56 protein-coding genes and 1 tRNA gene (1 of these 57 only partly in view) are annotated in these 55,533 nt (G+C 66.8%); 38 read left to right on the forward strand and 19 right to left on the reverse strand.

Going from position 1 to position 55,533, the window contains the following annotated elements; genetic code table 11:
• Window positions 1–115: 115 nt before the first annotated feature.
• From DZC52_RS10130 to DZC52_RS10145, 4 genes are read left to right on the forward strand one after another with little or no spacing between them, the layout of a single operon-like run.
• On the forward strand, window positions 116–370 hold the full coding sequence (locus DZC52_RS10130) for a Smr/MutS family protein (protein WP_116651035.1): 255 nt from the start codon (window positions 116–118) through the stop codon (window positions 368–370).
• Between the two features lie 34 nt (window positions 371–404).
• Window positions 405–989 carry a class I SAM-dependent methyltransferase gene (locus DZC52_RS10135; RefSeq protein ID WP_116651206.1) on the forward strand — a complete coding sequence of 195 codons (585 nt, stop codon included), beginning with the start codon at window positions 405–407 and terminating at the stop codon, window positions 987–989.
• A 54-nt stretch (window positions 990–1,043) separates the two neighbouring features.
• Entirely contained in the window at window positions 1,044–1,295 is a 252-nt protein-coding gene (locus DZC52_RS10140) for a type II toxin-antitoxin system Phd/YefM family antitoxin (protein ID WP_116651036.1), read from the forward strand.
• Window positions 1,292–1,546 carry a Txe/YoeB family addiction module toxin gene (locus DZC52_RS10145; RefSeq protein ID WP_116651037.1) on the forward strand — a complete coding sequence of 85 codons (255 nt, stop codon included), beginning with the start codon at window positions 1,292–1,294 and terminating at the stop codon, window positions 1,544–1,546. Before DZC52_RS10140 ends, DZC52_RS10145 begins: the two co-directional genes overlap by 4 nt.
• Window positions 1,547–1,572: 26 nt before the next feature.
• Here DZC52_RS10145 and DZC52_RS10150 read toward each other — a convergent pair whose 3' ends face one another.
• Window positions 1,573–2,046 (reverse strand): hotdog fold domain-containing protein, encoded by a 474-nt coding sequence (locus DZC52_RS10150; protein WP_116651038.1) that lies wholly within the window; start codon window positions 2,044–2,046, stop codon window positions 1,573–1,575.
• Between the two features lie 139 nt (window positions 2,047–2,185).
• Here DZC52_RS10150 and DZC52_RS10155 point away from each other — a divergent pair, with 139 nt between their 5' ends.
• The gene (locus DZC52_RS10155; protein WP_116651039.1) at window positions 2,186–3,142 is read left to right on the forward strand and encodes an MBL fold metallo-hydrolase; all 957 of its coding nucleotides are present in this window, start codon (window positions 2,186–2,188) and stop codon (window positions 3,140–3,142) included.
• A gap of 34 nt (window positions 3,143–3,176) precedes the next feature.
• On the opposite strand, the gene DZC52_RS10160 is transcribed toward DZC52_RS10155, so the two are convergent.
• The 3 genes from DZC52_RS10160 to DZC52_RS10170 all read right to left on the reverse strand — a co-directional run bounded on the left by DZC52_RS10160 (window position 3,177) and on the right by DZC52_RS10170 (window position 8,659).
• Window positions 3,177–5,381, reverse strand: a complete 2,205-nt coding sequence (locus DZC52_RS10160) for a hypothetical protein (protein WP_116651040.1) — start codon at window positions 5,379–5,381, stop codon at window positions 3,177–3,179.
• Window positions 5,378–6,289 carry a serine/threonine protein kinase gene (locus tag DZC52_RS10165; RefSeq protein WP_116651041.1) on the reverse strand — a complete coding sequence of 304 codons (912 nt, stop codon included), beginning with the start codon at window positions 6,287–6,289 and terminating at the stop codon, window positions 5,378–5,380. Before DZC52_RS10165 ends, DZC52_RS10160 begins: the two co-directional genes overlap by 4 nt.
• A gap of 78 nt (window positions 6,290–6,367) precedes the next feature.
• On the reverse strand, window positions 6,368–8,659 hold the full coding sequence (locus DZC52_RS10170; protein WP_147307655.1) for a phosphohexomutase domain-containing protein: 2,292 nt from the start codon (window positions 8,657–8,659) through the stop codon (window positions 6,368–6,370).
• A gap of 285 nt (window positions 8,660–8,944) precedes the next feature.
• Between DZC52_RS10170 and DZC52_RS10175 the strand changes: the two genes are divergently transcribed.
• Entirely contained in the window at window positions 8,945–10,513 is a 1,569-nt protein-coding gene (locus DZC52_RS10175; RefSeq protein WP_220338329.1) for a hydroxymethylglutaryl-CoA reductase, read from the forward strand.
• A gap of 79 nt (window positions 10,514–10,592) precedes the next feature.
• Window positions 10,593–11,315: an SDR family NAD(P)-dependent oxidoreductase gene (locus tag DZC52_RS10180; RefSeq protein WP_116651043.1), complete on the forward strand. Its 723-nt coding sequence runs from the start codon at window positions 10,593–10,595 to the stop codon at window positions 11,313–11,315.
• Window positions 11,316–11,332: 17 nt separating this feature from the next.
• On the opposite strand, the gene DZC52_RS10185 is transcribed toward DZC52_RS10180, so the two are convergent.
• From DZC52_RS10185 to DZC52_RS10195, 3 genes are all read right to left on the reverse strand, one after another.
• Window positions 11,333–11,409 (reverse strand) — tRNA-Arg (locus DZC52_RS10185).
• Between the two features lie 312 nt (window positions 11,410–11,721).
• Window positions 11,722–12,108, reverse strand: coding sequence for a DUF6768 family protein (locus tag DZC52_RS10190; protein ID WP_116651044.1), 387 nt, complete (start codon window positions 12,106–12,108; stop codon window positions 11,722–11,724).
• Window positions 12,105–12,662 carry an RNA polymerase sigma factor gene (locus DZC52_RS10195; protein WP_116651045.1) on the reverse strand — a complete coding sequence of 186 codons (558 nt, stop codon included), beginning with the start codon at window positions 12,660–12,662 and terminating at the stop codon, window positions 12,105–12,107. The genes DZC52_RS10190 and DZC52_RS10195 overlap by 4 nt, the downstream gene beginning before the upstream one ends.
• On the opposite strand from DZC52_RS10195, the gene DZC52_RS15915 reads away from it, so the two are divergent.
• The 4 genes from DZC52_RS15915 to DZC52_RS10215 all read left to right on the forward strand — a co-directional run bounded on the left by DZC52_RS15915 (window position 12,564) and on the right by DZC52_RS10215 (window position 16,158).
• A complete protein-coding gene (locus DZC52_RS15915) occupies window positions 12,564–13,001 on the forward strand; it encodes an EF-hand domain-containing protein (RefSeq protein WP_342766689.1) in 438 nt (145 codons plus the stop codon). The genes DZC52_RS10195 and DZC52_RS15915 overlap by 99 nt on opposite strands.
• A gap of 97 nt (window positions 13,002–13,098) precedes the next feature.
• Window positions 13,099–14,136, forward strand: a complete 1,038-nt coding sequence (locus DZC52_RS10205; RefSeq protein WP_116651047.1) for a DUF2235 domain-containing protein — start codon at window positions 13,099–13,101, stop codon at window positions 14,134–14,136.
• Between the two features lie 97 nt (window positions 14,137–14,233).
• Window positions 14,234–15,097, forward strand: coding sequence for a glucosaminidase domain-containing protein (locus tag DZC52_RS10210; protein ID WP_116651048.1), 864 nt, complete (start codon window positions 14,234–14,236; stop codon window positions 15,095–15,097).
• Between the two features lie 2 nt (window positions 15,098–15,099).
• The gene (locus DZC52_RS10215) at window positions 15,100–16,158 is read left to right on the forward strand and encodes a polysaccharide deacetylase family protein (protein ID WP_181918893.1); all 1,059 of its coding nucleotides are present in this window, start codon (window positions 15,100–15,102) and stop codon (window positions 16,156–16,158) included.
• A gap of 13 nt (window positions 16,159–16,171) precedes the next feature.
• Here the strand turns inward: DZC52_RS10215 and DZC52_RS10220 are convergent, their stop codons facing one another.
• Window positions 16,172–16,510, reverse strand: a complete 339-nt coding sequence (locus tag DZC52_RS10220; RefSeq protein ID WP_147307656.1) for a prepilin peptidase — start codon at window positions 16,508–16,510, stop codon at window positions 16,172–16,174.
• 83 nt (window positions 16,511–16,593) lie between these two features.
• Between DZC52_RS10220 and DZC52_RS10225 the strand changes: the two genes are divergently transcribed.
• Window positions 16,594–17,424 carry a M90 family metallopeptidase gene (locus DZC52_RS10225; protein ID WP_220338330.1) on the forward strand — a complete coding sequence of 277 codons (831 nt, stop codon included), beginning with the start codon at window positions 16,594–16,596 and terminating at the stop codon, window positions 17,422–17,424.
• 19 nt (window positions 17,425–17,443) lie between these two features.
• Here DZC52_RS10225 and DZC52_RS10230 read toward each other — a convergent pair whose 3' ends face one another.
• The 4 genes from DZC52_RS10230 to DZC52_RS15550 form a co-directional block, all read right to left on the reverse strand.
• The gene (locus DZC52_RS10230) at window positions 17,444–19,165 is read right to left on the reverse strand and encodes a putative bifunctional diguanylate cyclase/phosphodiesterase (protein ID WP_147307657.1); all 1,722 of its coding nucleotides are present in this window, start codon (window positions 19,163–19,165) and stop codon (window positions 17,444–17,446) included.
• 310 nt (window positions 19,166–19,475) lie between these two features.
• Window positions 19,476–19,982 carry a fasciclin domain-containing protein gene (locus tag DZC52_RS10235; RefSeq protein ID WP_245960802.1) on the reverse strand — a complete coding sequence of 169 codons (507 nt, stop codon included), beginning with the start codon at window positions 19,980–19,982 and terminating at the stop codon, window positions 19,476–19,478.
• A 122-nt stretch (window positions 19,983–20,104) separates the two neighbouring features.
• A complete protein-coding gene (locus tag DZC52_RS10240; protein WP_116651052.1) occupies window positions 20,105–22,651 on the reverse strand; it encodes a serine/threonine-protein kinase in 2,547 nt (848 codons plus the stop codon).
• Between the two features lie 24 nt (window positions 22,652–22,675).
• Window positions 22,676–22,828, reverse strand: coding sequence for a hypothetical protein (locus DZC52_RS15550; protein WP_181918894.1), 153 nt, complete (start codon window positions 22,826–22,828; stop codon window positions 22,676–22,678).
• 363 nt (window positions 22,829–23,191) lie between these two features.
• Here DZC52_RS15550 and DZC52_RS15855 point away from each other — a divergent pair, with 363 nt between their 5' ends.
• The 3 genes from DZC52_RS15855 to DZC52_RS10255 all read left to right on the forward strand — a co-directional run bounded on the left by DZC52_RS15855 (window position 23,192) and on the right by DZC52_RS10255 (window position 29,629).
• The gene (locus DZC52_RS15855) at window positions 23,192–25,252 is read left to right on the forward strand and encodes a S8 family serine peptidase (RefSeq protein ID WP_181918895.1); all 2,061 of its coding nucleotides are present in this window, start codon (window positions 23,192–23,194) and stop codon (window positions 25,250–25,252) included.
• A gap of 159 nt (window positions 25,253–25,411) precedes the next feature.
• Window positions 25,412–28,708, forward strand: a complete 3,297-nt coding sequence (locus DZC52_RS10250; protein ID WP_116651053.1) for a S41 family peptidase — start codon at window positions 25,412–25,414, stop codon at window positions 28,706–28,708.
• 189 nt (window positions 28,709–28,897) lie between these two features.
• Window positions 28,898–29,629 carry an Ig-like domain-containing protein gene (locus DZC52_RS10255; RefSeq protein WP_245960811.1) on the forward strand — a complete coding sequence of 244 codons (732 nt, stop codon included), beginning with the start codon at window positions 28,898–28,900 and terminating at the stop codon, window positions 29,627–29,629.
• A 33-nt stretch (window positions 29,630–29,662) separates the two neighbouring features.
• Here DZC52_RS10255 and DZC52_RS10260 read toward each other — a convergent pair whose 3' ends face one another.
• Complete coding sequence (locus DZC52_RS10260) at window positions 29,663–30,043, reverse strand: DUF3192 domain-containing protein (RefSeq protein ID WP_116651055.1); 381 nt, start codon at window positions 30,041–30,043, stop codon at window positions 29,663–29,665.
• 203 nt (window positions 30,044–30,246) lie between these two features.
• Entirely contained in the window at window positions 30,247–30,672 is a 426-nt protein-coding gene (locus tag DZC52_RS10265) for a DUF3429 domain-containing protein (protein ID WP_181918897.1), read from the reverse strand.
• Between the two features lie 242 nt (window positions 30,673–30,914).
• Here DZC52_RS10265 and DZC52_RS10270 point away from each other — a divergent pair, with 242 nt between their 5' ends.
• The 6 genes from DZC52_RS10270 to DZC52_RS10295 all read left to right on the forward strand — a co-directional run bounded on the left by DZC52_RS10270 (window position 30,915) and on the right by DZC52_RS10295 (window position 34,084).
• The gene (locus DZC52_RS10270; RefSeq protein ID WP_220338331.1) at window positions 30,915–31,766 is read left to right on the forward strand and encodes a cytochrome c oxidase assembly protein; all 852 of its coding nucleotides are present in this window, start codon (window positions 30,915–30,917) and stop codon (window positions 31,764–31,766) included.
• Window positions 31,767–31,791: 25 nt separating this feature from the next.
• On the forward strand, window positions 31,792–32,253 hold the full coding sequence (locus DZC52_RS10275) for a copper chaperone PCu(A)C (RefSeq protein ID WP_116651057.1): 462 nt from the start codon (window positions 31,792–31,794) through the stop codon (window positions 32,251–32,253).
• The gene (locus DZC52_RS10280) at window positions 32,250–32,855 is read left to right on the forward strand and encodes an SCO family protein (protein ID WP_116651058.1); all 606 of its coding nucleotides are present in this window, start codon (window positions 32,250–32,252) and stop codon (window positions 32,853–32,855) included. Before DZC52_RS10275 ends, DZC52_RS10280 begins: the two co-directional genes overlap by 4 nt.
• A 68-nt stretch (window positions 32,856–32,923) precedes the next feature.
• Window positions 32,924–33,160, forward strand: a complete 237-nt coding sequence (gene rpmB / locus DZC52_RS10285) for a 50S ribosomal protein L28 (RefSeq protein WP_116651059.1) — start codon at window positions 32,924–32,926, stop codon at window positions 33,158–33,160.
• An 11-nt stretch (window positions 33,161–33,171) separates the two neighbouring features.
• Complete coding sequence (gene rpmG, locus DZC52_RS10290; protein WP_116651060.1) at window positions 33,172–33,339, forward strand: 50S ribosomal protein L33; 168 nt, start codon at window positions 33,172–33,174, stop codon at window positions 33,337–33,339.
• Between the two features lie 94 nt (window positions 33,340–33,433).
• On the forward strand, window positions 33,434–34,084 hold the full coding sequence (locus DZC52_RS10295) for a carbonic anhydrase (protein ID WP_245960803.1): 651 nt from the start codon (window positions 33,434–33,436) through the stop codon (window positions 34,082–34,084).
• 16 nt (window positions 34,085–34,100) lie between these two features.
• Here the strand turns inward: DZC52_RS10295 and radC are convergent, their stop codons facing one another.
• Window positions 34,101–34,775: a RadC family protein gene (gene radC, locus DZC52_RS10300; RefSeq protein WP_116651061.1), complete on the reverse strand. Its 675-nt coding sequence runs from the start codon at window positions 34,773–34,775 to the stop codon at window positions 34,101–34,103.
• Window positions 34,776–34,882: 107 nt separating this feature from the next.
• On the opposite strand from radC, the gene coaBC reads away from it, so the two are divergent.
• From coaBC to DZC52_RS10315, 3 genes are read left to right on the forward strand one after another with little or no spacing between them, the layout of a single operon-like run.
• Window positions 34,883–36,115: a bifunctional phosphopantothenoylcysteine decarboxylase/phosphopantothenate--cysteine ligase CoaBC gene (coaBC, locus tag DZC52_RS10305; RefSeq protein ID WP_116651062.1), complete on the forward strand. Its 1,233-nt coding sequence runs from the start codon at window positions 34,883–34,885 to the stop codon at window positions 36,113–36,115.
• On the forward strand, window positions 36,087–36,542 hold the full coding sequence (gene dut / locus DZC52_RS10310) for a dUTP diphosphatase (RefSeq protein ID WP_116651063.1): 456 nt from the start codon (window positions 36,087–36,089) through the stop codon (window positions 36,540–36,542). The genes coaBC and dut overlap by 29 nt, the downstream gene beginning before the upstream one ends.
• Window position 36,543: 1 nt before the next feature.
• A complete protein-coding gene (locus DZC52_RS10315) occupies window positions 36,544–39,693 on the forward strand; it encodes a phosphomannomutase/phosphoglucomutase (protein ID WP_116651064.1) in 3,150 nt (1,049 codons plus the stop codon).
• Window positions 39,694–39,728: 35 nt separating this feature from the next.
• Here the strand turns inward: DZC52_RS10315 and DZC52_RS10320 are convergent, their stop codons facing one another.
• A complete protein-coding gene (locus DZC52_RS10320; RefSeq protein ID WP_245960804.1) occupies window positions 39,729–41,081 on the reverse strand; it encodes a glutamate--cysteine ligase in 1,353 nt (450 codons plus the stop codon).
• 236 nt (window positions 41,082–41,317) lie between these two features.
• On the opposite strand from DZC52_RS10320, the gene DZC52_RS10325 reads away from it, so the two are divergent.
• The 10 genes from DZC52_RS10325 (at window position 41,318) to DZC52_RS10370 (ending at window position 51,355) form a co-directional block, all read left to right on the forward strand.
• Window positions 41,318–42,823 (forward strand): peptide ABC transporter substrate-binding protein, encoded by a 1,506-nt coding sequence (locus DZC52_RS10325; protein ID WP_181918898.1) that lies wholly within the window; start codon window positions 41,318–41,320, stop codon window positions 42,821–42,823.
• Window positions 42,820–44,532 carry a peptide ABC transporter substrate-binding protein gene (locus DZC52_RS10330; RefSeq protein WP_116651066.1) on the forward strand — a complete coding sequence of 571 codons (1,713 nt, stop codon included), beginning with the start codon at window positions 42,820–42,822 and terminating at the stop codon, window positions 44,530–44,532. The genes DZC52_RS10325 and DZC52_RS10330 overlap by 4 nt, the downstream gene beginning before the upstream one ends.
• A complete protein-coding gene (locus DZC52_RS10335) occupies window positions 44,519–44,962 on the forward strand; it encodes a GxxExxY protein (RefSeq protein ID WP_116651067.1) in 444 nt (147 codons plus the stop codon). Before DZC52_RS10330 ends, DZC52_RS10335 begins: the two co-directional genes overlap by 14 nt.
• 78 nt (window positions 44,963–45,040) lie before the next feature.
• Window positions 45,041–45,979 (forward strand): oligopeptide ABC transporter permease OppB, encoded by a 939-nt coding sequence (oppB, locus tag DZC52_RS10340; protein ID WP_116651213.1) that lies wholly within the window; start codon window positions 45,041–45,043, stop codon window positions 45,977–45,979.
• Window positions 45,976–46,884 carry an ABC transporter permease subunit gene (locus DZC52_RS10345; protein ID WP_116651068.1) on the forward strand — a complete coding sequence of 303 codons (909 nt, stop codon included), beginning with the start codon at window positions 45,976–45,978 and terminating at the stop codon, window positions 46,882–46,884. The genes oppB and DZC52_RS10345 overlap by 4 nt, the downstream gene beginning before the upstream one ends.
• An 84-nt stretch (window positions 46,885–46,968) precedes the next feature.
• Window positions 46,969–47,949, forward strand: coding sequence for an ABC transporter ATP-binding protein (locus DZC52_RS10350; protein ID WP_116651069.1), 981 nt, complete (start codon window positions 46,969–46,971; stop codon window positions 47,947–47,949).
• Window positions 47,949–48,995: an ABC transporter ATP-binding protein gene (locus DZC52_RS10355; RefSeq protein ID WP_116651070.1), complete on the forward strand. Its 1,047-nt coding sequence runs from the start codon at window positions 47,949–47,951 to the stop codon at window positions 48,993–48,995. The genes DZC52_RS10350 and DZC52_RS10355 overlap by 1 nt, the downstream gene beginning before the upstream one ends.
• On the forward strand, window positions 48,992–49,621 hold the full coding sequence (gene rsmG, locus DZC52_RS10360; RefSeq protein WP_116651071.1) for a 16S rRNA (guanine(527)-N(7))-methyltransferase RsmG: 630 nt from the start codon (window positions 48,992–48,994) through the stop codon (window positions 49,619–49,621). Before DZC52_RS10355 ends, rsmG begins: the two co-directional genes overlap by 4 nt.
• Window positions 49,618–50,454, forward strand: a complete 837-nt coding sequence (locus DZC52_RS10365) for a ParA family protein (protein ID WP_116651072.1) — start codon at window positions 49,618–49,620, stop codon at window positions 50,452–50,454. Before rsmG ends, DZC52_RS10365 begins: the two co-directional genes overlap by 4 nt.
• Before the next feature lie 13 nt (window positions 50,455–50,467).
• Entirely contained in the window at window positions 50,468–51,355 is an 888-nt protein-coding gene (locus DZC52_RS10370) for a ParB/RepB/Spo0J family partition protein (RefSeq protein ID WP_116651073.1), read from the forward strand.
• Between the two features lie 7 nt (window positions 51,356–51,362).
• Here the strand turns inward: DZC52_RS10370 and DZC52_RS10375 are convergent, their stop codons facing one another.
• From DZC52_RS10375 to DZC52_RS10385, 3 genes are all read right to left on the reverse strand, one after another.
• A complete protein-coding gene (locus DZC52_RS10375; protein ID WP_116651074.1) occupies window positions 51,363–52,193 on the reverse strand; it encodes an SDR family NAD(P)-dependent oxidoreductase in 831 nt (276 codons plus the stop codon).
• 64 nt (window positions 52,194–52,257) lie between these two features.
• Window positions 52,258–52,476 (reverse strand): helix-turn-helix transcriptional regulator, encoded by a 219-nt coding sequence (locus tag DZC52_RS10380; RefSeq protein WP_116651075.1) that lies wholly within the window; start codon window positions 52,474–52,476, stop codon window positions 52,258–52,260.
• A gap of 1 nt (window position 52,477) precedes the next feature.
• Window positions 52,478–52,924, reverse strand: a complete 447-nt coding sequence (locus tag DZC52_RS10385; RefSeq protein ID WP_147307658.1) for a hypothetical protein — start codon at window positions 52,922–52,924, stop codon at window positions 52,478–52,480.
• A 165-nt stretch (window positions 52,925–53,089) separates the two neighbouring features.
• On the opposite strand from DZC52_RS10385, the gene DZC52_RS10390 reads away from it, so the two are divergent.
• The 4 genes from DZC52_RS10390 to DZC52_RS10405 all read left to right on the forward strand — a co-directional run.
• A complete protein-coding gene (locus DZC52_RS10390; protein ID WP_116651077.1) occupies window positions 53,090–53,632 on the forward strand; it encodes an RNA polymerase sigma factor in 543 nt (180 codons plus the stop codon).
• A complete protein-coding gene (locus tag DZC52_RS10395; RefSeq protein ID WP_116651078.1) occupies window positions 53,625–54,104 on the forward strand; it encodes a hypothetical protein in 480 nt (159 codons plus the stop codon). Before DZC52_RS10390 ends, DZC52_RS10395 begins: the two co-directional genes overlap by 8 nt.
• A gap of 48 nt (window positions 54,105–54,152) precedes the next feature.
• The gene (locus DZC52_RS10400; RefSeq protein WP_116651079.1) at window positions 54,153–55,211 is read left to right on the forward strand and encodes a PDZ domain-containing protein; all 1,059 of its coding nucleotides are present in this window, start codon (window positions 54,153–54,155) and stop codon (window positions 55,209–55,211) included.
• A 172-nt stretch (window positions 55,212–55,383) separates the two neighbouring features.
• Window positions 55,384–55,533, forward strand: partial view of an ATP synthase subunit I gene (locus tag DZC52_RS10405; protein WP_181918899.1) — the 5' portion only. 228 nt of this gene lie beyond the right edge of the window; only the first 150 of its 378 coding nucleotides appear in the window; the start codon lies at window positions 55,384–55,386; its stop codon lies off the right edge, out of view.

Below are 55,533 nucleotides of genomic sequence, written 5' to 3' on the forward strand. Positions count from 1 at the left end.
GTCACTCGGGTCGCACCACACGATCTGCGGCTTTTCCGACTGAAACGCGCTCCGCGCAGACTTCTTCAGAGGGTCCCTAGACTTCCGAAGTAGCCGATCCAGCGGAGACACTCCCTTGGCCAAACTCAAGCTCGACCTGCACGACATCTACAACTGCGGCACCGCCATCGACCGCGAGCTCGAGCGGGTGATCCACGAGGCGGTGGACAAGAAGATCAAGGAGGTCGAGATCATCCCGGGTCGGGGCTCCGGGCAGCTCAAGAAGCGGGTCTTGAAATTCCTGGAGCGCCCGGACATCAAGCCGCTCTATCACCGCGTGGACAAGGACTCGAAGAACCCGGGGCGCTTGTTCGTGTATTTTCGGTTCTGATGGCCTGCGGGCCGGCTGCCGAGGGTGAGTGACCATGCGGGGCGTCGAGCAGATTCCCTGGCTGTATGACCTGATGATGCGCCTGGCGCCGCGGATTGCGCGTTGGCGCAGCGAGCTGGTGGCCGGCGCGCACGGACGGGTGCTGGAGGTCGGTTGCGGGACGGGCCTGGGCCTGACGAGCTACGGTGCCGATGTCGAGTTGTTCGCGCTCGAGCCCAATTTTGAGGCCCTGTGCTGGGCTCGCAGGCGGGATGATCATGACGCGAGACTGGTCTGCGCCACGGCCGAGGCGATTCCCTTTCCCGACGATGCTTTCGACTGCGTGGTCTCCTCGCTGGTGTTCTGCAGCGTGCCGGACGCCGATCGGGGCTTGGGCGAGATCAAGCGGGTGTTGCGGCCGGGTGGCCGGCTGCTGATGCTCGAGCATGTGCAGGCGCGCTCGAGGTTGGGCGCGCGGGTGCTCGATTGGATCCAGCCGGCCTGGACGCTGGTCAGCGGCGGCTGCCATCCCAATCGCGACACCGTGGCCGCGGTCGAGCGCGCCGGGTTCGTGATCGAGGCCGATTCGTTTCGCGCCCGCGGGGTGATGCGTCGCTTCTCGGCCCGCCCGGGTGAGTGACCGAGGCGTGAGCCCTCACTTGACGTACAGATTTCTGTACAATAAGATTCGCGCATGTCCACCATCAGTTATACCGACCTGCGCCGTCGCCTGGCCGGCGCCATGGACCAAGTCAACGAGGACCACGCGCCCCTGTACATCACCCGCCAAAAGGGCAAGGGGGCCGTGCTGCTTTCGGCGGACGACTACGCCTCGATCGAGGAAACCCTGTATCTGATGTCGAGCCCGCGCAATGCGGCACGCTTGACCGAAGCGATCGAGGGCTTGCGGCGGGGCGAAGGCGAAGCGCGTGAACTGATCGAGTGAAGATCTGCTTTCACGAGCACGCCTGGGCCGATTACCGCTATTGGCAGAAAGCCGACCCCAAGAAACTCAAGCGCATCAACGATCTGATCCGGGCCATTCAGCGCGACCCGTTCCAGGGCGTAGGCAAGCCGGAACCATTGCGGGGCAACTGGACCGGTTTCTGGTCGCGTCGGATCGATCGGGCACATCGACTGGTCTATGCGGTGGAGGGTGACGCTCTCTTGATCGCCCAGTGCCGGTTCCACTACTGAGCGCCGCACCAAATACCCAACGTTCTTCAGGCCTTCGGCGGCTTCTCCGAGACGTAGAGCATGATCGTGCCCTGCACCACGACGGTGTCGTCGGCGCGATAGGCGGTGACTTTCACCGGCAGGTCGCCGGGTTTCCAGTCTTCCGGGTTCGTCTCGGCGGTGACGCGGATGTCGGAATCGGCCTTGGCGGTGTAGTCGACCTGCATGCCGCGCGGGATCCAGCGCAGGTGTTTGGGGATGGTGGCTTCGGCCAGGCCGCCCATGGCCATTTCCAGGGCGTTGCAGATGGCGATGACGTGGACGGTGCCGATGTGGTTTTCCACCTTGCGGCGCTTGGCAAAGCGCACTTCGCAGAAATTGGGACGCAGTTCGGTGACCCGGGGCCCGATGGTGGCGAAGTACGGCGCCTTGCGGGCGAACAGGCGCGAGAACAGCGCCTGCCCGAACGGCCAGCGCGCACAGCGATCGTAGAGATCGATCAGGTAGTTGGATTGGGACATGGATTCCTGTGGGGCGGCCGATGGGCTTGTCCATACGCTACAGTATGGTCGAGCCCCGCACAAGCGCCCCGGACCGCCGGGATGCTGGTCGAAAACCGCCCGGCCAGTGATACGCTGAACGGATAACCGAGGAGACGACATGACCGGCATCCACACCATCGACACGCACTATCTCGACCGGCCCGAGATCGCCGCGGCTTACCTGATCGTCGAGGGCGAGCGTGCGGCCTTCGTGGACAACAACACGAACTTTGCCGTGCCGCGGCTGCTGGCCGCGCTCGAGGAACAGGGGCTTTCGCCCGATCAGGTCGAGTACCTGATCATCACGCATGTGCACCTGGATCACGCCGGCGGCACCTCGAAGCTGGCGAAAGCCTGCCCGAACGCGACCGTCCTGGCCCATCCGCGCGCCGCACCTCACGTGATCGATCCTTCCAAGCTGGTGGCCAGCGCCTCGGCGGTGTACGGCGAAGAGACTTTCAGGAAGCTCTACGGCACGATCGAGCCGGTGGCCGAGGAGCGCGTGCGGGTCATGGACGATGAAGAGACCCTGCCATTCGGCAGCCGCGAGCTGCGCTTCCTGCACACGCGCGGCCACGCCAATCATCATTTTTGCATCGTCGACAGCGCCTCGGGCGCCATCTTTGCCGGGGATGCCTTCGGGCTGGTCTATCCCATGCTGCAGGGCGAGGGCACCTTCGCCTTCCCCTCGACCAGCCCGACCGACTTCGAGCCCGAGCTCGCGCGCGAGTCGATCCGCCGCCTGGTCGACGAAAATCCAAGCTGCATCTACGTGACGCACTTCGGGGCCGTGACCGATATCGAAACGGCGGCCGAGCAGCTCATCCGCCACCTGGATTTCGCCGAGCGCCTGCGCGACGACGCCGAGGCCAGCGACCTGCCCGACGAGGAACTGGAAGCCTACTGCCGCCCTCGCCTCTACGACTATGTCGCCGGCCTGCTCGACGGCCACGGCAACCTCGGCCGCAACGAACACGTGTGGTCCCACTTGAAGCTCGACCTCGACATCAACGCCCAGGGCATCGCGTTCGCCGCCAACAAGCGCCGGCGCAAGGCGCGGGCGGCCGAGGGCTGATTCACCCGCGCCAGGCGCTTGGGCGCTCGGGCGTCTAGGCCGCGCCGCCGGAGCGTGACTGCGCAGGGGCTTGCGCTGCCCGGCGGGCGGTGTCGGAGCGGTTTTCCTGGTGGGCCTCGTTGAGGCGGTGGACGAAGGTGTTGGCGTCCTTGTCCTGGTCGGTGTCGAAGCCGACGGCGGTGACGGTGCAGGTGAGCGTGTACTCGCCGCTGTCGAGGCGGAAGGGAAACTCGGCCAGCACGTCGAGCAGGCGCTGGCGGAAGATCCTCGCGCCCTCTTGCTCGGTCATGGGCAGGATGATGAAGGGCACGGCGCGCTGGGATTTCTCCAGCGAGCCGACCAGGTCGAGGTCGCGGGCCAGGCGCACGATGCGGAAATAGAGTTCGGGCAGCAGCTCGCCGATGTCGCTCTTGCGCGGGCGCCGGGGCGGGCCGCCGTCGTTGGGCACCAGCCATTCGACCAGCACCTTGATGACCGAAAACGGGTTGCCGTAGCGCTGCGCGGCCTTGACCTGGTGCTTGAGGAACAGCGCGGTGTTGTTGACGCTGAGTACAGTCGGTGGCAGCTTCGGCGGCTCCTCGTCGCCGTCGAGCCGCTCGACGAGTTCGTCGATCAGGCGGGCGGCCTGCTGCGGCGAGTAGCCGTGGCGCTTGAGCCGATCGGTGATCGCCTCGCTGAGCTCGTCGAGTTCGTCGCGGCTTTCGACCTGCTTTTCGAGCCAGTCGAGCACCAGGGTGTCGGTGAGCTGTTCGCTGCCGCCGAGCATGCGCTCGAACAGTTCCATCTTGCTCGACTCGCGCAGCTGCGGCATGCGCTGTTCCAGCTCCTGCTCGAGCTGCCGCGAGGCTTCCGGCGACATGCCGCCCTCGCCCATGCGCTCGATCAGCTCCTTCTGCACGCGCGAGATCTGGTCGCCCAGGGTGCCCGGGTCGAGCGGTTCGCCGTGCGAGAAGCGGCTGAGCGCGAGCTTCTGGCTGACGCGCTCGATGTAGTCGGTGAACGCCGCGGAAAGCTGGTTCTGGTCGCTGACCCCGCCCTGGCGCAGCTCGCCGGCCAGCACCACCAGTCGCGCGGCCTCGGTGGGATCGTCCTGGATCTTCTGGACGATCTCCTCGACGTCCATGCCGACGTTTTCGGCGCCTGCTTCCAGCGCGCTGACCAGGTGCTCGCCGCGCAGTTCGTTGGACAGTTCGTGGACCAGCTGGGTGTACTTGTCGAGCGGCATGCCTTCTTCGATCAGCCCCTTGCGCAGCCGGGGCAGCAGGCGCTTGAGATCGCCCGCGTCGGGCAGCATGCGGTTGATGATCTGGGCCATGCGCTTGACCGAGAAATTGCCGCCGCGGTATTCCTCGCGCACCAGGTTGACCAGGGTGGAGTAGGTCAGTTCGTCGACCTCGCTGACCACGCCGCCGCCGTCGGCCATGATGCGGTCGACGTCCTCGTGGGCCGAAACCGACTTGTGCAGGCGCTGGCGCAGCGTGCTCATGGCCGTGAACAGTTCTTCCGGCGACAGGCCTTCGATGTCGCCGCCGCCCATCTCGACTTCGCGAACCAGTCGCTTGAGATGTTCGACCAGCCGGGTGCGATTGTCGTTGTTCCCGCCGCTCGATTCGGTCAGCCGCTGCGCGGCGGCGTCGGGATCGCCGGCGAGCTGGCCGAGCGAGAAGTAGGACTCGAGCTGGCCGAGTACGCGCTCGCTTGCTGCCGAGACCTGTTCCTTCGGCTTCTTGCGCCTGACCGACTCGCCGCGGTCGATGCCGGAGTCCTCGCTGCTGACGACCTTCTGGTCGGAGGTGACCTTGCGGTAGACGATGTAGTTGAACTGGATGGCGCCGGACTGGCGCGGTCTCAGCTCCGCCTCGGCGGCGTCGAGCGAGGGATACTCCAGCAGCTTGGCCAGCACGGTGACCAGCGCCTTGGCGTCGGACTCGCTGAAGCCCTTGCTGAAGGTAATCGACTCAAGGCCCATCTCGTTGAAGGAGTCGACCATGCGCTTGGGGTTGAAGCGCGCGCCGACCGGGTGTTTCTCGACGAACAGGGTGCCGCGGTCGAGGATGAGCGACAACGAGCGATCCTTGTTCAGGGCGGCCCCGAGCGTGCCGTGGAAGGTTTCCAGGGCCCGTGCGGTGGTCGGGTGGTCCATGCCGAAGCCGCAGGCGTTCATGTAGGCGGAGTTGAGCTGGCGGGCGATCAACTCGGCCGTGCGCGCGTCCAGGTTGTGGGCGCTGGGCTGGTTCACGGCGCGGCCCGGTCGCGTTGCAGGTTGGCGTCCGCCCAGCGCCTGATGGCCTGCCCGAAGGCGCGTGCACTCACATAGCGCTTGCTGCGCTCGCTGGCGGTGGCCTTGAGAATGATGCCCTCCATGACCGGATCGATCCACGGTGAGCAGGCGGCCGGGGGTTGCGTGAAGAAAGTGTCGGGCTGCTTGATCTTGCGCACCACGGTCTGCTTGCCCGATTCGTCGCGGATGGGCAGCCGGCCGGCCAGCAGTTCGAACAGGATCACCCCCATCGAGTAGATGTCGGTGCGCCGGTCGGTGTCCTTGGCCGCGGCCTGTTCGGGCGAGAGGTACTGCGGCGTGCCCACCACCAGGCCGCGGGCGTAAAACTCGATCTGGCGCGTCTTGGCGATGCCGAAGTCGGCGATCAGCGCCCGCCCGCTGCGGTTGTCGACCAGAATGTTGGCGGGCTTGAGGTCCTGGTGGATCACGCCTTCCTCGTGCGCGAACTCCAGCCCGTCGAGCACCTCGCCGACCAGGCGAACGGTGTGGTGCAGCGGCAGGATGCGGCGCGTCGGCACAGGGTGACGTCGCAGCTTGGCCAGGATGCGGGCGAGGTCCTGGCCCTCGACCAGCTGCATCACCTGGTAGAAGTACTCGTCGTCTTCGCCGCTGTCGAAGATGGTGATGATATGCGGGTGGTTGAGCACCGCGATGGTCTCGGCCTCGTCGCGGAACTGCTGGCGCGCCGACTCGCTGCGGGCCAGGGCCTTGGGCAGCAGTTTGATGGCCACCTGGCGCTTGAGCGTCTTCTGGTAGCCGATGAACACCGCGCCCATGGCGCCGCGGCCGAGCTCGCGCACGACGATGAAGTTGCCGAACGCGCGACCGATGACGCTGGTGTAGTCGTGGGTGCTGATTTCGCCCAAGAACGCCCCCTGAAAAGGCAGTCTATTAGCGCGATCTTAACCCAGCCGTTTTGGGAAATAAATCACACTTTACAGGGGTCAGGCCGATTCCGTCCCGTTGCCCGTCTCGCCGGAACCGGACAGGGCTTCACTGGGTGGACGCGCGTCGGCCGCCAGCACGGCGAGCAACCATGCGGCGGCGTGAAAGGCGTCGGGCAGGCCGTGCCAGTCGCTCGCCCTGCAAACCGCTCCGTCGGAATGCAGGCCCAGCGCGGCGCCGCGATCGTGGACGGCCTGCTGGACGGCCACGGCGTCGCCGTCGGCGGCGATGACCTGGAATTCGGCCGCCGCCCGGGCCGTCAGTTGCGCTGCCAGTCCCGCGTCGGCCACCACGGCCGGTTCTTCGGTCTGTTCGGCGAGGTCGCCGGCCAGCAGGGCGCTCAGGCGCGCCGGATCGACCGCCTTGCCCTCGGGCACGACGACGCGCAGCCGACTGCCGGTGCGGTCGAAGGCCAGGCCCAGGTCGGCGGCGAAGTTGTCGACGCAGAGCTTGAGGTCCTGGGCGCGCTCCTCGCTGTCGAAGGCGGCCACCTGGTCGGCGCGGGTCTCGGCGTCGGCGTTGAGCCCGATGACGTCGACGTCCATCGACTCGAACAGCGCCGGTGCCAGCGCGCCGTTGACCGCGTTGCCGCAGTCGAGCACCACGCGCAGCGGCCGCTGCAGGCGATGGTTGGCGGCCAGCTGTTCGCCGTAGGACGCCAGTTCGTCACCGCGGGTTCGCTCGCCGGCGCCGGTGGCGTATTCCTGGTTGCGGATGCGGTCGAGCAGGTTGCGGCGCTCCTCGCGCCCGAGCCAGCGACCGTCGAAAACGATCTCCACGCCGTTGATGTCTTCCTCGCGCTCGCCGCCGGTGACCATCACGCCGCCGGCCTGCTGCATGCGCATGGCCGCGAACCAGGCCACCGGCGCGGGCACGGCGCCCAGGTCGATCACGTCCACGCCGCTCACGCTCAGGCCCTGGCTCAGGCCTTCGAGCAACTCGGGGCCGGACTCGCGGCCGTCGTGGCCCAGGCAGATGCGCCGCAGGCCCCGCTCGGCCGCTTCCGAGCCGATGGCCTGGCCCAGGATCACCATGTCGGAGACGGTCAGATCCTTGTCCACCCGGCCGTAGAAGCCGTCCGGCCGGAACAGGGAGGGGTCGACGCCCTGGTAGGTATCGAAGTCTTCCAGCAGCTCGTCGTCAGGGTCGCTGCCCTGTTCGGAAAAGGGCAGGCCGGCGGCCGGCTGGGTGGCTTCCAGTTCCGAGTCCGCCCGCGCCAGTTCCTCGAGGTCGGCCTCGACGTCGCCGCGCAGCCACTCGGGCAGGTCCGGCGACGGTGCAACCACCGTGGGCGGTTCGTCGTCTTCGGCATCGAATGCCGCGCGGGCCGGCGCAGGAGCCGGCTCGGGGTCGAGCACCATGGTCTTGCGCGCCTGGCGCGGCGAATTCCGGCGGGGCTTCGCGACCCGCTCGGGCTCGGGAGCGGTGGCCGGCTCGGCTCCCTGCGTCGCGGCGCCGAGATAGCGCGCCAGGCGCGTGCGGCGGCGCAGCAGCAGGCCGATCATCAGCACGATCACGCCCGAGCTGCCCAGGATCACGGCGTCGCGGTTGGTCAGCGGCGCCTGGACCACCGCCCGGCTCCACTGCAGCACCAGGCCGCTGCCGGCGATGGGGATCTCGCGGATGCGTGCGGCGGTTGATCCGCCGGTGGCGCCCAGCAAAGTGTGATTGCGGTTCCCGCGCTGGGCCAGCGCCATGAAGTCCAGCGATTCGGCGGGCTCGATCAGGCTGGTGATCACGCTCACCGTCAGGCGCAGCAGCAGCACGCCGCTCTCGCCCGGCAGGGTCTGAGCGAAAGCCAGGCTCTCGGAAGGGGTGCCCGGCTGCAGCACGCGGATTTCGGCACGTCCGTTGCGGATCGCCTCGATGACGATCTCGGTAGCGGCGAAGTCCAGCCCGTTGTCGCCATTCACGGCAAAAGCGTCGATCTCGCCGGGCAGCACCCGGGCGTCGAGAATGCTCACCACGCCGCGGTCGCGCAGGGCGGCTCGCAGGGCGTCGTTCGAGGCGGAGCCGTTGGCGGTGGCCGAACGGGCAGCATCGACAACGCTGGCGTCGCGCAGGCTGGTCTGGATGTCGGAAAGCGCCTCGCCGATGCGGTCGGCCTGTTGCGAGGCGACCCGGTCGGAGCGCTCCAGCTCGAGTTGCGCGGTGAGGTTGAGATAGACCATCACGCCGCCGGAGGTCATGGCGAACAGCCCGACGGCGATGGCGATCAGGCTGCCCACCCTGAGAATGTTGGCAAGCGCGTCGCGAATCAGGAAGGATTGTTCCCTTTGCGGCTTGTTCACGGTGTCCCTGTCCCCCCTGGCAAGCCCTGGCCCTTCGGCCGGGCGCTACCTGAAAAAAGCGATGAAAATCACGGTCCGCAATCCCCATTGCGAACTGCCTACAAGCCGCATTATGCCAGTGTCGCTGCCCGGGCTCTACTCCGCCCCCGGCGATGAACGGCATATGGGGGTCGGGCGGCATCGCCTTCGGCCTTGATCTGAAGCAAGAGCGCTCGGGCGGCATCGTCCTAAGATCGCAGTGAATCGATTCGATGGGCGCCGCTGGACGGCGCGGGAGTGACCCGAATGATGCGTTTTGTTCCCAAGGCCCTGCTCAAGCGCCTCTACAACCGTGCGAGCCTGCGCAACACCGAGGCCGGCGTGGTCTTCTCGATCAAGAACCGGCTCAGCCCGGCGCGGCTCGAAGCCGTCGAGCAGGTGCGCATCGACGGCGAGGTCATCGCGCCCGAGCGCATCCTGATGTCGGTCGACGGTCGGCCGGGCGCGCCGCTGCCCGAGCTGCTCTCCGGCGACGGGCTCGATTTCCCGCTGGGCACCCTGCTGGTGCTGGAGCTGGCGATCGACCGGCTTGCCGAGGGCGAGCACGAGATCGAGCTGGCGTTTCGCGCCTCGCCTTTCGGCAAGCTTTCGGTGAAGGTGAGCGACCGGCTGCAGTCGGGCGAGCGTGCCCCGGACACGATTCCGCGCGATCCCGAGGACGACTACGGCGAGGCGATCATCCGGGCCCGGCAGGATTTCGTGAAGCAGCGAACCGGCGCCGACATCGAGCACATCACCCGCTACGCTTTCGACCCGAAGATCACGCGCGGCAACATCGAGCACTTCACCGGTGCCGCCCAGATTCCGCTGGGGGTAGCCGGCCCCTTGCTGGTCCACGGCGAGCACGCGCAGGGCGAGTTCTACGTGCCGCTGGCGACCACCGAAGGCACGCTGGTGGCGTCCTACAACCGCGGCATGCGCGTCATTCGCGAGTCCGGCGGGGTCAAGAGCACGGTGGTCGGCGATAACATGCAGCGCGCGCCGGTGTTCGGCTTCGAGGACGCGGCCGCCGCGCGTCGCTTTGCCGACTGGCTGAAAGAGCGCACCGAGACCCTGCGCGAGGTGTGCAGCGAGTCCGACCGCTTCGTGTCGCTGAAGTACGTCGACTACTACCTGGCCAGCCGTTTCTGCTACACCCGCTTCAACTTCATCACCGGTGACGCGGCCGGCATGAACATGGTCGGCAAGGCGACGTTTGCGGCCAGCAACTGGATCCTGCAGAACTACACCGGCGACGAGGTCAAGGAGTTCTACCTCGAGTCCAACTTTGCCACCGACAAGAAGGCCTCGCAGATCAACGCCATGCGCACGCGCGGCAAGCGGGTGACCGCCGAGTGCACGGTCAAGCGCGACGTGCTGCGCGACGTCATGGATGCCGATACAGAACAGCTCTACACGCACTCGAAGATCGCCAACATCGGCTCGATGCTCTCGGGCGCGAACAACAACGGCTGCCATGCCGCCAACGCGATCACCGCGATCTTCATCGCGACGGGACAGGACGTGGCCAACGTGGCCGAGTCCTCGGCCGGCATTCTCTACACCGAGCTGACCGAAGAGAAGGACCTCTATATCTCGATCACCCTGCCGTCGCTGATCGTCGGCACCATCGGCGGCGGTACCGGCCTGGCCACGCAATCCGAAAGCCTGGCCATCATGAACTGCCAGGGCCCCGGCAAGGTGATGCAGTTCGCCGAGATCATCGCCGGCACGGTACTCGCCGGCGAGATCTCGCTGGGCGCGGCGATTTCGTCGCTCGACTGGGTCTCCAGCCACGACCAGTACGGGCGCAACGATCCGACGCGGCAGGGATAACGGCAGGCCTTGACGCCCGCTTGCCGGGTCAGGATGGATGATCGCGAATGGTTGTGATCTCTCCCGGACGCCAATCGTCATGATCGAACCCAAGGACGCCAAGCCCTTTCCCGCCGAGGGCGTTGCCGTGGTCGCCGGTGCCAGCGGCGGCATCGGGGCGGCGCTTCGTGCCCAGCTCGAATCGCATTCCGACCGCTTGCGGGTCATCGGCCTGTCGCGGCGCGGCGACCCGCCGCTGGACGTCACAGACGAGGACAGCATTCGTGCGGCTGCCGAATGGGTTGATCGCGAGGCCGGCGAGGTCCGGCTGGTGATCGACGCCACGGGCTTTCTGCACAACGACGAGTTCGGACCGGAGAAGACCTGGTCGCAGCTCGATCCGGATCACCTGGCCAAGGCATTCGCCGTCAACGCTTCGGGTCCGGCGCTGTTGATGAAGCACTTCCTGCCCCTGCTGCCGAAGAAGGGCAAGTCGGTTTTCGCGACCCTGTCGGCCCGCGTCGGTTCGATCGGCGACAACCGCCTCGGCGGCTGGTACAGCTACCGTGCATCGAAGGCGGCGCTCAACCAGTTCGTGCGCACTGCAAGCATCGAGCTGCGCCGCAGCGCGAAGGACGCCGTTTGCGTGGCGCTGCATCCGGGCACGGTCGATACCGGCCTGTCGGCGCCGTTCGGGAAGCAGGGATTGAAAGTGCGTGCACCCGACATTGCCGCGCGTGAATTGCTGGCCGTGATCTCGGATCTCGAGGCGGCCGATTCCGGTGCATTCCTCGATTATCGGGGTGAGACCGTTCCCTGGTGAGCCGAACAGGAAGGGAATGGCGCGCCCGGGAGGACTTGAACCCCCAACCCTCAGGTTCGAAGCCTGATGCTCTATCCAATTGAGCTACGGGCGCTTTTCGGAGGCGCTGAGAGCTACTGCGCGGCCGCTCTCAGCGCCTCCTCTGAAACTTTCACTGAGTGCGAGCCAGAGGTCTCCGGCGGTACTCGCGATCCTCATGTACTTAAACGTACACGCGCGACGGCTCCAGTCCGGCGCTTCTTGCGCTTCGCGCAAACCGCACCGGCCATTCCACCTGCGCTCCGGTCGCTCCGTTCCGGCGGCCACTGTCAGCCACAAGCTCGCTACGCTCTCAGTCGCTCCTTAACAACGTAGCATTCATTGCAGTCATTTTGCGAGCGAGTTCTGGCAGCATGAGCGGCGGACACTAGCGGTCCTCCGGGGATGGCTCGTCTCGTTGGGAGATCAGGCGGAGTTCGAGGCGGGCGATTTCGCGTAGGACGCGGTTGGCTTCGAAGTGGTCGCCCATGAAGCCTCTCAGGAAGGTCATGATCTGTACCAGGATGACGGCGATCACGCCGGACTGGATGGCTTCCACGGGATCCTGGGCGTGGAAGAGCGACCAGAGGGTGAACACGGCGGCGACGAAGACGATGAGCTGGCCGCTCATCACCACCCACATCACCCAGCCGAGCTTGCCGCGGAACAGGCCGAAGGCCTGCTTGAAATAGCCGGGTTCCCGGTTCAGTTCGGCCATCAGGGCTTCGTCGCGTTCGGACAGCGATTCCTGGATCAGGTCGTCGATCTTGCTCATGTCGTTTCTCCTTCGAGTCGGGCACGCAACTTGTTTCGCGCGTGCATCAGTCGGGTCTTGACGGTGCCGGGGGCGATGTCCATGGCCGCGGCGATCTCGGCAACGCGCAGGCCCTCGGTGTAGAACAGCGCCAGCACGGCACGCTGCCGGCGGGGTAGCTCGTCGATGGCGCGGCCGATGGTGGCCATCTCGGACTGCGTTTCCGGCTCGTTGTCCGTTTCCGCGCCGTGGCGTTCTTCCCGCGCCAGGGCGGCCTCGCCGGCACGGTGGCGCTGGCGGCCGCGGATCGAGCGGGCGCAGCGCCTCGAAACAATGCGCAAGGCCCAGGCGGGGAAGGCTGCCGCATTGTCGAGCGAAGGTAGATCGCGAAGAATGTCGGTCCAGGCCTCCTGCGCCGTGTCGGCGGCCAGTTGCTTCTCGCCGGTCAGCCGATAGGCGTGTGCAAGCAGCCTGGGGTGCCAGCGTTCGGCCAGCCGGCCCAGGGCCTGGCGGTCGCCGGTCCGGGCGGCGGCTGCCAGGTAGGTGTCCAGGGCTTTTTCCTTCTCGGTTCGCAACGAAACGCCGCCTTTGTTTTTCGTTCTTGCCCCTACAGTGTCCCGATTGGCGGAAACGGTTCAATCGAAGAGTGTTATCTTTGCCCGAAAACCACCCCAGATACACGGAGCAGGACGGGCATGAAACGCGAAGAACTGGTCGACGAGATGTTCAAGCAGGTCGACACCAACAACGACGGCGTACTTTCCAGGGGCGAGTTCGTCGAACTGGTGCGCTGCCTGACCGGCGAACACGGGGTGGGTGTGAGTTCGAAGATCTTCGACGAGTTCGATGCCAACCAGGACGGCGTCATTTCCCGTGACGAAGCCCTGGAGATGATCATCCAGTTCGCCTTGTAGTTGAGCGCCGGGGTTTGGCGCCGACCCGCTTGATCGCACGGATTGATGCGCTGAGGCCAGGCGCGTAGCATTTCCCCGGGGCACCGGGGAATGCGGCATGAAACGAATCGTCGTCTGTTGTGACGGAACCTGGAGTTCGGCCGATCGCGAGCGCGACGGCGAGCCGGCTCCGACGAGCGTTCCGCGACTGGCCGAAGCCGTGGCCGGGGGCGATTCGCTGGGCGTCGAGCAGCGCGTCTACTACGGTCCCGGCGTGGGCGCCGACGGCAACTGGCTCTACCGATGGTTCGCCGGCGCGACCGGATGGGGCTTGTCGGACAACCTCAAGGACGCTTACCGCTTCGTCGTCGAGCACTACGAGCCCGGCGACGAGCTCTTCCTTTTCGGCTACAGCCGCGGTGCGTTCACCGTGCGCAGCCTCGGCGGCCTGATCTACAACGCCGGCATCCTCAAGCGCGAGTTCTCCGACCACGTCGACGAGGCATTCGAACTGTACAAGTCCCGCTCGCCGCTCAAGCACCCCGACGGGTCGAAAGCCGTGCGCTTCCGCGAGCGCCTGAGCTGGGAACATCGCACGCCGATCCACTTCATCGGGGTTTGGGACACGGTCGGCGCGCTGGGCAATCCGCTGCTGCTGCACAGCAGCCCGCTGAGCCGGCGGGTGCAGTTTCACGACACCCAGCTCGGGCCGACCGTGCGCTTCGCCTATCACGCCCTGGCCATCGACGAAAAGCGCCGGCACTTCAAGGCCACGCGCTGGCAGCGGCATCCTGAGGCGAGCGGCCAGGCCATGGAGCAGCGCTGGTTCGTCGGCGTGCACGGCGATGTCGGCGGCGGCAGTCCCCACGACGGGCTATCCGATCTGGCCTTCGACTGGATGGTGCGCCAGGCCCGCCTGTGCGGACTGGCCGTCGAGGGCGTCGATGCCGCACCGGACGTGTTCCAGGGGCCGGCGCGCAGCCGCCGCGGACTGTTTCGCTTGATCCCGCCCTGGCACCGCCCGATCGCGGCGGCCGATGAGTATCGATCGGGGGAGGTGGTTGACGAGTCCGCCCAACGCCGCTGGCGCGACGACGACGAGTACCGGCCACCGAACCTGGGCGCCCACTTCAGGCGCCGGGGCGACGAGGGCTGAGCCGGCGGCTTGCCCCGGGGCCGCGCTGCCCGCACCTGTTAGTCCTTAAGAGAGCGGCAACACGCCTGCTTGGCGGGCTTGATGGCAAACTAGCGATATGAACGAAGAAACCGAAGCATCCCGAGCAACCCGGAACAAAGGGCCGAGGCTGGCGCCGCGCCAGCCGTCGCGCTGGGCAAGCGAGGGCGTGGTGGTGTTGGCGATCGTCCTGGTCGCCGGCTATGCGCTGCTGCGCCCGGCGCCCGAGACTCTGCCCGACTTCAATGCGTTCGAGCGCGTCGAAGAGCGCAAGCAGGCCTTCTTCGGATTCCTGGCGCCCATCGTGGTCTCGGAGAACGAGCGCGTGCTCGAACAGCGCCGGCAGCTGCTCGAGATCGCGCCCCGGGTCGCCGACGGCGAGCGCCTGCCCTTCCTGGACCGGCGCTGGATGAAGAACCTGGCGGCCGAGTACGAGCTGGCCTGGCCCGGCGAATCACGCGAGGAGACCCTGGCGCTGCTGCTTCGCCGGGTCGACACCGTGCCGGCTCCGCTGGCGCTGGTGCAGGCGGCCAAGGAATCGGGCTGGGGGCGGTCGCGATTCGCCCGCCAGGGCAACAATCTGTTTGGCCACTGGTGCTATGCGCGCGGCTGCGGCATCGTGCCCTCGCGGCGTAATACCGACGCCGCCCACGAAGTCGCCGCCTTCGATTCCGTGCGTGAGTCGGTGCGGCGCTACATCAACAACCTCAACACCCATCCGTCTTACCTGCCCCTGCGGCGCATCCGGCTGGACGAGCGCGAGGCCGGTCGCCGGCCGCAAGCGCTGAGCCTGGCCGACGGCCTGATCCGCTATTCGGAGCGGCGCGAAGCCTACGTCGAGGAAATCAAGCAGATCATCCGCGCCAACCGCGAGCTCATCGGGCAGGCGATGAACGACGACTCGGCCGCGAGCGCTTCGGCGGCGGCTGCCGGGGCGCCATGATGATGGCGCGCGTGATTGCCATGGTGCTGGTCGTCGTCGGGGCGGCTTCGCCGGCCGCGGCGCAGGAGCCCCACGGCGTCGTCCTGCTCTACCACCACGCCAGCGCGGACACGCCGCCGTCGACAAGCGTCACGCCCGAGCGCTTCGAGGCGCATCTCGATTATCTCGAGGCCCACGATTACCGCGTCTGGCCCGTCGACCGGCTGCTCGCCGCGGTCATCGGCGGCGAAGAGGCGGTGCCGGCGAACGTGGTTGCCATCACCTTCGACGATGCCTACGAGTCGGTCTACACCCAGGCGCGGCCGATGCTGCGCGAGCGCGGCTGGCCTTTCGCGGTGTTCGTCAACACCGATGCGATCGATGCCGGCCATTCGCCCTACATGAGCTGGGACCAGCTTCGCGACCTGCACGCCGAAGGGGTGCTCATCGGCAATCACAGCGCCAGCCATGCCCACCTGATCGCCCGCGAGGAAGGCGAAAGCCGGGAGGCCTGGAAGCAGCGCGTGGCCGCGGACCTCGAGCGCGCGGGACGCCGGATCGACGAGGCGATCGGCGTGCAGCCGGACATTTTCGCCTACCCCTACGGCGAGGATTCGGCCGAGCTCGCCGGGCTCGTCGGCGACGACCACGCCTTCGGCCTGGCGCAGCGTTCCGGCGCTGTCGGACCGGGTACCGACCCGCTGTCGGTGCCGCGTTTTCCGATGGCCAGCGGTTTCGACGGCATGGACCGTTTCGAGCTCGCCGTGCGTACGCGCCCCCTGCCCGTCGTCGAGGCCGAACCCGAGCCGCCCGGCGACGGCGTGCGCGGTCCCTTGCGCTCGCTGCGGCTGGCGCTGGAAGACGGCACTTACCGCGCGGCCCAGCTGGCCTGTTATTCGGCCGGCGGGGAGCGGTTGCAGGCGTCTTTCGAAGAAGGCCCGCCGCATCGCGTCGACATCCGGGTCGACGGGCGCGGCTCGACCGGGCGCAACAAGATCAACTGCACTGCGCCGGCAAGCGACGGCAGCGGCGACTATTTCTGGTATGCCTTTCAGTGGGTGCAGGATGCCGTGCGCGACTGACGGCGCGCGGCGGTCATTCCTGCGGCAGCGCGGTCTGGGCCTTGCGGTTGACGATCCGCACCCAGGGCGCGCCGTGCACCAGGCCCGGCGGCAGCACCTGGATGGCCAGGACGATCAGGCCGGCCAGCGCGAAGCCCAGCCATTCGGGCGGGTCGTTGCCCATCAGGCTGTCGACCAGCGGGATCATGGCCACCGCGGTCTGGGTAAGGAAGCCCAGGTGACCCTGCGCGCGGGCCTTCAACGGCGCCGTGCAGTACCAGCAGTCGAGCTTGCTGCCGCTGAAAAGCGCTTCGAGTTCCTGCGGGTGGAGCTTGTGTCCGCAGTCGGGACAGTGATCGCGTGCTTCGGTCATCGCGGTGCCCGTACTTGCCTTGCCCGCCTTCATTCTATTGATACGGCAGCGTCTGTTCCAGACATCGGCGGGGCCACGACCTGATGGAGATCCTTCTCGCCGTCGCCCTTGCCGCGCTGGGCTGGTGGCTGTGGGGCCGCTGGCGCCGCAAGCGGCGTCGCGCCATTGCCGAGACACCGCTGCCGGAGCGGTGGCGCGAGATCCTCGAGCGCAACGTCCCGCTCTACCGCGGGCTGCCCGAGCACCTCAAGCGGGAACTGCACGGCCACGTCCAGTTGTTCCTGAACGACAAGACCTTCGAGGGCTTCCAGGGCCTGGAGGTCACCGACGAGATGCGCGTGACCATCGCCGGCAACGCCTGCATCCTGCTGCTCAACCGGCCGCACGACCAGTACGCCAACTTCTCGACGATCTACCTCTACCCGAGCACCTTCGTGTCCCAGCACCAAAGTTACGACGGTCTGGTGCAGTCGGTGGGGCGGCAGGCCCGGCTGGGGGAGTCCTGGCACCGGGGGCCGGTGGTGCTTTCCTGGGATTCCGCCCTGGCCGGCAGTCGCGACATCAAGGACGGGCACAACGTGATCCTGCACGAGTTCGCCCACAAGCTCGACGACGCCGACGGCACGGTCGACGGTGCGCCCATGCTGCACCAGCGTTCGCAGTACACCAGCTGGGCGCGGGTGATGCGACGCGAGTTCGAGCAGCTGCAGCGCCGGGCAAGTCACGGCGCGCGAACCCTGCTGGACCACTACGGCGCCAGCGCACCCGAGGAGTTCTTCGCGGTGCTGGTCGAGACCTTCTACGAGAAACCGCGCCAGCTCAGGGACAGGCATCCCGAGCTGTACGAAGAGATGCGCAAATGTTTCCGAGTCGACCCGCTCGCCTGGCACGAGTCGATCCGGAAACGGCGGTAGCCCGACCGATCCCGAGCGTTCAGGCCGGCGAAGATTCGGCCGGCTCGACCAACCAGGTTCGCGCGAATTCCTCTGCAGCAACCGGATGCCCGAAGTGGAAACCCTGGACGGAGTCGCAACCGAGTTCCTTGAGCATTTCGACCTGTTCGGCGGTTTCCACGCCTTCGGCCAGGGTTTCCAGCCCCAGCGTGCGGGCCATGCCGATGATCGTCGCCACGATGGCGCGCTCGCTCTCGGACTCGACCATCTTCTGGATGAAGGAGCCGTCGATCTTGAGTTTGTGAACGTTGAACTGGCGCAGGTAGGTCAGCGAGGAGTAGCCCATGCCGAAGTCGTCCAGCGCCAGGCCCATGCCCATCTCGCGCATGGCATGCAGGACTTCCCTCGCGCGCCGGGGGTCGACCGCGACGCTGTTTTCGGTCAGCTCGATCTCGAACAATTCCGGCTCGATGCCGGCCGTGTCGAGGATGTCTGTCATGCGCAGGATGAACTCGGGGTGGTCGAACTGCTGGGCGGAAACGTTGATTGCCAGCCGTCCGGGCAGTGCCAGACCGGCCGCACGCCATTCCCGGATCTGCTGGCAGGCATGGCGAGTGACCCATTCGCCCACCCGGGTCATCATGCCCCGCCTTTCGGCCACGGGAATGAATTCGGCCGGCGAGATCCATCCGCGCGTGGGGTGCTGCCAGCGCAGCAGGGTTTCGGCGCCATTGATGCGGCCGCTCGACAGGTCGAACTGGGGCTGGAAGGCCAGGTGCAGGTCGCCGTTGCCGAGTGCGAGATCGAGGTCGCGCGCGAGGTTCAGGCGTTCCTCGACCTGCCGCCCCATATCCGCGTTGTAGAAGCTGTACTGGTTGCGCCGGGACTTGGCCCGCGTCATGGCGATGTCGGCGTGGCGCAGCAGCTCCTCGGCATCCTGGCCGTCTTCGGGGAAACAGGCCACGCCGATGCTGGCCGAAATCGAGAGCCGCCCGGTGGCCGTCTCGACCGGCAGGCAGACGGTCTCGAGGACTTGGCGGGCCAGCGCGGCCGGATCGCTCGCCGGGGCCGCGAGGAAGAACTCGTCGCCACTGAAGCGCGCCAGCACGTCGTTCTGGCCGGCCAGCTCCTTCAGGCGCGCGGCCGTCAGCTGGAGCAGGTGGTCACCGGTGGCGTGCCCCAGCGACTCGTTAATCTCCCGGAACTTGTCCAGGTCCAGGTGCAGCGCGGCGACCTGTTCGCCGTGGCGACACGCCGAACGGAGGAGCTGGTCGAGCAGGTCCAGGCAGAGCGTGTGGTTGGGCAGTTCGGTCAAGGCATCGTGGAGCGCCAGGCGCTGGATCTGGCGACTGGCATCGACGAGGTCGGAGACGTTGACGTAGGCGATCACCACGCCGACGCCGTCGCGCAGGACCGGCGAGGCGCTGACCGAAAGCCAGACCGTGCGACCGTCGGGGCGGCGGACCTCCATCAGCTGATCGCGGATCTCCACGCCCTCGGTGAGGGCGCGCACGCTGGCGAAGCGTTCCGGCGGCATGGGTTGGCCGTCTTCGTCGAAGATCTCCCAGCCCTTGTCGTAGCGTCGGGTCAGGTGTTCTTCGCGCGTGACGCCCAGCAACTCTTCCGATGCCGGGTTGCAGTCGATGATCTGCCCGTCGGTGTCGGTGATCGTGATGCCGATCGGCACGACGTCGTAGATGGCCTGCAAGCGGGTCCGGACGGCCTCCGCTTCGCTCGACTCGCTTTCGTTGTTCTGGCCCAAACGCGTTCCCCAGGTTCCCTCGCCTGGCAATCCCCTGGCCCCTTCAGCCGCCTCCTTTTCGGACTCTAGCCGATTCCGGGGAGGACTGCCAGCGGCGGCTGCGCCGGCGCGTTCTATCGTTCTTTCGTTCCGACGCGTCTTGTTTTGCGGCTTGGATGAGATCGGTGGCACCAATCTCACCGACGCCCTCGACGCGATGCGCGCCGAACCAAAAAACCAAAGAACCAAAAAACTAAAAAACTTAAACAAAGAGCGCCCGCCGAAGCGGGCGCCCGTTCTACCATCCCGTGGAGGAGATTGGATGGAAGTCTTACGGCATGATGACGGTGTCGATCACGTGAATGACGCCGTTCGAGGTCATGATGTCGGTCTGGATGACCCGGGCGTTGTCGATCATCACCGTGTCGCCTTCGACCTTGATGTCGACCGTCGAGCCCTGGACGGTTTCGGCTTCGGACAGGTTGACCACGTCGGCGGCCTTCACCTTGCCGGCGACCACGTGGTAGGTGAGCACGCTGGTCAGGGCTTCCTTGTCGGCCAGCAGCGCGTTGAGGTCGGCCTCGGGAATCTTGGCGAAAGCTTCGTCGGTCGGCGCGAAGACCGTGAACGGGCCTTCGCCCGACAGCGTTTCGACCAGGCCGGCTTCCTGCACGGCCGTGACCAGGGTGTTGAACTGGCCGGCGGCGATGGCGGTCTCGACGATGTTCTTCTGTTCGGCCATGCCCTTGTCCTTGCCGTGGTCGTCGGCCAGCGCGGCCGTCGCGGTGGCCAGGAGCAGGGTGGCGCCCATCAGGGTCGTCATCTTGGCAATCTTCATGTTTGATCTCCGGTTGGTTTGAGTCACTCGCCTCGGTCGGCGATGGACGCATCATGCGCCTGGGGCATCAACGCGGAATCAACCAAAAATGAAGGACTTGTGTGGTCCGTGTGAGGATAGGGTCAACGCCCGGCGTCGATCCTTGCGAGCAGCTGCCTGGTGTCGGCCACTGCCGGGTGCGAAGCGTCTTCGTGGAGCAGGCGGTAGGTTTCGAGCGCCTGCCGCGCGTAATCGGCCGCTTGTTCGAAGTTGTGGCTCTGGAGGTGCAGTTCCGCCAGGGTCCGCAGGTTGTCGGCCACATGGTGGTGGCGCTCGCCCAGTTCGGCGCGGTTCATCGACAGGGCGCGTTGCAGCAGTTCGACGGCGCGCTCGAAATCGCCCAGCACCATGTGCGTGGCGCCGAGGTTGCCGAGCACCAGCGCAATGTCGTGGTGTGATTCGCCGTAACTGTTGCGGTAGATGTCGAGCGCTTTCTCCAGCAGGTTCAGCGCTTCGGCGTGCTGGCCGTCGGCACGCGCGACGCTGGCCATGGCGTTGTAGAGCACGGCCACGGACGGGTGTTTGTCGCCCATCACGCCGCGACGGATGGCCAGGGCCTGTTGGTAGTAGTCCCTTGCCTGCTCGAAGCGTTCGAGATTGGCGTTGGCCCAACCCATCTGGTAGAGCACGCTGGCCACGGCCGGATGCTCCGGCCCGAAGGCATTGCGGCGGATGGCGAGCGCTTCGCGGAAGGCCGGCATGGCCTCCTCGGCCTGGCCGGTCTGGACCAGCAGCGAGGCGAGGTTGGTCAGCGAGAAGCTGGTGGTCGGATGGTCCTCGCCCAGCACGCGCCGGCGCAGGACGATGGCGCGATCGTAGTGATCGCGAGCGATTTCGTGGCGATCGATCGTGGCGTAGAGCAGGGCCAGGTTGTTGTAGGACTCGGCCAGTTCGGCGCTGTCGGGACTGTGCTCGGATCGGATGGCCAGGGCGCGCTCGAGCAGTTTCCCCGCTTCCTCGAGGTGGCCCAGCGAGTAGAGGGTCAGGCCCAGGCCGTTCATGAACCGCGCGCGAACCGGCGGGGCCTCGTCTTCGACCAGGGCCAGCGCCCGGCGGTGGGCCTGCTCGGCCTCGCGGTAGCGGCCCTGCGACCCGAGGGTCTCGGCGCGCATCGCCCAGGCTTCGGCGCGGGCGACAGGCGGCGCGTCGGGGTCGTTTTCCAGTACCTCGACGGCCTCGCTGGCCAGCCGGCCCGCCTGCTCATAGTCGGCCAGGCCGCGGTGGACCCGCGCCAGCAGCCGGTACATCTCCGCCTGCACCTGGGGCGTCTCGCGCAACACGCGGATGCGTTCGGCGCCCCGATCGACCAGGTCCCGGGCGGTGAGTTCGCGGTTGCGCGCCAGCCAGGGATCGGCTTGTTCGAACAGGCTGACCAGGAACTCGCTGACGCGTTCGGTCTTGCTGGCCTCCAGTCGTGCGCGGTCGCGTTCCAGCGCCGCCTGGCGGGCCTGCCAGCTGGTGCCGGCAAGGCCGAGTACCAGCAGTAGGCCGGCCAGGGCGCTCAAGCCCACGGCAAAGGGATTGCGCTGCATGAAGCGGGTGGCCAGGTAGCGGCGCGTGGGCTCGCGCGCCAGCACCGGTTCGCAGCGACGATAGCGTTCGATGTCGCGGATCAGGTCGGCGGCCGACGGGTAACGATCTTCCGGGGAGAGCGCTGCGGCGGTCGCGATGATCGCGGCCAGGTCTTCGTTCCGTGCGCGGTCCGAGAGCCGCACGGCCAGAGACTGCGCATCGTCGGCAAACGCGGGGTCGAATCGTTCTCCGGTCAACATCCAGTACAGGAGGGCGCCCAGCGACCACAGGTCCGATTGCATGGAAACCGGTTCCCCGGCTCGCAGTTCGGGCGCCGACCAGGCGGGGGTAAGCGCGCGGATGCGGTTGTTCGGCTCCTCTTCTTCGCCGGCGAGCAGGCGCGCGACGCCGAAATCGAGCAGGCGCACGCGCCCGTCCTCGCCCACGCGCACGTTGGCCGGCTTGATGTCGCCGTGCACGACCCGGCGCTGGTGGGCATGGTTGACCGCCTCGGCCAGCCGCAGGAACTGCGCCAGGCAGGCCTGCGGATCATCGTGGTGCTCGTCACGGCAGCGGTTGAGGTCGCGACCGCTGATCCACTCCATGACCAGCCAGGCCTGGCCGTCGTCGGTGGTGCCCCCGTCGAGGATGCGCGCGATGTTCGGGTGGTCCAGGCGGGCCAGGAGCTGGCGTTCGACCGTCAGGCGGCTGCGCAGTCGGCGATCACGGCGGACGCGAATGACCTTGACCGCGGCATCCATGCGGAAGGCGCCGTCAGCCCGCTCGGCCCGATAGACGTGACCCATGCCGCCACGGCCGACCAGGCCCGTCAGACGCCACGGCCCCAGCCGCGTACCCGGGGAAAGCTCGGGATCTTCACCGTCGAGCTCGCTGACGGCCGAATCGGCCACCTCGCGAATCATGGCCTCGAGGTGTTCGGCCTTGTCGGAAAGGGCCTCGAGCAGCGGGCCCAGCCATTGCGTCAGTCTCGGACAGCGCCGCGCCAGGCGCCGCAAGCGTTCAGCACGCGCTTCCTCGTCGAGTTCCAGCAGGCGCTCGAACTCTGCGTCGAGAACGCGGCGTCGCAGCGGTGTGAGTCGCCCGGCCCGGTGATTCATGGACAGAGCCTTCCCCTTCGAGCGTCAGTCCAGGATGCGCTGGAACGACCCGACCGCCCGGTTTCCGGGGGCGATCAGGCGGTTCTCGCGAAGATCCTGCGTGTGCCGCCAGGCGGAGATGTCCGGGCCCGGCAGGGTCGGGGAATCGATTCCGAAGGTGATGTGGACGCCGCTCAAACCGCATTCCTCCCCGAATGGCTTGTGAGTGCAGGCACCAGGTGCCAACCGATTGGCTTCGATCGCCCCCTCCTGACGGATCTCCGGATAGTAGCACGCCGGTTTGTTTTGAGCGCTGGCTTGACAAGCTTCGCCTAATATGCGCAAGGTAAAAAGATGCGCTGTTTCACGAAGAACAGCGCATTCGTTTTGAATGGCCGCAAAAAATTGTCCTTTTCGTTCATCAATAGCGATTTCGTGCGACGCCGCCGCGGCGGCGTCGGCTCGTGATGAACGCGATTGCCGCCCCAAGGGGACCGGAAGGGGTAGCGGGATGCGAGGGCGGAGGCCATTCCGATCAAACCGCATAGTGGAGGAAGTTTCATGAAACATCGTTCTTCGCGACTGGCCGCGCTCGCGGGCGCGGCCGGTCTGCTCCTGTCCGCGACCGCCATGGCGGCGGACGGCCGATACATCATCCAGTTCGCCCCCGGCGCGGCCGGACAGGGCAAGGCGGCCGTCAAGGCCATGGGTGGCGATATCAAGGTCGATCTGTCGAATCGCAGCATCAACGCAGTCGCCGTGTCGATTCCCGAGCAGGCGCTCAACGGCCTTCGCAACAATCCCAACGTGATCAGCGTCGAGGAAGACGCCCGCGTTTACCCGATGGCCGAGACGGTCCCCTACGGCATCACGATGGTCCAGGCCGATCAGCTCAGCGATTCGAATGCCGGCGGCATCAACGTCTGCATCATCGACTCGGGCTACCACGCCGGTCACTTCGACCTGCAGGCCAACCCGGTCAACGGCCTGAATCTCAGCGGCAGCGGCGACCCGTTCATCGACAGCTGTGGGCACGGCACGCACGTTGCCGGCACCATTGCGGCGGTCAACAACGGCGACGGCGTCATCGGTGTGATGCCCGGCGCCAACGTCAACCTGACCATCGCCAAGATCTTTGGCGACGACGACTGGACCTCGGGTTCCTGCGGCTACAGCTACACGTCCAGCACCATCCAGGCCGCCTATGACTGTGCCGATGCCGGTGCCGACGTGATCAACATGAGTCTCGGCGGCAGCCAGGCTTCCAGCACGGCCGAACAGGGTTTCCAGGACCTGCTCGACAACTACAACGTGCTGTCCATCGCCGCGGCCGGTAACGACGGCACCACCGGCTACAGCTACCCGGCCAGCTATCCGTCCGTCGTGTCGGTCGCGGCCATCGACGACACCAAAACGGTGGCCGACTTCTCCCAGAAGAACGACCAGGTCGAGCTTTCCGGTCCCGGCGTGGCGGTCCTGAGCACCGTTCCGACCATCAGCGCCACGGCGGAAGTCGCGGGCACCAGCTACGTCGTTTCGGTGCTCGACGGGGCCGCCAGTGCGACTGCTTCCGGCACGCTGGTCGATGGCGGTCTCTGTGACAGCGCCGGAAACTGGTCCGGTGACATCGTGCTTTGCCAGCGCGGCTCCATCGCCTTCGGCGACAAGGTCGCCAACGTGGAAGCCGGCGGTGGTTCCGGTGCCATCATCTACAACAACGAGTCCGGCGGGTTCCTGGGCGTGATCGAGTGCAACGGCCCGTCCTGGCGTGCCTGCTCGGCCATTCCCGCCGTCAGCACCAGCGATACCGCGGGCGCCGACATGCTGACCCAGTTGGGCGCGAGCGCCACCGTCTCCACCCAGGCTACCGCCCCGGCCGACGGCTACGATTCCTACAACGGCACGTCGATGGCCACGCCGCACGTGGCCGGTGTTGCCGCCCTGGTCTGGAGCCAGGTGCCGACGGCCACCGCTGCCGACATCCGTGCCGCCCTGGTGGCCACCGCCGAAGATCTTGGTTCCTCCGGGCGCGATAACAGCTACGGCTATGGCCTGGTCCAGGCTGCCGATGCAGTCGCCTATCTCGGCGGCGATGGCGGCGGTGGTGGTGACACCAACGTTGCGCCTTCGGCCGCGTTCACATATAGCTGCGCCGAGCTGGCTTGCGACTTCGACGGCACCGGCTCGATCGACAGTGACGGTACGATCGCTTCCTACAGCTGGAGCTTCGGAGACGGAAACAGCGCGAGCGGCTCGAGCGCCAGCCACACCTACGGCGGCGACGGTAGCTACACCGTGACCCTGACCGTGACCGACGATGCCGGCGCCACCGACAGCACGAGCCAGGTGGTCACGGTGGAAGCTTCGACCGGCGGCGGTGGCGACATCTCGCTCAGCGCCAACGGCTACAAGAACAAGGGTCGCTGGACGACCGACCTGAGTTGGAGCGGCGCTACCAGCAGCGATGTCGACATCTATCGCGACGGATCGCTGCTGACGACCGTGTCCAATTCCGGTAGCTACACTGACGCCACCAGCTTCAAGGGTGGCGGCAGCCTGACCTACCAGGTATGTGAGGCCGGCAGCACCACCTGCTCCGACAGCGTGACCGTCGTCTTCTGATCGATCGGTCGCGACAGTCCTGAAGCACGGACGGGCCCGGTCACCCAAGGTGGCCGGGCCTTTTTCTTGTCCCGCCCCGGCGTGACCTTTGGCGCATGCGCCTACACGCACAATGGGTTAGTTTGGCGAGCCACTGTCCACCATTTTTCGGGGTATTAGATGAAAACGATCCTTAAACGCGCGGCGGCCTTCGCGCTGCTTTGCGGTGCCGTGGCCACCACGGCCAACGCGGCCGACGAGCCCACCCGCCTGCTCAGCCACCCCGCCGTTTCGGCCGATCACCTGGCTTTCGTCTATGCCGGGGACCTGTGGGTGAGCGACCGCGACGGTAACGATGCCCGCCGCCTGACGACCGCGGCGGCCGAAGAGAACAATCCGTATTTCTCGCCCGATGGTGAGCGCATTGCCTTCGCCGCCGAGTACGAGGGCAACATCGACGTCTACGTCATTTCAGCCGCCGGCGGTCAGCCGCTGCGCCTGACCTGGCATCCGGGCGCCGACATTCCGGTGGGCTGGAGCGCCGACGGTGAGTCGGTGGCCTTCGCCTCGCGCCGGGAAACCGACCACGGCCGCTCGGCCCAGCTCTGGCACGTGCCGGTCGACGGCGGCGCCCCGGCCAGGCAGATGGAAGCGCGTTTCTTCCGCGGTCGTTGGGATGCCGCCGGCGAGCGCCTGGCCTACATCGATCACGGCCCGGCCTACAACGGCCTCTACGGCGGCTCGGCCGGCTGGCGCGGCTATCGCGGCGGCACGACCCCGTCGGTCCGCATCATCGAGCCCGGCGACGGCGAGGTGATCGACATTCCCGGCGAGCGCGTCAACGACATCCAGCCCTTCTGGATGGGCGAGAAGGTGGTGTTCATTTCCGATCGCCACGAAAAGCGCCTGAACCTGCATGCCTTCGATACCGAAAGCGGCGAAATCGAGCGCCTGACCGACCAGGCCGACTGGGACGTACACTGGGCCGACGGCCACGGCGATCAGGTCGTGTTCGAAGCCGGCGGCGAACTGCACGAACTGGATGTGGAAAGCGGCGAACGCCGCACCCTGGCGATCTCGATCAGCCCCGACCTGCCCCAGCAGCGCACGGAGTGGACGAGCGTACAGGGCAATATCGAAAGAGTCGGCATCTCACCCAACGGCAAGCGTGTGCTGGTCACCGCCCGCGGCGAAGTGTTCACGGTGCCGGTCGAACACGGTTCGACCCGCAACCTGACCGTCACCGACGGTCAGCGCGAGTACCCGGCCCTGTGGTCGCCCGAGGGCACCGAAATCGCCTGGATCGTCGAGTCGCTCGATGGCCAGGAGCTGGTCGTCGCCGACCAGCACGGCGAGGAAATCACGCGCCACGAACTCGGTCCGGACTTCTACTCGCTCGAGGCCTGGGACGCCGAGCAGGGACGCATCGCCTATTCGGACAACGGCATCAGCCTGTTCACGATCGACCTCGAAGACGGCGATCGCACGCGCGTCGACCGGTCGGCCCGCATGGCCGGCTTTGACGTCGCCTTCTCCCCCGACGGTCGCTGGCTGGCCTATACGCTGAGCGGTGACAACTATCTGAGCGACCTGATGGTGCACGACTTCGAGTCGGGCGACTCGACGCGCGTCAGCGACGGCATGGCCGACGTGGCCTCGCCGGCCTTCAGCCGCGACGGCAAGTACCTGTTCATGGCCGCCTCGACCAACGCCGGCCCGGTGCAGTTCGGGCTGGACATGTCGACCCAGGAGCGACCCTACCGGGCCGGCATCTACGCCCTGGTGCTCGCCGAAGGCGATGATTCGCCGCTGGCGCCGCGCACTGGCGACGAGGAAGTCTCCGAGGAGAACGGCGAGGGCGACAACGGCGACAACGGCGACAACGGCAAGGAAGAGAAAGAAGAGACGATCGAGGTTCGCATCGACTTCGACGGCCTGGCCGGGCGCATGGTCGCCCTGCCGGTGGCCAAGGGCAACTATCGCGACCTGCAGGTGGCCGGCGACGGCAGCCTGTTCTGGATGCGTTACCCGCAGCCGGGTTCGACGGTGGAAATGCCCGGTGAGAGCAATACCGACGAGAATCGCCTGATGCGCTTCGATTTCGACAAGCGCGAGGCCTCGACGGTCCACAGCGGTCTCAACGGCTTCGACATCAGCGCCGCCGGCAGTCACCTGCTGATCTATACCAACGGCTCCGTTCAGGTGGCCGAGGCCGGCGAGAACATCGAGCCCGAAGCCGTCGACCTGTCGGGCCTGCGCATGCAGATCGATCCCGAACGGGAGTGGGCGCAGATCTTCAACGAGGGCTGGCGGATGCAGAAGGAGTACTTCTACGCCGACAACCTGCACGGCCTCGACTGGGATGCCGTCTACGAGCAGTACCGCCCGCTGGTCGACCACGTCGGCCGCCGCGAGGACCTCAACGCCCTGATGGTCGAGATGATCGCCGAACTGCACGCCGGCCACAATCGCGTCGGCGGCGGCGATGTCCACAGCGAGTCCGGGCCGGGTGCCGGCCTGCTCGGCGCCAACTACGCCGTCGACGACGACCGCTGGCGCATCGAGCGCATCTACACGGGCGAGTCCTGGAATGCCTTCCTGCAGGGGCCGCTGGCCCAGCCGGGCAACGAGGCCCGTGAAGGCGAGTACATCCTGGAAGTGAATGGCCGCGAGGTGACCGCCGAGGACAACCTCCACGAGCACCTCTACAACACCGTCGGCGAGCAGGTGATCCTGACCGTGGGTCCGGATGCCGACGGCGACGACTCGCGCGAGATCGTCGTCGAACCGGTCGACAGCGAGTACGAGCTGCGCCTGTGGGCCTGGGTGGAAGCCAACCGCAAGGCCGTCGACGAGGCCACCGACGGTCGCGTGGGCTACGTCTACCTGCCCAACACGGCCGGCGCCGGTTACACCTTCTTCAACCGCATGTTCTTCGCCCAGCTCGACCGCGAGGCGATCATCATCGACGAGCGCGGCAACGGCGGCGGCCAGGCGGCCGACTACATCGTCGAAGTGCTCTCGCGCCCGCACCTGTCCAACTGGGTGTATCGCCACGGCGAGATGTCGCGCACGCCTTTCGGCACCCTGCACGGTCCGAAACTGATGATGATCGACCAGGACGCCGGCTCCGGCGGCGACTACCTGCCCTACGCCTTCCGCGAGCTGGGCATCGGCCCGCTGCTGGGCACCCGCACCTGGGGTGGGTTGATCGGCATCTACGCCAACCCCGGCTTCGTCGACGGCGGCACCATGACCGTGCCGCACTTCCGCTTCGTCGATGCCGACAACCAGTGGTCGGTGGAAAACGAGGGCGTGGCGCCCGACATCGAGGTCGACCTTGATCCGGTGGCGACCAACAACGGCACCGACAGCCAGCTTCAGGCCGCCATCGAGCAGATCCTGGCGATGCTGGAAGACTACTCCGACGACATCCCGGACGAGGCGCCGCCGCTGCCGACCGAGCTCGGGCAGTAGGTCGCGTTCACCGCCGCGATTACACGAAAAAAGGCCCCGGATTCCGGGGCCTTTTTCTTGGGGTGCGGGAATCTCCCGGGCGGGCTTCTCACTGTCACTTTTTCCTTGCGATTAACGTTAAGTAAAGGGCAAGGCCGACAGGTCGCCGTTTCGAGAGGGTTTGGCATGCCAAGGCCGGGGTTCGCCGTGATGATCCTGCTTCTGGGCTGTTCTTCGCTCGCCCTGGGGCAGCGCGATGAGCGGCAGACTCGGGGGCGCGCTACGGATACGGATGTCACGAGCGAGGGCGATCGCGCCGCCCCATCCACTCGGCCGGCGGGCAACAGTCCTCCTTTGGCCGTCGATGACAGCTACACCACGGGCTTCGGCGAGTCGCTGACGGTAACGGCGAGCGCCGGACTGCTGAGCAACGACTTCGATCCCGACGGTGACTCGATCAACGTGCAATCAATCGAGGCGCCCTCGTTCGGCACGCTGAATATCGCTACCGACGGAAGTTTCACTTACACGCCCGATCCGGGTGCCAGCGGCGCAGAGGAATTGACCTACACGATTTCCGACGGATTCGAGACCGACCAGGGCGTGGTCACGATTACCGTCGAGGCCAACAATCCGCCGGTGGCTGTCGATGACAGCTACACGACCGGCTTCGGCGAGGTGTTGAACGTGCCGGGCACCCAGGGCTTGCTGGTCAATGATCTCGACCCCGACGGCGACTCGATCAACGTGCAATCAATCGAGGCGCCCTCGTTCGGCACGCTGAATATCGCTACTGACGGAAGTTTCACTTACACGCCCGATCCGGGTTTCAGCGGCACTGAAACGCTCACTTACAGCATCACGGACGGATTTTCCTCTGTTCAGGGTGAAGTCAGGATCGCCGTCCCGGCAGCCATATTCAGCGACCGCTTCGAGCCGTGAGCGGCCCCGATGATCGTGGCCGCCCAGGGCGTATTAGCCCAGGGGTCGGCCGGTCAGGTCGGTCCAGGCGGCCTCTCCCCATCCGACCAGCATGCCGTCGCGGAAGATCAGCGGCGTGGTCTCGTCACGGGTGGTCATGCCGTCGGCCTCGCGGCGCTGAGTGCGGTAGAACAGCACGCGGTAGTCGCCGTCGTCGAATTCCATCGACTCCGAGAACTCCGGCGTGCCCAGGCGCGAGCGCACCGTCTCGAGGGTCATGCCGGTCTCCAGCCGCGAGATCGCCTCGCGATTGCTGCGTTCCATTTCCTGCCAGTCGGCTTCGCGGTCGGCCTTGACGTCGCCCATGGCGACCACGCAGCCGCTCAGGGCAGGAACGGCCAGGGCCAGCGCGACGGCCGTAAGGGTCTTGTTCATGCATTCCTCCAGTCTGGTGTTTGCATCGGGACAGTGCGCATTGTTCCCGCGCAAGCCGCCGCGCACCAGAGCCAGAAGTCATGCCCTTGGGTCGTTGCGGTGTCGACTGTATGTTCATGGCAGGGCCGCGTCGAGTGCTTACCAACTGCACTCCCCAAACCTCTTGCGGCGTGAGTGATCGGTTCGGCGGGCAGGGTGACGAATCAGGCGCCCAGTTCGATCAGGACGGCCAGGATCAGCAGCGTGATCACGGACGCCGTGATGCCCATGCGCATGCGCCGGTACCATCCGGGCTGGGCCTGCCGGACCCAAAGGGACTCGGCCGTCCAGTGCAGCGCGAACAGCACGGCGAGCAGCAGGGCCGCGGAAATTGCCGGCAGCAGAAAGGCCGGCAGCGCGGCGAGCACGAGCACGATGCTGGCCACCAGCGGCGCTTCGGATTCCTGAGGCTTGTCGAGCGCCGCCACCCAGAGCGTGCCGCCCATGAAAGCCAGGATGAGCACGCCGTAGCCGATCAGCAGTTCGACCAGCCACTCCGGCGCGCCGGTCCAGGCCACCAGGGTCCAGGCGGCGAAGGGCAGCACGCCGGCCCAGCCCAGGATTCTTGCCGTTTGTTGTCTGTTTCTCATGGAACTCATCCCTCCTGTGATGACACCGGGCAAATCCGACAGGATGTCGTCGTGGTCGGGTCATTCCTTTCACCGCATGTTCGGCGAGGGGCTGCACGGGGTCAAGCAGCAGAAGGTGATTGCTCTGACGATGAACCGCGGTGCTCCGGCGCCGCCGTTGCCGACGTGAACGGCCGCAATCGGTCGCGGCGCGCTCACCGCCTTCGATTAGAATAAGCGGTTGCTCATGCAGTCTGATCGCGGTGTCCGAGTTCCTCGCCTTTTTCGTGCCCTGGGAGTTCAGCTGGCTGGTCCAGATCAGCGTCTGGGGCGCCCTGCTGCTGTACTTCAACGGCCTGCGCAAGACCCCGGCTGGAGAGCTGCCGGGCTATGCGCCGATCATCGGTTTCGTGCTGGGCGTGGTGCTGATGTACCTGGTCACGCAGACGCGCTTCGACTACTGGTCGCAGTACATGTTCTTCGTCCACCGCGGCCAGCATCTGGTGCTGCACCATCTCGCGCCGTTCCTGATCGCGCTGGCCATGCCCGCGCCGGTGCTCGCCCGCGGCTTGCCCGCCGGCGTGCGCGAATGGTTCGCGCGGCAGGCCTGGCTGCGGGCGGCCTGGGTGCCGATCTACCGCTGGCTGCAGCAGCCGGCGATCGCCTGCATCCTGTTCGTGGGCCTGATCGCCTTCTGGCTCACACCCGAGATCCATTTCGACGCCATGCTCAACGTGACCCTCTACTGGGTCATGAACTGGTCGATGGCGCTCGATGGCCTGCTGTTCTGGTGGCTGATGTTCGAGCGCGGGCGCGGCGGGATCACGCCGCGGCTCGGCTACGGCACGCGCGTGTTGCTGCTGTTTGCGGTGATGGTGCCCCAGATCATCATCGGCGCGAGCATCACTTTTGCCGACGCCAACTGGTTCGAGGTCTATGCCGTGTGCGGTCGCGCCTGGCCGCTCGACCCGATGACCGACCAGCACATCGGCGGCCTGATTACCTGGATTCCGGCGGCGATGATGAGCGTCATCGGTGCGCTGGTGATCCTGCGATTCTGGATTTACGACGACGCGGCGCGCAACGCCGCCCGCCCGGCCGCCGCCCGGGCCTGACCGAATGAATGAAAGGAGTGCCTGAATGAAGATACTGTCCGGTGTTGTACTGGTGATCGCGCTGCTCGCCGGCGCACTCTGGTGGGTGGCCGACATGCAGCCCGCCGAGCCGATCGAGATCGACAATCCCCGCGTGCGCCTGGTACCCGGCGGCGCGCCCATGGCCGGCTACTTCACGCTCACCAACCACACCGATTCGCCGGTTCGCCTGGTGTCGGCCGCGTCGGAGGCCTTCGATCACGTGATGATCCACCGCACCGTGGTCTCCGCCGACGGCAACGCCCGCATGGCGCACCAGGACGACGGCGTGCTGGTCGGCGCCGGCGAGACCGTCGAGTTCAAGCCCAAGGGCCTGCACCTGATGCTCATGCGCGCCCAGCGCGAGCTGGAAGTCGGCGAGGCGGTCGAGATCGTGCTGGGCTTCGAGGGGCTCGAGCCCGCCGAGCGAACCGTGGTCTTCACCGTGGTGCCGGTGACTTCGTCATGAAGCCCGTGCGCCTGGCGCTGACGGCGTTGATGCTGCTCGGGCTGTCTGCCTGCGCCGACCAGGGCTGGAACGGCAAGTCCATCGAGGGCCTGATGCCGGAACTCGAGTTCGAGCTCACCGCCGAGACCGGCGAGACGGTCACCGAATCGGTCTTCGCCGGCCGGCCGGTGGCGATGTATTTCGGTTTCACGCACTGCCCCGACATCTGCCCGACCACGCTCGCGCGCCTGGTCGCGGCCGTGCGCCGCTTGCCCGAGCCCCTTCAGGAGGAGTTGCAGCTTGCCTTCGTCAGTGTCGACCCCGGCCGTGACGGTCCGCAGCAACTCGCCGACTACACCGACGCCTTCAGCGAGCGCATGCTGGGCCTGACGGGCACGCAGCGCCAGCTCAAGGCGCTGACGCGGCGTTACCGCACCACCTACGGCTACGAAGACGAGCGCGCCGACGGCAGCTACAACGTCAGCCACAGCTCCGCGATCTTCGTCTTCGATGCCGCCGGCGAGCCGCAGCTGATGCTGCTCGACAGCCTCGGCGTGGCCGAAATTGCCGCCGACCTGGAGAAGCTGCTGGCCGAGCGGGCGGAAAACGCCGATAACGCTTGATCTGCAGGCGATTCTGGGGTATAAAGTCCGGCTCGATTGCAACCAAACCAATTTCAGGAACATTCGTCATGTCCCGAGTGTGTCAGGTGACCGGCAAGCGCCCGCTGGTCGGCAACAACGTCTCCCACGCCAACAACCGTACCCGCAAGCGGTCGCTGCCGAATCTGCACAGCCACCGGTTCTGGGTCGACAGCGAGAACCGCTGGGTCAAGCTTCGCGTCTCGGCGAAGGGTCTGCGCATCATCGACAAGAACGGCATCGACAAGGTCCTCGCCGACCTGCGAGCCCGCGGCGAACACGTTTAAGGAGCGTCATCATGGCCAACAGCGCGCGTGACAAGATTCGAATGGTTTCCAGTGCCGGCACCGGTCACTTCTACACCACCGACAAGAACAAGAAGAACACTCCGCACAAGCTGGAGATGAAGAAGTACGACCCGGTGGTGCGCAAGCACGTCATGTACAAGGAAGCCAAGATCAAGTAAGCGGCTTTCCGCTCACTTCGATTTTGCCGAAGCGCCGGGCCCTGCCCGGCGTTTTTGCGTCTGGGCGGCTGGTGCAGCCGCTCGGACCGCGCAGGTGGGCACCCATCGGGTCGGGCGCTACAATGCCGGCTTCCCCACCCGCTTTCCCGAGACCATGCCCGACCACCTGATCCGCGGCAATCGCGCCTGGGCCGAGGCCATCCTGGCCGAGTGTCCCGACTATTTTCATCGCCTGGCGGCGGTCCAGAAGCCGGACTATTTCTGGATCGGTTGCGCCGACTCGCGCGTGCCGGCCAACGTGATCACCAACCGCGATCCCGGCGAGATCTTCGTGCACCGCAACGTAGCGAACGTGGTGCACCCGGCCGACCTCAATTTCCTCTCCACGCTGGAGTTCGCGGTCGAGGTGCTGGGGATCGGCAAGATCATCGTGTGCGGGCACTACGGCTGCGCCGGGGTGAAGGCGGCTTCAGAAGATGTTGTCCACGGCCTGGCCGATCACTGGCTCGAACCCATTCGCCGCATTGCCCGGCGCAAGAGTGAGGAACTCGACGCCCTGGGCGAGGGCCATGCCCGGCTCGACCGTCTGGCCGAGCTCAACGTCGTCGACGGCGTCGGCCGCGTGGCCGAGTCACCCATCCTGCAGCGCGCCTGGCAGCGTGGCATGCACATCGAGATCCACGGTCTGATGTACGGGCTCGAGGACGGCCTCTTGAAGAACCTGGAGTGTTCGGTCGGTCACTGAGGCTGAGCCAGTCGCTTCAAACCAGGCCTCTTTCGGCCAGCGAAACGACCTCCCCGTCGCCGACGATGAAGTGGTCGAGCAGGCGGATGTCGACGAGCGCCAGTGCGTCGCGCAGTCTTCGCGTGATGGCGAGGTCGGCCTGGCTGGGTTCGGCGATGCCGGAAGGGTGGTTGTGGGCCACGATCAGCGCGGCCGCCCGGCGCGCCAGTGCTTTTTCCACCACCACGCGCGGGTGCACGTGGGCCGAGTCGATCGTGCCGGCGAACAACTCGTCGAAGGCGATCACGCGATGGCGGGTGTCCAGGTGAAGCGCGCAGAAGGCTTCGTGCGGGCGGTCGCGCAGTGCCGCGCGCAGGAATTCACGCGTGGCCTGCGGGCTGGTCAGCGGCTGACCGCGCTCGAGGTTCTCGCGCAGATGCCGGCGCGCCATCTCCAGGGCCGCCTGAAGCTGGGCGTACTTTGCCGGGCCCAGTCCCGGGGTGTCGCAGAAGGCGTCGACGTCGGCTTCAAGCAGTCCCCGGAGTCCGCCGTGGCGGCTGATCAGGCTGCGCGCAAGGTCCAGCGCGGACAGGCCGCGGGCGCCGGTGCGCAGGAGTATGGCAAGCAGCTCGGCATCGCTCAGTCCTTCCGGGCCGCCGGCCAGCAGGCGCTCGCGCGGGCGTTCGGTCATGGGCCAGTCGGCGATTCGCATGGCAGTTCTTCAAGTATGGTCACCGGGGCGTTATTCTGGTCGGCAAGCATGGGCCGATGAAATCGGCTCTTCTCCCGCTCCCGCGTAGGAAATCGACTCGACAATTCATGAGCGCGCTCGAAGGAAAGAAGGTGCTGGTCGGCGTGACCGGGGGCATCGCCGCCTACAAGACGCCTGAATTGGTGCGGCGCCTGCGCGATGCTGGCGCCGACGTGCGCGTGGTCATGAGCGCGGGCGCGGAAGCCTTCATCACGCCGCTGACCCTGCAGGCGGTCAGTGGCCATCGCGTTCGCACCCGGCTGCTCGACCCCGAAGCCGAGGCCGGCATGGGGCACATCGAGCTGGCCCGCTGGGCCGACGAGATCCTGGTGGCGCCGGCGACCGCGCACGCCATTGCCCGCTTCGCCGCCGGCCTGGCGGACGATCTGCTCTCCACCCTCGTGGTCGCCACCGAAGCCCGAATCTGGCTGGCACCGGCGATGAACCGCGTGATGTGGGCTTCGCCTTCGGTGCGCGACAACTGCAAGCTGCTCGAATCGCGCGGCGTGCGCATCCTGGGGCCCGGCTCCGGATCGCAGGCCTGCGGCGAGCAGGGCCAGGGCCGGATGCTCGAGCCCGAGGAACTGGTGGCGGCCCTCGGCGGTGGCGAGGGGCCGCTTTCGGGCCGACGTTTCGTGGTGACCGCCGGGCCGACGCACGAGCCGCTCGATCCGGTGCGCTTCATCGGCAATCGCTCCTCGGGCCGGATGGGCTTTGCCGTGGCCGCCGCCCTGGCCGAGGCCGGCGCCGAAGTCGATCTTGTCGCCGGGCCCGTCCACCTGGCCACCCCGCACGGCGTACGACGTCACGATGTCGGCACCGCCCGCGAGATGCACCGGGCCGTGATGGCCTGCATCGATGGCGCCGACGGCTTCGTGGGCGTGGCCGCGGTGGCCGATTATCGGCCGGCCAGCGAGGCGGGCGACAAGATCAAGAAGTCCGCGGAGTCGATGGCCGTGGAACTCGTGCCCAACCCCGATATCCTTGCCGACGTGGCCGCGAGGAACGACCGTCCGGCCGTGGTCGTGGGCTTCGCCGCCGAGACCCGCGACCTGGAGAACGCCGCCCGCGGTAAGCTCGAAGCCAAGAAGCTCGACCTGGTCGCGGCCAACCGGGTTGGCAAGGACCTGGGGTTCGACTCCGAAGACAATGCGCTTGAGGTTTTCAGTGCCGGGCGGCACTGGGCGCTGTCGCCGAAGGCCAAGACGGCCCTGGCGCGAGAACTGGTTGCTATCATCGCCGAACGAATGCTCGAGAGGGAAAGCCGATCCGATGAAAGACCTGAAAGTCAGGATTCTTGACCCCCGTCTGGGGCGCGAATGGCCGCTGCCGGAGTACGCCACGTCCGGCTCGGCCGGCATGGACCTGCGTGCCTGCCTGGAGGAGTCAAAGACGCTGCAACCGGGTGAAACCGCCCTGCTGCCTTCGGGCATGGCGATTCACCTCGACGATCCCGGGCTGGCTGCCGTCCTGCTGCCCCGCTCCGGGCTGGGCCACAAGCAGGGTCTGGTTCTGGGCAACCTGGTAGGCCTGATCGACAGCGACTACCAGGGCGAGGTCAAGATTTCCTGCTGGAACCGGGGGGATGCGGCCATCCACATCGAGCCGGGGCAGCGCATATGCCAGCTTGTCGTGGTTCCCGTCGTGCAGGTCCGACTCGACATCGTCGATTCGTTCGAGGCCAGCGAACGGGCCGAAGGGGGCATCGGGCACACGGGAGTGATCTGACATGGCGGAAAAGCCCTCTCTCCCGAAGCTCTCCGGCAAGGCGCTGCCGAAACAGGCCGCGCCCGCCCTGATGGGCGTGGGCGCGGTCGTGCTCCTGGCCGGGCTGTGGCTGCTGTGGAGTGCGATGTCGAGTGGCGAAGCCGGTCCCACCGACAGCGCTGCGCGCAACAGCATCGACCAGATCGGCGCGACCATCGACCAGGTCAACCAGGCGCTGGCCGCCCAGGAAGTCACCGAAACGGCCCGGGCCGTTCTGGCCGAAGAAGCCGATACCGAGGCCCTGCGGCGGCAGCTGCAGTCCTCCGGTGTGGCCAACCTGCTCGACGTGCGGGTGTTCCCGCCCAGCGTCGAAGACATCGAGGTCGGCGAATACCCGGAGCCGGATTTCGCTGTCGTCCAGATGCTGCTCGGCGCCCGGCGACAGGGCACCGCGCCCGCCGAGGTCCACTACCCGGGCACGGCCAACGAGAACCTGGCCTTCGCCCGCGCCATCGACGAACCGGCGGTCGACGAAGGCGAGGCGCCGCTGGCCGGCTACCTGTTCGTGCGCCTGCCGGTCAGCGTGGTCACCCGGCGGCTGGCCCAACCCGGCCCGGAAGGCTGGCTGGCGCTGCAACAGGGAGAAACCGTGATTGCCAGCAACGGCCGGTTGGCGGCCGAGCGCGTGCCCGACGGCCAGGCGACGATCGCCGGCAGCCGGCTGCGCCTGAACTGGACCACGGGCGCGGGTGCCGGGGATGCCTCGCCCGTGACCGGCGGTGCCGTGGCGCTCTTGGGGCTGGTGTTGATGGCCGTCGGCCTGGTGCTGCATCGCCAGCGCGGGGCGCCGGCCGAGTCCGCCGAGGCCGCCGACTCTGCAGCTTCCCCGCAGGCCGAGTCCCGGGAAGAGCCGGCCGGACAGGCAGGCGCTCAGGCCGCCGCGGCGGGGGAGCCGTCGGGCGGCGGCCAGCAGGACCTGCCCGACTGGATGCTCGACGAGCAGTCTGCCCGGCCCACTGGTGAGCAGGGCGGCGGGGGCAAGCGCCCGGCTGCCGACGTGCCCTTCGACGTGCCGGATCTCGACGAAATCTACCAACAGATCGAGGCCGAGGAAGGCGGTGAGAAGACGCCGGCCCAGGCGCGTAAGCCAGCAGAAGAGCAGGAGGAACCCGCCGAGGAAGAGCTTTTGTCCGAGCGCGAGGACTTCGACTTCGCCGAAGACACGATAGAGCCCGACGAAGACCACCTGCCCGAACCGGGCGAGGGCTTCGATGCCGAAGAAGAGTCGTCCGAAGAGCCGTCGGATCGATCGTCAGAGGAGCCGAAGGACGCGGAGAAGGAACTCGACCTGGATTTCGCCTTCAGCGACGCCGACGACCGGCGCGACGAGGAGGCCCTGGATGCCGCGCTGGAAGCCGAAGGCGGCGCCGAGGCGGCCGAGGAATCGATGTCGGAGCCGCCCACCGGCGAAGGCCTGGAACTGGCACTGGAAGACGAATCGCTGCAACAGCCGGAAGAAGAAGCGACCGGCGACGAAGATGCAATCAGCCTCGAGGAGTCTGCGCTCGAGATGGAATCGGAGCCCGAACCGGAGCCCGAACCGGAGCCCGAGCCCGAGCCCGAGCCGGAGCCCGAGCCGGAGCCCGAGCCGGAGCCGGAGCCTGAGCCTGAGCCTGAGCCTGAGCCTGAGCCGGAACCCGAGCCTGAACCCGAGCCGGAACCCGAGCCGGAACCCGAGCCGGAACCCGAGCCGGTCGCGCAACCCGAATCCCGAACCGAGGCCGCCCCCGCCGAGTCGCTGGAGCTGCCGTCGGGTATCTTCCGGCCGGCCGACATCCTCGGCGTGGTCGACGAGGATCTCACTCCGCCGATTGCCACCGATATCGGCCAGGCGATCGGCACGGTCATCGCCGAGCGCGGTTTTTCGCGTGTGGCCGTGGCGCGCGACGGTCGGTTCAGCGGGCCGATCCTGCTATCGGCCCTGATCCGCGGCCTGCGCAACAGCGGCATCGACGTCATCGAGATCGGGGCGGTGCCCACGCCCTTGCTGTGGTTCGGCGCCACCGAGCTGGCCGAAGGCTGCGGCGTTATGGTCACCGCCTCGCATCACCCGCCGAAATACAACGGTTTCCGGGTAATGATCGGCGGCGAGCTGATCGAGCCCGAAGGCATGGGCGACCTGGCGCGGCGCGTCGAACACAAGGATTTTGCCAAGGGCGAGGGCAGTTACGAGCAACAGGACATCCTGCAGCGTTACGCCAAGCGCCTGACCGCCGACATCCAGCTCGAACGGCCGTTGAAGGTGGTCGTCGACTGCGGCAACGGCGTCGGCGGGGCGGTCGCGCCCAAGCTCCTGCAGGCCGTCGGCGCGGACCTGATCCCCCTCTACTGCGATGTCGACGGCGCGTTCCCCAACCACCGGCCCGATCCGTCCTCCCCGGACGATCTCGAGGATCTCAGGTTGTGCGTGCGTAATTTCCAGGCCGAGTTGGGCATCGCTTTCGACGGCGACGCCGACCGCCTGGCCCTGGTGACCAGGAACGGCGAAATCGTCTGGCCGGATCGCCTGCTGATGCTGCTCGCCGGCGACGTGCTGGCGGCGCGGCCGGGCGAGGCGGTAATCTTCGACGTTCGCTGCTCCGGCCACCTGCAGCGCGTGGTCGAGCAGGCCGGCGGGCGCGGCATCATGACCGCCACCGGCCAGCAGCCCGTCGCCCGCCGCCTTCGCAAGGAGCACGCGCCGCTCGGCGGCGACATGAACGGTCACTTGTTCATCAACGACCGCTGGTATCCCTTCGACGACGCCATTTACGCCGCCGCACGCCTGCTCGAGGTCCTGGCGGCCGACACACGTGACGTCGACGAGATCCTCGCCGAGCAGCCGCAGTTCCGGACCAGCCCGGAGATCGTGGTCGACATCGATCGCGAGCAGTCGCGCACCCTGGTCGATCGGCTGGGTAAGGAATCGGATTTCGGTGATGCGCTGGTGACCCGCATCGACGGCGTGCGCGCCGACTGGTCCGACCGCTGGGGCCTGGCGCGCGTGGACGCCGACACCGGCCGGCTGATCCTGAGATTCGGCGCCGACGAGGCCACCGGGCTGGGGCAGGTCCGCAGCGAGTTTCGCGAGAAGCTGCTGGCGCTGGAGCCGAAGCTGCCCCTGCCGTACTGATTACATCCGGCCCCGAAAGCGGGGCCGGCCGCCACTCAGTAGGCGTACTGCCGGAACAGGTGGCTGAGGTCGCCGCCCCACTCGCCTTCGAAGGCCGCGAGCTTGACCTCGGCCGGGGTGGTGCCGCGGTCGACGACCTTCTGCAGCGATTCCAGGAAGCCGCCCTCGTGGTCGCCGCTGCCGCTGAGCCGTCGGCGTCTCGCCAGCCCGCCGTGAGCGAGCTCGAGCAACTCACCGGCGATCTCGTGCACGCTGCGGCCCTGGATTTCGGCCTTGAGACCGAAACGGGCCACGTCGCGGCGGAGCTGTTCGCGCTCGGCCGCACTCCAGGCTTTCGTCATTTCCAGGCAGGCGGCCAGGCTCCCGGAATCGTAGAGCAGGCCCACCCAGAACGCGGGCAGGGCGCACAGGCGCCGCCAGGGGCCGCCGTCGGCGCCGCGCATCTCCAGGAAGCGCTTGAGGCGGACTTCCGGGAAGGCGGTGGTGAGGTGGTCTTCCCAGTCCTTGAGCGTCGGCCGCTCGCCGGGCAGCGCCGGCAGGCGCCCGGCCAGGAAGTCGCGGAAGCTCTGGCCCGCGCAGTCGATCATGCGCCCGTCGCGGACGGTGAAGTACATCGGCACATCGAGCATGTAGTCGACGTAGCGCTCGAAGCCCATGCCGGATTCGAACACCCAGGGCAGCATGCCGGTGCGGTCCGGGTCGGTATCGGTCCAGGCGTAGGAACGGTAGCTCAGGTAGCCGCTCGGCCGGCCCTCGACGAAGGGTGAGTTGGCGAACAGGGCGGTAGCGATCGGCTGCAGGGCGAGCGAGGCCCGGAACTTCGCGACCATGTCCGCCTCGCTGGAGAAATCCAGGTTGACCTGCACGGTGCAGGTGCGCTTCATCATGTCGTGGCCGTGCTCGCCGACCTTCGGCATGTAGTTGCGCATGATCACGTAGCGGGCCTTGGGCATCCACTCGATCTCGTCGAGCCGGGCGGTGGGATGAAAGCCCATGCCCAGGAATCCGATACCCAGCGGCTCGGCCACCGCCCGCACCTGGGCGAGATGTGTGTTGACCTCGTCGCAGGTCTGGTGCAGGTTGTCGAGCAGTTCGCCCGAAAGCTCCAGCTGTCCGCCGGGTTCGAGCGTGATCGAACAGCCGTCCTTCTTCAGCGCGATCGGCAGGCCGTCCTCGCGGACCGTCTCCCAGCCGAAGTTGTCGGCCAGGCCCTCGAGCATGGCGCGCACGGAGCGCTCGCCGTCGTAGGGCAGCGGCTCGAGGGTTTCGGTGCAGAAGCCGAACTTCTCGTGTTCGGTGCCGATGCGCCATTCGGATTCCGGCTTGCATCCGGACTCCAGCCACTCGGTAAGCTGTCGCTTGTCGGTCAGGACGGTGTCGGGATTCAAAGCGGAACACCCGGATAGAATGAGGCGCCGATTATCGCTTTTTTGTCCGGATGCTGCATGAAGTTCGGCTCTGCGGGCGCCGCTGTGGAAAACCCGGTAACCACGGAAGACACGGAATGCACGGAAAAACACAGGAATTCCAGGACGTGCGTTCGGTTCATGGCACGCCCGTTGCGGTCGCCGTGCCATCAAGAGCGCGTTCTTTTTCTTCTTCTTCCGTGCTTTCCGTGGTTCCATTGTTTTTGGTTTTCCTGCTCTCCGCGCCCCTCACGTTTGCCGCAACCCTGCATCGGGGTGTCGGGCCCGAGCCCGACTCGCTCGATATCCACACCGCCCAGAGCCTGTCGGCACTCAACGTGCTGCGCGACCTGCACGAGGGGCTGCTGACCTTCGACGCCGGGGCCGAGCTGATTTCCGGCGTGGCCCAGTCCTGGTCGGTGAGCGATGACGGTCGGGTCTGGACGTTCGAGCTGGATCCTTCGGCCCGCTGGTCGGACGGTAAGCGAATCGTCGCGCAGGACTTCGTCACCGGCTGGCGGCGTGCCCTCGATCCGGCCACGGCCTCGCCCACGGCGGCGCTGCTCGACCCGGTCGAAAACGCCCGGGCGGTTCGTTCGGGCCGGGCGCAACCCGGTGCGCTGGGCGTCGGCGCGCCGTCGCCGCATCGCCTGGTGGTTCGTCTCGAGCGTCCCACGCCCTGGTTCGGCGAGCTGCTCACGCACCCGGTGACCTATCCCTGGCCGGGCGAGGGCACAAGTCGTTACAGCGGCGCATTCGTCCTCGACGGTCAGGTGCCCGGCGCCCGTCTCGAACTGCTGCCCAACGAGCATTACCGGGCGGCCGGCGAGGTCTCGCTGGACGCGGTGACCTGGCACGTGATCGAGCAGCCCAACGTCGAATTGACCCGCTACCGTGCCGGCCAGCTGCATGTCACCGAGACCATCCCGCCCGGGCGCGTCGACTGGCTGCGCGAGCGCTTCGGCGACGAACTCAGGATTTCACCCTACCTGGGCAGCTTCTTCCTGGCCTTCAACCTGCAGCGCGAGCCCTTCGCCGACGCCGCGAAGCTGCGCCGGGCGCTGAGCCTGGCCGTCGATCGCGACATCCTGGTCGAGCGGGTGCTCGGCTCCGGCGAGATACCGGCCTGGGGCCTGCTGCCGCCAGGCATGCCCGGCTGGCCCGAGGGCCGCGAGCCGCCCCTGGCGCCCGGCGAGCGACTGGTCGAGGCCGAGCGCCTCTACCGCGAGGCCGGCTACGGCGACGACCGGCCGCTGGAGGTCGAGTTGCGCTTCAACACGTCCCTGACCCATCGCCGTATGGCCGCAGCGATCGCCGCGATGTGGAAGCTCCACCTGGGCGTGCGCACGCGCCTGGTCAACGAGGAGTGGAAGGTGTTCATCACCAATCGCCGGCAGGGCCGCATTACCGAGGTGTTCCGCGGCGGCTGGATCGCCGACTGGCGCGATGCGGCCAACTTCCTGCAACTGTTCGCCGGCGACAGCCCGGGCAACTACACCTTTTTCGACGACCCGGTCTTTGACGGGCTGATGCGGCGGGCGGCGAGAGAGCGCGGCGACGAGCGGCTCCGCATCCTGCGCGAGGCCGAAGCCCGCCTGCTCGACGAACAGGTCATCGTGCCGCTGTACTACTATGTCTCCAGGCATCTCGTGGACCCGGACGTGCGCGGATTCGAGGACAACCCCATGGATATTCACCTGTCGCGCTGGATGTCGTTGCCGTGAAGCGTCTGGGCGCACTCTGCCTGCTCTTTGCGCTGGCCGGCTGCGGCGAGCGCGAGGCCCATGCGCCAGAGGCAGTGCCGGCCCTGGCCGAGCCGGTCGACGTGGTCTTCGGCGAAGACGGCCGCCCGCTGCCCGAAGTGCTCGCCGAATCGCAGGTCGTCCATCGCGGCAACGGCGAAGAGCCGCAAACCCTGGACCCGCACTTGGCCGAGGGCGTGCCGTCCAGCAATATCCTGCGCGACCTGTTCGAAGGCCTGACGACGACCGCGCCGGACGGTCGGATCGTTCCGGGCGCCGCCCGCCACTGGGACATCAGTCGCGACGGCCTGACCTATACCTTCTTTCTCGATCCGGACGGACGATGGAGCAACGGCGAACCCGTTACCGCCGATGATTTCGTCTGGTCGTGGCGGCGCGCGGTTGACCCGGCCACCGGTGCTTCCTACAGCCGCATGCTCTCGCCGATCGTCAACGCCGAGGCGATCCTGGCCGGCGAATCGCCGCCCGAGGCGCTCGGTGTGGAGGCGCTCAACGACATGACTTTCCAGGTCGAGCTCAAGGATCCCACGCCCTACTTTCTTGGCCTGCTGACCCATCCCACCAGCTATCCCGTGCACCGTCCCACGGTCGAACAGCACGGCGACAGTCACGTACGCCCGGGCAACCTGGTCTCCAACGGCGCCTTCATGCTCGACGACTGGCGGGTGCGCTCCAGTATCGAACTGGTCAGGAATCCGCACTACCGGGACGCTGACGACGTGCTGGTCGAGCGCGTCGTCTTCTATCCCTTCGAAGACGAGAACACCGAGTTCAACCGATTCCGGGCCGGCGACCTGCACTGGACCTACCAGGTGCCGAACAACCAGTTTCAGTGGCTCAGGAAGAACATGCCCCAGGCCTTGATGGTCGCGCCCTGGTTCGGCACCTACTTCTTCTCCTTCAACCTCACGCGCGAGCCCTTCGAAGACAACCTGGCGTTGCGGCAGGCGCTCAACCTGGCCGTCGATCGCGAGATCCTCACCGAGCAGGTCAGCCGTTTCGGGGAGATCCCGACGTTCAACCTGGTGCCGCCGGGCCTGCCGGAGTACGAGTCACCGGAGACTCCCTGGGCCGGCATGACTCAGGAAGAACGCGAGGCCGAGGCAAAGCGCCTCTACCGCGAAGCCGGTTACAGCGAGCAGCGGCCGCTGGAGGTCGAGCTGCGCTACAACACCTCGGAGAACCATCGAAAGATCGCCGTGGCCGTGGCCGCCATGTGGAAACAGGTCCTGGGCGTGCGCACCCGCCTGATCAACGAGGAGTTCCGCGTCTTCCTGCAGAACCGCGCCCAGCGCCGCGTCACCGAGGTGTTCCGTTCGGGCTGGATCGGCGACTACCAGGATGCCTTCACCTTCCTGGAGCTGTTCCACTCCGAGCACGGCCGCAACGACGCCGGCTACGACAGCGAACGCTACGACCGCCTGCTTCAACGCATCGCCGCCGAACGCATCCCGGCCAGCCGACGCAACCTGATGGCCGAGGCCGAACGCATGATCCTCGCCGACCAGGTCATCCTGCCCGTCTACAACTACGTCACAAAACGCCTCATCGACCCCCGCCTGAAAGGCTGGGAAGAAAACGTCATGGACCACCACCTGACGCGCCATATGTTCCTGGTCAAAGCCAAGTCGGCAATCGAGGCGTCGGAGGAGGCTGATGGTGGGGAGTAATGTCGGTTCTCGCAATGGCGCAAAGGCGCTAAGGACGCAAGGAAGATCGGAGAATGAGTTGTCGGCGCTTGTGGTGGAGGAAGCAATGAGACTCCACCGCGGCCTGGGGCCAGGCTTGCTGGAAAATGTGTATGAGACCATTCTTGCCAAAAAGCTCGAAGAGCGCGGGGTGTCGGTGAGAAAGCAGGTGCAGGTACCCCTGATCTACGAGGGAATTGCCTCCGATGCTGCGTTTCGCGCTGATATCGTCGCTGACGACAAGCTGATCCTCGAGATCAAGGCTGTCGAAAAACTCAATAACGCGCACAGGAAGCAGGTTCTGACCTATTTGAAACTAACGGGCATGCGACTCGGCATGATCCTGAATTTCAGCTCCGAATTGATGAAGCACGGAATCGTCCGAGTGGCAAACGAACTTGATGATGATTAGTTCAATAAACTTTGTGCCCTTTGCGCCTTCGCGCCATTGCGAGAAATGCTCTATGCTCCGGCTCGATCGGAGGCTATCGTGCTGAAGTATTCGCTTCGGCGGCTGGGGTCGGCGATTCCGACGCTGTTTTTGCTGATCACTTTCGCGTTTTTCCTGATTCGCATCGCGCCGGGTGGGCCGTTCGATTCGGAGCGGGCCTTGCCGGCGGATATCGAGGCCAACCTGGCGGCGAAGTATCATCTCGACGAGCCGCTGGTGTTCCAGTACGCGCGCTATCTCTGGCAGATCGCCCGCGGCGACCTGGGGCCGTCGTTCCACTACCGCGATTGGACGGTCAACGACCTGATCATCCAGGGCGCACCGGTGTCGTTTCTGTTGGGTGCGGCGGCATTGTTGCTGGCCCTGGTCATCGGGGTGATCACCGGCGCCTGGGCGGCATTGCGGCAGAACCGGCCGGCCGACTACACGGTGATGAGCATCGCGATGGTCGGCATCTCGATTCCCAACTTCGTCATGGCGCCGCTGCTGATCCTGCTGTTCGCCATCGTGCTCGGCTGGGTACCGGCCGGCGGCTGGGCCTTCAGCTTCGACCGCATGGTGCTGCCGGTGGTCACGCTCGCGCTGCCGATGATCGCCTACATCGCGCGCATCACCCGCGGGTCGATGATCGAGGTGCTGCACTCGAGCTATATCCGCACGGTGCGGGCCAAGGGCATGCCCGAAAAGGAAGTCATCCTGCGCCACGCCCTCAAGCCTGCGCTGTTGCCGGTGATTTCCTACCTCGGCCCGGCCGCCGCGGCCATCCTGACCGGCTCGGTGGTGGTCGAGCGCATCTTCACCATCCCGGGCATCGGCTCGTACTTCGTGCAGGGCGCGCTCAACCGCGACTACACGCTGGTGATGGGCGTGGTCATCCTCTATGGTGTGCTCATCATCCTGTTCAACTTCCTGGTCGACCTGATCTATGCCTTCCTGGATCCGCGCATTCGCTATGACGACGGGGAGACCGAGACGTGAATACCGAAGCCACTCGCGACGCCTTCGAGCAGGCCCTCGATACGCGAGAAGTCCGCGGGCGTTCGCTCTACGTCGACGCCTGGCACCGCCTGCTGAAGAACCGTGCGGCGGTGGCCGCGCTGGGCATCCTGGTGCTGATGATCGCGCTGGTGACCTTCGGCCCCATGCTCTCGGAATGGGACCACGAGATTCCCGACTGGGAGAACTACTCCTCGCCGCCGTCGCTCGAGGAAGGCCACATCTTCGGCACCGACGCGCTCGGTCGCGACCTGTTCGTGCGCACCATGATCGGCGGGCGGATCTCGCTGCTGGTCGGACTGGTCGCCACCCTGGTGTCGTTGCTCATCGGCGTGACCTGGGGCGCCTTTGCCGGCTACGTCGGCGGCAGGGTCGACAACGTGATGATGCGCATCGTCGACGCGGTCTACGCCATGCCCTTCATGTTCTTCGTGATCCTGCTCATGGTCGTGTTCGGGCGCAACATCTTCCTGATCTTCGTGGCCATCGGTGCAATCAACTGGCTCGACATGGCGCGCATCGTCCGGGGCCAGACGCTGAGCCTGAAGAACAAGGACTTCGTCGAAGCCGCGCGCGCCTGCGGCGCGACCGAGTGGCAGATCATCCGCCGCCACATCGTTCCCAACCTGCTCGGCGTGGTGATCGTCTACGTGACCCTGACCATTCCACAAGTGATATTGGTCGAGAGCTTCCTGAGCTTCCTCGGCCTGGGCGTGCAGGAGCCGCTGACCTCCTGGGGCGCACTGGTCAACGAGGGCGCCCAGGAAATGGAGACCGCGCCCTGGTCCCTGCTCTACCCGGCCACGTTCCTGGCCGTGACCCTGTTCGCGTTCAACTTCCTGGGCGACGGGTTGAGGGATGCGCTGGATCCGAAGGATCGCTTATGACATCACAAAGGTTTCAGGTTTCAGGTTTCAGGTTTCAGGAAGAGCACCGGGTAGAAGGCTCGGAGTGGTCTTTGAGAGGTTGTCATGGCGTTGCTTGAGGTGCGGGATCTGACGGTGTCGTTCGATACGCCCGACGGCGTGGTGCATGCCGTCAACGGGATCAGTTTCGACCTGGAGCCCGGCGAGACGCTGGGGCTCGTGGGCGAGTCGGGGTCCGGCAAGACGCAGACGGCGCTGGCGTTGATGGGCCTGCTGGCGGAAAACGGCCGGGCGACCGGCTCGGTGAAGTTTCGCGGGCAGGAGTTGCTGGGCATGTCGCTGTCGGAATTGACCCGGGTCCGGGGCTCGAAGATCTCGATGATCTTCCAGGACCCGGTCAGCTCGCTCAATCCCTATCTCACCGTCGGCGACCAGCTCGTCGAGGTGCTCACGCATCACCGCAATCTCAAGAAGAAGCCGGCCAGGGAACGCGCCATCGAGATGCTGCGCCTGGTGCAGCTCAGCGACCCGGAACAACGCATGAAGCAGTATCCGCACGAGCTATCCGGCGGCATGTGCCAGCGCGTGATGATCGCCATGGGGCTGCTGTGCCAGCCCGACCTGCTGATCGCCGACGAGCCGACCACCGCGCTCGACGTCACGGTGCAGTCGCAGATCAACTCACTGATGGGCGAGCTCTCCGAACAGTCGTCGACGGCGATCCTGCTGATCACCCACGACCTGGGCGTGGTTGCCGGCTTGTGCGACCGCGTGCTGGTGATGTACGCCGGCAAGGAGATGGAGATGGCCGGCATCGAGGAATTGTTCGCCGACCCGCAGCATCCCTACACCGAGGGCCTGCTGGCCTCGGTGCCGCGGCTGGACCGTCACGACTCGGGCATCCTGCACGCCATTCCGGGCAATCCGCCCAACCTTCTGGAGGTGCCCGAAGGCTGTCCCTTCCGCGACCGCTGCCCCTACGCCTGGGACAAGTGCCATGCGCTGCCGGAGTTCGAGGAAATCGGCGAGGGCCGTTTCAAGCGTTGCCATCTTGAGTCGCTGCCGCCGAAAGAGGAGGCCGGCTGATGCGCAACCCAGTGCTCCAGGTTCGAAACCTCGAGGTGAGCTTCCGGGTCGATGCCGGCACCCTGTTTCGCCACGACTACCGCAGCATTCGCGCCGTCGACGGCGTGAGCTTCGACGTCTATTCGGCCGAAACCCTCGGTATCGTCGGCGAGTCCGGCTGCGGTAAATCCACCCTGGCCCGGGCGCTGCTGGGCCTGCAGCGACCCAGGCGCGGCGAGATCCTGTGGCTGGGCGAAGACCTGGTGCAGCTCAGCGAGGAGGCCCTGCGCCGCAAGCGTCGCGAGATCCAGCTGATTTTCCAGGACCCGCAGGGCTCGCTCGACCCGCGCATGACTGTCGGCGACATCATCGCCGAGCCGCTGAAGACCTTCTTCCCGTCGATGTCGCGCCTGCAGATCCGCGAGCGCGTGACCGGCATTCTCAAACTGGTGGGCCTGCGGCCGGACCAGATCAATCGCTACCCGCACGAATTCTCCGGCGGGCAGTGCCAGCGCGTCGGCATCGCCCGGGCGCTGGTGGTCAATCCGCGCCTGGTCGTCTGCGACGAGCCGGTGAGCGCGCTCGACGTGTCCATCCAGGCGCAGATCGTCAACCTGCTGAAAGACCTGCAGAAGAAGCTGCAGCTGTCGCTGATCTTCATCGCCCACGACCTGTCGATCGTGCGCCACGTCTCCGACCGGATTCTGGTCATGTACATGGGCAAGGTCATGGAGATGGCCGACCGCTCCAAGATCTATCGCGAGCCGCGCCACCCCTACACCCGCGCCCTGATCGAGTCGGTGCCGATTCCCGACCCGGTGCGCGAGCGCAAGCGCGCGCGGCGCTCGCTCAAGGGCGACATGCCCTCGCCGCTGAACCCGCCGTCGGGCTGCGTGTTCCGCACCCGCTGCCCCTTCGCCACCGAGCTGTGCGCCGAGAAGGTGCCCGAGCTGGAGAAGCTCGACAACGGTCACCAGGTCGCTTGCCATCACCACCGCGACCTGCCGGCGCCGCCGGTGCCCGGTGAAGCGAGCGAGGCCGACACCGGGGAGACCAGCGAATCGTGAACGCCCAGGCACTGCGCGCCAGGCTGGATGAGGGCCTGGCGGGGCTCGGACTGACGCTCGACGACGCACGAAAGGACCGCCTGCTCGACTATCTGGCCCTGCTCTCGCGCTGGAATCGCGCCTATAATCTCACGGCGGTCGACGAGCCGGCTGCGATGGTGGACCGTCACCTGGTCGACAGCCTGAGCATCCTGCCCTGGATCGACGGCGAGCAGATCGTCGACGCCGGCACCGGCGCCGGCCTGCCGGGCGTGCCGCTGGCCATCGCCTGCCCCGAGCGGCACTTCGTGCTGGTCGACAGCAACGGCAAGAAGGTGCGGTTCCTGCGCCAGGTGCGGCGCGAACTGGGACTGGACAACATCGAGCCCGTTCACGCCCGCCTGGAGGAATTCGCGCCCGAGCGGGCGCCCGACCAGGTGGTCGCGCGGGCCCTGGCGCCCCTGCCGCGCCTGGTCGAACAGCTCGGTCACCTGCTGGCCGGCGGGGCGACCCTGCTGGCCATGAAGGGCCGGCTTGAAGACGACGAGTGCGCCGCCGTGGCGGATGCGTACAATGTCGAGAGAATCGAACTGAACGTGCCCGGCGCGGGCGGTGCCCGCAGCCTGGCCATCCTGAGGAAGTCATGACACAGCGACGGGCCCGAATCGTGGCCGTAACCAACCAGAAGGGCGGCGTGGGCAAGACCACGACGGCGCTCAACCTCGCCGCCGGCCTGGCCGAACTCGAGCGCCGCGTTCTGCTGATCGACATCGATCCGCAGGGCAATGCCACGACCGGCTCGGGCGTCGAACTCGAGGACGAGCAGAACACCCTGTGCGAGGTGCTGATGGGCGATTGCGCCCTCTCGGAAGCGGTCGTCCACGTCGAGGCGATGGGTTTCGACCTGGTGCCGGCCAACGGCGACCTGACCGCCGCCGAGGTGGCGCTGATGGACGAAGATGACCGCGCCACGGTGCTGCGCGGGGCGCTGGCCAACGCGGCATCGCGCTATCACCACATCATCATCGACTGCCCGCCGTCGCTGAACGTGCTCACCCTCAACGCCCTGACGGCGGCCGACTCGGTGCTGATCCCGATGCAGTGCGAGTACTACGCGCTCGAGGGGCTGACCGCGCTGCTGGGCACCATCGAGCAGATCCAGAACTCGGTGAACCCGGAGCTCGAGATCGAGGGCCTGGTCCGCACCATGTTCGATATTCGCAACAACCTCTCCGGTGCCGTCTCGCGCCAGTTGTCCGAGCATTTCGGCGACAAGCTCTACGCCACCGTCGTGCCGCGCAACGTGCGCGTGGCCGAGGCGCCGAGCTACGGCCAGTCGGTGATCCACTACGACCGTGATTCGCGCGGCGCTGTGGCCTACCTGGGCCTGGCCGGCGAATACCTGCGACGCATGGGCGAGGCCGCGCGTGCGCCCTCGGCTACCGCGCAGGACCTGGCCGCCGAAGAACAACGCCTGTAGGAATTCTGAGCCGATGGCCGCATCCCGTAAGAAGAAACCCCTGGGCCGCAACCTCGACGCCCTGCTCGGCAAGACCCGGGCGGCGGCCGAGCAGGAAAGTCCCGACGGCGAATTGCACGGTTTGAAGGAGCTGCCGGTCGATGTCATCGAGCCCGGCCGCTACCAGCCGCGCTCGGCCATGGACCCCGATCGGTTGCAGGAGCTGTCGGACTCGATCAAGGAACAGGGCCTGGTCCAGCCCGTGGTGGTGCGCCCGTTGGCAAAGCAGGGCCGCTACGAACTGATTGCCGGCGAGCGACGCTGGCGTGCCTGCCAGATGGCGGGCATGACCACCATACCGGCGCTGGTGCGCGAGATCGCCGACGAGGCCACCCTGGCCCTGGCGCTGATCGAGAACATCCAGCGCGAGGACCTCAATCCGCTCGAGGAAGCCGTCGCGCTCCGCCGCCTGATCGAGGAATTCGGTCTCACCCACGAACAGGCCGCGCGCAGCGTCGGTCGCTCCCGCACGTCGGTGACCAACCTGCTGCGCCTGATGGAGCTGGCGCCGGAAGTGCGCGAGCTGGTCGACCAGAAACAGCTCGACATGGGCCATGCCCGCGCCCTGCTCACGCTGGAGCGCCCCGATCAGATCCGCGCCGCGCGCCAGGTCGTCGACCAGGATCTGTCGGTTCGCCAGACCGAAGCGCTGGTGCGGCGCATGCGCGAGGGCAGGCCCGAGTCGAAGAAATCCAAGGGCGAGCACAAGTCCGCCGACATCCAGCGCCTGGAACAGGAACTCACCGAAACCCTGTGCGCCCCGGTCAGCGTCAAGCACTCCAACTCCGGCAAGGGCCAGGTCACCATCAGGTACACCAGCCTCGACGAGCTCGACGGCCTGCTGGAGCGTTTCAAGCGCTAGCTGACGCTTAGCCGCCTGGTCGTTTTTCCCGCTTCAGCCGCGCCTTGGTGCGCGCGCCCTTTTTCTCCAGCATGGGTCGCAGCGCGCGTCCGATGCGTGGGAACAGATAGCTGATGGTGGTCAGGTAGCCGCTGGCTTTCGGCATCGGGTAGTCGCCCGGACCGTCGTCGACGGCCCTGACGATGACCGCCGCCACCTGCTCGGCCGTCGAGACCGGCTGGGAGAAGGTCAGGTCGGTGGCGCCGTCGATGTCGTCCATGATGAAGCCGGTGTCGATCGGGCCCGGCGAGACGCTGGCAAAGCGAATGCCTTCGCCGAGCAACTCCTCTTTCAGGGCCAGGGTGAACGCGCGCAGTCCGAACTTGGTGGCCGAGTAAGTCGCCGACCCCGGAACCGGGGTGCGCCCGGCCAGCGAGGCGACGTTGATCACCGCCGCGCGCCTGGACTTCCTCAGGTGGGGCAGCGCCAGTCGGGTGGCCACCAGGGGCGCCTTGAGGTTGACGTCGACCATGCGGGCCACATCGTCGGCGCTGATGTTCTCGAATGGCCCCCTTGCGTGGTAACCGGCGTTGTTGACCAGGACGTCGATCGTGCCGAAACGCTGCTCGGCCTCGGCCAGCATGGCGGCGAAGGCGTCGCTGTCGGTGATGTCCATCGGGGCGATCCGGGCCCGCTCGCCGATATCGAGCTGGTCGGCGAACTCGCGCAGCTTCTCCTCGCCGCGGGCGATCAGGACCAGGTTGGCGCCGCGCTCGGCGAAGGCGCGTGCGGCGGCCGCGCCCACGCCCATCGAGGCACCGGTGATGACGACGGTCACGCCACGAAAGTCCTGGGTCATGCTGATACTCCGGTGAATTGCACCCTTCGTGCGGGACTATAACCGAGCCCGGGCGGCGACGCGCTCACTCGGGCTCGTCCGACAGTCGGAACACGGTTTCCACCGGCTGGCCGAACGTCCATGCGATCTTCAGCGCGACTTCGAGCGACGGGCTGTAGCGCCCGCGCTCGATCGCGATGATCGTCTGCCGCGAAACGCCCACGGCCGCGGCGAGGTCCTGTTGGGTCATGCCGTCGCCGGCCTGGCGTAGTTCGCGCACGCGGTTGTTGATGGCGGCGCCCACCTCAGATGCCCCGCCGGTGGAACCAGATGGTCAGCGCCAGTTCGACCACGGTGGACAGGAACACGCCCGCCATCAGGGCGTTGGCGATGATGACCGGCTGCTGCCAGAAACTCGCGCCGACCATGCCGCCGCCGATGATCATCAGCACGATCGAGACCACGCAGAAGCCCAGCACGAGCCCGCTGGTGTTGCCGGAACGCCAGGCGATCAGGCGATCGCGCTCGTCTTCGTTCTCGGCGCCGGAGATGGCAGCCACGAGGATATGGAAGCCAACCAGGATGATCACGAGCAGGATCGTGAAGCCGACCGACAGGCCGAACATCGCGGCCATGTGCAGCTGTTCGGCGCGCCAGAGATTGATGACCGATGAGAAATACAGCGCGCCGATGACCAGCAGGCTAACGAGGGTGCCCCAGGCGCTTTTTTCCTGAAAAGACATCGAAGACATGATTCGCGGCTCCTTGTTCACCGACGGATTGATGTAAAGCAGGTTTTACATAATGTAAAGTCCGCTTTACCTGAAGTCAAGTCAACTTTACATGTCGGCGGCCCGGGTGCTCCGGCACAATCGAGTCTGCGACCTTTTCCCGCGCCCGGGCGTCTATACACCGACATGAGCCTCTCGAGCCCCATCGACGATCTGGCCCTGGCCGCCCTGAAGCGACGCTGTCGTCGCACCCAGGAACGCGTCTATCGCCGGTATTCGCAGCCGGCCTGGACCCTGGCGGTCCGGCTGAGCGGCTGCGAGGCGCGCGCCTGGGATGCGGTCCAGCAGGCCTTCGTGCTGGCTTTCGAGCGAATCGGCCAGCTCAGGAAGGCCGAGCAATTCGGTTTCTGGCTGCGCCGCATCCTGGTCAACCAGGTGATGGACCAGCACCGGCGCCAGGCCGCCGAGCGGCCGGAAATCGACGAATGCGGGGAATTCCGCGATCACGACTCGGCGCTGGACCTGGAGCGGGCCTTCGCCGAGCTCGACGCACTCGACCGCCAGGTGGTCTGGCTGCACGACGCCGAGGGCATGAAACACGCCGAGATCGCCGAACTGGCCGGGCAGACCGTGTCCTGGTCGAAGTCCCGGCTGGCGCGGGCGCGCGAAAAGCTCAGGAACCGATTGACGGCCGACGAAGTAGCGGCCAGGAGCATGGAACATGGATGACGCCATCGACTTCACCCGGATGAACCGCTCCGGTCCGCCCGACGATCTGTGGCCGGCCATCGCCGGCGAGCTGGACCGGCACAGGAAGCACCGCCTCGTGCGGCGCGTCTCGGCCCTGGCGGCGATGGTCACCGTGGTCGTGCTGGCCAGCGTGTTCGTGCAGATGCCGGAACCGACCTCGGAGCCCGGAACGCCATCGACCGGCTCGGAAATGATGTCGCTGGCGGATCTGCGCGCCGCTTCGGCGCGGCTCGAAAACCGTCTGGCCGATCATCGGCAACGACCGGTCGGCGGCCTGGAACTCGAGTCCCTGCTCTGGCTGGAGACGGAGCTTGCCTGGCTCGACCAGCAGCTGGCCGAGGCGCCCGCCGACCCCGATCTCTGGCGGCAGCGCATCGAACTGCTGGCTGAACTCAATCGGCGCTACGCCGACGGCGACTGGCGGCGCGAGATGCTGCTGGCCAGCGTCTGAACGAGACGACCGAATACTGACACGGAATACTCCAAGGAGGAGTTGGACATGAGAGTAATGCTGATTGCACTGACCATCCTGACGCTGATGGCGCCCCAGTGGGCGGCTGCGCAGGACGAAGCGGGCGGCGCGGATGCGGCCGAGGAAGCCGCCAAACGCGAAGCCCTGCGCGCCGAACTCGAGCAGGCTCGCAACGAAGTGGCCGAGGCCGCCCGCAAGCTGGCCCGGATCCAGCGTGAACTGGCCGACGTGGACGTCGAAGCCATGCGCTTCGAGCGGCTCGAAGCCCTGGAAGAGATGGAGCATCTCAAGGGGTTCGAGGGCGAGATGGCGGGCATGGAAGAGCGCATCCACCGCGAAGTGATCCGCGGCCTGCGCATGACCCGGCCGCGCCTGGGCGTCCTGCTCGGTGGCGAGGACGATCCCAACGAGATCGTCGGCGTCACCCCCGGCAGCGGCGCCGAGAAGGCCGGCATCGAGTCCGGTGACCGACTGATCGCCATTGACGGGCAGGCCGTCGATGCCGCCGACCCCGACAGCCTGCGTGCCCCGATGGAGGGCGTCGAGGCCGGCGACAGCGTACCGGTCGAGATCGAACGCAACGGCGAACGAATGACCCTGGACGTCACGGTGTCCTCGCCGGCCCGCAACTTCCACGTGATCACGCACGACATCAAGGGGCCGCCGCCGGCGCCGGATGCGCCCGATGCCCCCCGAATCGACCGGGAGGTGATCGTCATCGATGGCGACCGGAAGTGGGTCCCCGAGCCGCCCCTGCCTCCGCGTCTCGCCGGACTCGGCCGCCACAGCGACATGATCAGCAACCACGCCGGGCTCGAGCCCTATTTCGGAACCGCCGAGGGCGTGGTCGTCCTGCGCATCGATCCCGACAATCCCCTCCGGCTCGAGGACGGCGACGTCGTGCTGAGCATAGACGGTGAGGCCGTCGACCGGCCGGTCGAAATCGGCCGGGTCCTGCTCGGCCGGGGCGGCGAGACGGTCAGCCTCGAGGTCATGCGCGCCGGCGAGCGCATCACGATCGACGCCGAGCTGCCCGCCTCGAAAGCGGTCTCCGCGTTGCTGCGGCAGTTCCATCCCGGCCTGTGATCCGGGCCGCGGGCGGCACACGGCTTGCCGCCCGCTTTTCTCCCCTGCTATAATTCTCTGGATTTGTGGCCACCGGTGATGCCTTAAGCGTCGGCGGTGGCATTTTTGTCGATGCGCATCGACGTTTCGACAGGCCCGACATCGAAGCAGGACAGTGGCGAGGGACGGACAGGTGCAGGAGAGATTCGCGCACACCGTGGTCTGGCTGCTTCGCCTGCAGGCGGTGCTCAGCGTGATCGGAGCGCTCGCCTTCGGCCTGCTGGCCGGCGTCCCGCAGGGGCTGGCCGTGCTGGTGGGCGGCGGCATCGGCATCGTGCTCACG

The organism is Wenzhouxiangella sediminis (assembly GCF_003410055.1).
Lineage (GTDB): Bacteria > Pseudomonadota > Gammaproteobacteria > Xanthomonadales > Wenzhouxiangellaceae > Wenzhouxiangella > Wenzhouxiangella sediminis.

What these genes read in the sequence shown, in the direction of transcription:
- DZC52_RS10135 (WP_116651206.1), top strand. Translation starts at nt 405, where the DNA reads ATGCGGGGCGTCGAGCAGATTCCCTGGCTGTATGACCTGATGATGCGC.
- DZC52_RS10140 (WP_116651036.1), top strand. Translation starts at nt 1,044, where the DNA reads ATGTCCACCATCAGTTATACCGACCTGCGCCGTCGCCTGGCCGGCGCC.
- DZC52_RS10150 (WP_116651038.1), bottom strand. Translation starts at nt 2,046, where the DNA reads ATGTCCCAATCCAACTACCTGATCGATCTCTACGATCGCTGTGCGCGC.
- DZC52_RS10155 (WP_116651039.1), top strand. Translation starts at nt 2,186, where the DNA reads ATGACCGGCATCCACACCATCGACACGCACTATCTCGACCGGCCCGAG.
- DZC52_RS10175 (WP_220338329.1), top strand. Translation starts at nt 8,945, where the DNA reads ATGATGCGTTTTGTTCCCAAGGCCCTGCTCAAGCGCCTCTACAACCGT.
- DZC52_RS10180 (WP_116651043.1), top strand. Translation starts at nt 10,593, where the DNA reads ATGATCGAACCCAAGGACGCCAAGCCCTTTCCCGCCGAGGGCGTTGCC.
- DZC52_RS10190 (WP_116651044.1), bottom strand. Translation starts at nt 12,108, where the DNA reads ATGAGCAAGATCGACGACCTGATCCAGGAATCGCTGTCCGAACGCGAC.
- DZC52_RS10205 (WP_116651047.1), top strand. Translation starts at nt 13,099, where the DNA reads ATGAAACGAATCGTCGTCTGTTGTGACGGAACCTGGAGTTCGGCCGAT.
- DZC52_RS10210 (WP_116651048.1), top strand. Translation starts at nt 14,234, where the DNA reads ATGAACGAAGAAACCGAAGCATCCCGAGCAACCCGGAACAAAGGGCCG.
- DZC52_RS10215 (WP_181918893.1), top strand. Translation starts at nt 15,100, where the DNA reads ATGGCGCGCGTGATTGCCATGGTGCTGGTCGTCGTCGGGGCGGCTTCG.
- DZC52_RS10220 (WP_147307656.1), bottom strand. Translation starts at nt 16,510, where the DNA reads ATGACCGAAGCACGCGATCACTGTCCCGACTGCGGACACAAGCTCCAC.
- DZC52_RS10225 (WP_220338330.1), top strand. Translation starts at nt 16,594, where the DNA reads ATGGAGATCCTTCTCGCCGTCGCCCTTGCCGCGCTGGGCTGGTGGCTG.
- DZC52_RS10235 (WP_245960802.1), bottom strand. Translation starts at nt 19,982, where the DNA reads ATGAAGATTGCCAAGATGACGACCCTGATGGGCGCCACCCTGCTCCTG.
- DZC52_RS10240 (WP_116651052.1), bottom strand. Translation starts at nt 22,651, where the DNA reads ATGAATCACCGGGCCGGGCGACTCACACCGCTGCGACGCCGCGTTCTC.
- DZC52_RS15855 (WP_181918895.1), top strand. Translation starts at nt 23,192, where the DNA reads ATGAAACATCGTTCTTCGCGACTGGCCGCGCTCGCGGGCGCGGCCGGT.
- DZC52_RS10250 (WP_116651053.1), top strand. Translation starts at nt 25,412, where the DNA reads ATGAAAACGATCCTTAAACGCGCGGCGGCCTTCGCGCTGCTTTGCGGT.
- DZC52_RS10255 (WP_245960811.1), top strand. Translation starts at nt 28,898, where the DNA reads ATGATCCTGCTTCTGGGCTGTTCTTCGCTCGCCCTGGGGCAGCGCGAT.
- DZC52_RS10260 (WP_116651055.1), bottom strand. Translation starts at nt 30,043, where the DNA reads ATGAACAAGACCCTTACGGCCGTCGCGCTGGCCCTGGCCGTTCCTGCC.
- DZC52_RS10265 (WP_181918897.1), bottom strand. Translation starts at nt 30,672, where the DNA reads ATGAGAAACAGACAACAAACGGCAAGAATCCTGGGCTGGGCCGGCGTG.
- DZC52_RS10275 (WP_116651057.1), top strand. Translation starts at nt 31,792, where the DNA reads ATGAAGATACTGTCCGGTGTTGTACTGGTGATCGCGCTGCTCGCCGGC.
- DZC52_RS10280 (WP_116651058.1), top strand. Translation starts at nt 32,250, where the DNA reads ATGAAGCCCGTGCGCCTGGCGCTGACGGCGTTGATGCTGCTCGGGCTG.
- rpmB (WP_116651059.1), top strand. Translation starts at nt 32,924, where the DNA reads ATGTCCCGAGTGTGTCAGGTGACCGGCAAGCGCCCGCTGGTCGGCAAC.
- rpmG (WP_116651060.1), top strand. Translation starts at nt 33,172, where the DNA reads ATGGCCAACAGCGCGCGTGACAAGATTCGAATGGTTTCCAGTGCCGGC.
- radC (WP_116651061.1), bottom strand. Translation starts at nt 34,775, where the DNA reads ATGCGAATCGCCGACTGGCCCATGACCGAACGCCCGCGCGAGCGCCTG.
- coaBC (WP_116651062.1), top strand. Translation starts at nt 34,883, where the DNA reads ATGAGCGCGCTCGAAGGAAAGAAGGTGCTGGTCGGCGTGACCGGGGGC.
- dut (WP_116651063.1), top strand. Translation starts at nt 36,087, where the DNA reads ATGAAAGACCTGAAAGTCAGGATTCTTGACCCCCGTCTGGGGCGCGAA.
- DZC52_RS10315 (WP_116651064.1), top strand. Translation starts at nt 36,544, where the DNA reads ATGGCGGAAAAGCCCTCTCTCCCGAAGCTCTCCGGCAAGGCGCTGCCG.
- DZC52_RS10335 (WP_116651067.1), top strand. Translation starts at nt 44,519, where the DNA reads ATGGTGGGGAGTAATGTCGGTTCTCGCAATGGCGCAAAGGCGCTAAGG.
- DZC52_RS10350 (WP_116651069.1), top strand. Translation starts at nt 46,969, where the DNA reads ATGGCGTTGCTTGAGGTGCGGGATCTGACGGTGTCGTTCGATACGCCC.
- DZC52_RS10355 (WP_116651070.1), top strand. Translation starts at nt 47,949, where the DNA reads ATGCGCAACCCAGTGCTCCAGGTTCGAAACCTCGAGGTGAGCTTCCGG.
- DZC52_RS10365 (WP_116651072.1), top strand. Translation starts at nt 49,618, where the DNA reads ATGACACAGCGACGGGCCCGAATCGTGGCCGTAACCAACCAGAAGGGC.
- DZC52_RS10370 (WP_116651073.1), top strand. Translation starts at nt 50,468, where the DNA reads ATGGCCGCATCCCGTAAGAAGAAACCCCTGGGCCGCAACCTCGACGCC.
- DZC52_RS10375 (WP_116651074.1), bottom strand. Translation starts at nt 52,193, where the DNA reads ATGACCCAGGACTTTCGTGGCGTGACCGTCGTCATCACCGGTGCCTCG.
- DZC52_RS10385 (WP_147307658.1), bottom strand. Translation starts at nt 52,924, where the DNA reads ATGTCTTCGATGTCTTTTCAGGAAAAAAGCGCCTGGGGCACCCTCGTT.
- DZC52_RS10390 (WP_116651077.1), top strand. Translation starts at nt 53,090, where the DNA reads ATGAGCCTCTCGAGCCCCATCGACGATCTGGCCCTGGCCGCCCTGAAG.
- DZC52_RS10395 (WP_116651078.1), top strand. Translation starts at nt 53,625, where the DNA reads ATGGATGACGCCATCGACTTCACCCGGATGAACCGCTCCGGTCCGCCC.
- DZC52_RS10400 (WP_116651079.1), top strand. Translation starts at nt 54,153, where the DNA reads ATGAGAGTAATGCTGATTGCACTGACCATCCTGACGCTGATGGCGCCC.